This is a genomic window from Teichococcus aerofrigidensis, assembly GCF_054073225.1.
In genome coordinates, this window is sequence record NZ_JBSXMU010000020.1 from 1 (window position 1) to 46213 (window position 46213).

General features: G+C 73.0%; 41 protein-coding genes. 22 read left to right on the top strand and 19 right to left on the bottom strand.

Annotated elements, in window-relative coordinates:
• From ACVMLK_RS06900 to ACVMLK_RS06920, 5 genes are all read left to right on the top strand, one after another.
• A partial coding sequence (locus ACVMLK_RS06900; protein ID WP_457485968.1) for a zinc-dependent alcohol dehydrogenase occupies positions 1 to 605 on the top strand: 605 nt, incomplete at its 5' end.
• Positions 602 to 1375 carry an SDR family NAD(P)-dependent oxidoreductase gene (locus tag ACVMLK_RS06905; RefSeq protein ID WP_457485969.1) on the top strand — a complete coding sequence of 258 codons (774 nt, stop codon included), beginning with the start codon at positions 602 to 604 and terminating at the stop codon, positions 1373 to 1375. The genes ACVMLK_RS06900 and ACVMLK_RS06905, both read left to right, overlap by 4 nt.
• Positions 1376 to 1417: 42 nt before the next feature.
• The gene (locus ACVMLK_RS06910) at positions 1418 to 2368 is read left to right on the top strand and encodes a tripartite tricarboxylate transporter substrate binding protein (protein ID WP_457485970.1); all 951 of its coding nucleotides are present in this window, start codon (positions 1418 to 1420) and stop codon (positions 2366 to 2368) included.
• A 4-nt stretch (positions 2369 to 2372) separates the two neighbouring features.
• Complete coding sequence (locus ACVMLK_RS06915; protein WP_457485971.1) at positions 2373 to 2858, top strand: tripartite tricarboxylate transporter TctB family protein; 486 nt, start codon at positions 2373 to 2375, stop codon at positions 2856 to 2858.
• 3 nt (positions 2859 to 2861) lie between these two features.
• Complete coding sequence (locus ACVMLK_RS06920) at positions 2862 to 4352, top strand: tripartite tricarboxylate transporter permease (RefSeq protein WP_457485972.1); 1491 nt, start codon at positions 2862 to 2864, stop codon at positions 4350 to 4352.
• A gap of 93 nt (positions 4353 to 4445) precedes the next feature.
• Here ACVMLK_RS06920 and ACVMLK_RS06925 read toward each other — a convergent pair whose 3' ends face one another.
• A complete protein-coding gene (locus ACVMLK_RS06925; protein ID WP_198365435.1) occupies positions 4446 to 4769 on the bottom strand; it encodes a hypothetical protein in 324 nt (107 codons plus the stop codon).
• A gap of 179 nt (positions 4770 to 4948) precedes the next feature.
• Between ACVMLK_RS06925 and ACVMLK_RS06930 the strand changes: the two genes are divergently transcribed.
• On the top strand, positions 4949 to 5425 hold the full coding sequence (locus ACVMLK_RS06930) for a MarR family winged helix-turn-helix transcriptional regulator (protein ID WP_198365436.1): 477 nt from the start codon (positions 4949 to 4951) through the stop codon (positions 5423 to 5425).
• A 35-nt stretch (positions 5426 to 5460) separates the two neighbouring features.
• Here ACVMLK_RS06930 and ACVMLK_RS06935 read toward each other — a convergent pair whose 3' ends face one another.
• Both ACVMLK_RS06935 and ACVMLK_RS06940 read right to left on the bottom strand, forming a co-directional pair.
• Entirely contained in the window at positions 5461 to 8655 is a 3195-nt protein-coding gene (locus ACVMLK_RS06935) for an efflux RND transporter permease subunit (RefSeq protein ID WP_457485973.1), read from the bottom strand.
• Between the two features lie 11 nt (positions 8656 to 8666).
• Positions 8667 to 9812, bottom strand: a complete 1146-nt coding sequence (locus ACVMLK_RS06940) for an efflux RND transporter periplasmic adaptor subunit (protein ID WP_198365438.1) — start codon at positions 9810 to 9812, stop codon at positions 8667 to 8669.
• Positions 9813 to 9941: 129 nt separating this feature from the next.
• Between ACVMLK_RS06940 and ACVMLK_RS06945 the strand changes: the two genes are divergently transcribed.
• Entirely contained in the window at positions 9942 to 10541 is a 600-nt protein-coding gene (locus ACVMLK_RS06945; protein WP_370591939.1) for a TetR/AcrR family transcriptional regulator, read from the top strand.
• Positions 10542 to 10550: 9 nt separating this feature from the next.
• Here ACVMLK_RS06945 and ACVMLK_RS06950 read toward each other — a convergent pair whose 3' ends face one another.
• The gene (locus ACVMLK_RS06950; RefSeq protein WP_198365440.1) at positions 10551 to 11204 is read right to left on the bottom strand and encodes a GntR family transcriptional regulator; all 654 of its coding nucleotides are present in this window, start codon (positions 11202 to 11204) and stop codon (positions 10551 to 10553) included.
• Between the two features lie 140 nt (positions 11205 to 11344).
• On the opposite strand from ACVMLK_RS06950, the gene ACVMLK_RS06955 reads away from it, so the two are divergent.
• The 5 genes from ACVMLK_RS06955 to ACVMLK_RS06975 are packed head-to-tail and all read left to right on the top strand — an operon-like array spanning position 11345 to position 17436.
• Positions 11345 to 12469, top strand: coding sequence for an ABC transporter substrate-binding protein (locus tag ACVMLK_RS06955; RefSeq protein WP_457485974.1), 1125 nt, complete (start codon positions 11345 to 11347; stop codon positions 12467 to 12469).
• Between the two features lie 4 nt (positions 12470 to 12473).
• Positions 12474 to 14198 carry an ABC transporter permease gene (locus ACVMLK_RS06960; protein ID WP_198365442.1) on the top strand — a complete coding sequence of 575 codons (1725 nt, stop codon included), beginning with the start codon at positions 12474 to 12476 and terminating at the stop codon, positions 14196 to 14198.
• Positions 14191 to 15315, top strand: a complete 1125-nt coding sequence (locus ACVMLK_RS06965) for an ABC transporter ATP-binding protein (protein ID WP_457485975.1) — start codon at positions 14191 to 14193, stop codon at positions 15313 to 15315. The genes ACVMLK_RS06960 and ACVMLK_RS06965 overlap by 8 nt, the downstream gene beginning before the upstream one ends.
• Positions 15302 to 16552 carry a CaiB/BaiF CoA transferase family protein gene (locus ACVMLK_RS06970; protein WP_232476923.1) on the top strand — a complete coding sequence of 417 codons (1251 nt, stop codon included), beginning with the start codon at positions 15302 to 15304 and terminating at the stop codon, positions 16550 to 16552. The genes ACVMLK_RS06965 and ACVMLK_RS06970 overlap by 14 nt, the downstream gene beginning before the upstream one ends.
• On the top strand, positions 16549 to 17436 hold the full coding sequence (locus ACVMLK_RS06975; RefSeq protein ID WP_457485976.1) for an HpcH/HpaI aldolase/citrate lyase family protein: 888 nt from the start codon (positions 16549 to 16551) through the stop codon (positions 17434 to 17436). The genes ACVMLK_RS06970 and ACVMLK_RS06975 overlap by 4 nt, the downstream gene beginning before the upstream one ends.
• Before the next feature lie 8 nt (positions 17437 to 17444).
• On the opposite strand, the gene ACVMLK_RS06980 is transcribed toward ACVMLK_RS06975, so the two are convergent.
• The 5 genes from ACVMLK_RS06980 to ACVMLK_RS07000 form a co-directional block, all read right to left on the bottom strand.
• Positions 17445 to 18542: an ABC transporter ATP-binding protein gene (locus tag ACVMLK_RS06980; protein ID WP_198365445.1), complete on the bottom strand. Its 1098-nt coding sequence runs from the start codon at positions 18540 to 18542 to the stop codon at positions 17445 to 17447.
• Positions 18539 to 20251: an ABC transporter permease gene (locus ACVMLK_RS06985; protein ID WP_422922684.1), complete on the bottom strand. Its 1713-nt coding sequence runs from the start codon at positions 20249 to 20251 to the stop codon at positions 18539 to 18541. The genes ACVMLK_RS06980 and ACVMLK_RS06985 overlap by 4 nt, the downstream gene beginning before the upstream one ends.
• 6 nt (positions 20252 to 20257) lie before the next feature.
• On the bottom strand, positions 20258 to 21586 hold the full coding sequence (locus ACVMLK_RS06990; protein WP_457485977.1) for an ABC transporter substrate-binding protein: 1329 nt from the start codon (positions 21584 to 21586) through the stop codon (positions 20258 to 20260).
• Positions 21587 to 21664: 78 nt separating this feature from the next.
• Entirely contained in the window at positions 21665 to 22825 is a 1161-nt protein-coding gene (locus ACVMLK_RS06995) for a mandelate racemase/muconate lactonizing enzyme family protein (RefSeq protein ID WP_457485978.1), read from the bottom strand.
• Between the two features lie 5 nt (positions 22826 to 22830).
• Entirely contained in the window at positions 22831 to 23829 is a 999-nt protein-coding gene (locus ACVMLK_RS07000; RefSeq protein WP_457485979.1) for a Bug family tripartite tricarboxylate transporter substrate binding protein, read from the bottom strand.
• 208 nt (positions 23830 to 24037) lie between these two features.
• Between ACVMLK_RS07000 and ACVMLK_RS07005 the strand changes: the two genes are divergently transcribed.
• From ACVMLK_RS07005 to ACVMLK_RS07015, 3 genes are all read left to right on the top strand, one after another.
• Positions 24038 to 24361: a hypothetical protein gene (locus ACVMLK_RS07005; RefSeq protein ID WP_232476924.1), complete on the top strand. Its 324-nt coding sequence runs from the start codon at positions 24038 to 24040 to the stop codon at positions 24359 to 24361.
• 153 nt (positions 24362 to 24514) lie between these two features.
• Positions 24515 to 25756 (top strand): MFS transporter, encoded by a 1242-nt coding sequence (locus ACVMLK_RS07010; RefSeq protein WP_422922688.1) that lies wholly within the window; start codon positions 24515 to 24517, stop codon positions 25754 to 25756.
• Positions 25757 to 25838: 82 nt separating this feature from the next.
• The gene (locus ACVMLK_RS07015; protein WP_457485980.1) at positions 25839 to 26936 is read left to right on the top strand and encodes a 4-hydroxythreonine-4-phosphate dehydrogenase PdxA; all 1098 of its coding nucleotides are present in this window, start codon (positions 25839 to 25841) and stop codon (positions 26934 to 26936) included.
• Between the two features lie 10 nt (positions 26937 to 26946).
• Here ACVMLK_RS07015 and ACVMLK_RS07020 read toward each other — a convergent pair whose 3' ends face one another.
• The 3 genes from ACVMLK_RS07020 to ACVMLK_RS07030 all read right to left on the bottom strand — a co-directional run bounded on the left by ACVMLK_RS07020 (position 26947) and on the right by ACVMLK_RS07030 (position 29650).
• On the bottom strand, positions 26947 to 27909 hold the full coding sequence (locus tag ACVMLK_RS07020; protein WP_457485981.1) for a Bug family tripartite tricarboxylate transporter substrate binding protein: 963 nt from the start codon (positions 27907 to 27909) through the stop codon (positions 26947 to 26949).
• A gap of 80 nt (positions 27910 to 27989) precedes the next feature.
• Positions 27990 to 28919 carry a dihydrodipicolinate synthase family protein gene (locus tag ACVMLK_RS07025; RefSeq protein ID WP_198365450.1) on the bottom strand — a complete coding sequence of 310 codons (930 nt, stop codon included), beginning with the start codon at positions 28917 to 28919 and terminating at the stop codon, positions 27990 to 27992.
• On the bottom strand, positions 28916 to 29650 hold the full coding sequence (locus tag ACVMLK_RS07030) for a GntR family transcriptional regulator (RefSeq protein ID WP_457485982.1): 735 nt from the start codon (positions 29648 to 29650) through the stop codon (positions 28916 to 28918). Before ACVMLK_RS07030 ends, ACVMLK_RS07025 begins: the two co-directional genes overlap by 4 nt.
• A gap of 141 nt (positions 29651 to 29791) precedes the next feature.
• Between ACVMLK_RS07030 and ACVMLK_RS07035 the strand changes: the two genes are divergently transcribed.
• Positions 29792 to 30340 (top strand): OsmC family protein, encoded by a 549-nt coding sequence (locus ACVMLK_RS07035; RefSeq protein ID WP_422922691.1) that lies wholly within the window; start codon positions 29792 to 29794, stop codon positions 30338 to 30340.
• 47 nt (positions 30341 to 30387) lie between these two features.
• Here the strand turns inward: ACVMLK_RS07035 and ACVMLK_RS07040 are convergent, their stop codons facing one another.
• Both ACVMLK_RS07040 and ACVMLK_RS07045 read right to left on the bottom strand, forming a co-directional pair.
• On the bottom strand, positions 30388 to 32133 hold the full coding sequence (locus tag ACVMLK_RS07040) for an L-lactate permease (protein WP_457485983.1): 1746 nt from the start codon (positions 32131 to 32133) through the stop codon (positions 30388 to 30390).
• A complete protein-coding gene (locus ACVMLK_RS07045) occupies positions 32031 to 32567 on the bottom strand; it encodes a MarR family winged helix-turn-helix transcriptional regulator (RefSeq protein WP_457485989.1) in 537 nt (178 codons plus the stop codon). The genes ACVMLK_RS07040 and ACVMLK_RS07045 overlap by 103 nt, the downstream gene beginning before the upstream one ends.
• Here ACVMLK_RS07045 and ACVMLK_RS07050 point away from each other — a divergent pair.
• Complete coding sequence (locus tag ACVMLK_RS07050; RefSeq protein WP_457485990.1) at positions 32503 to 32652, top strand: hypothetical protein; 150 nt, start codon at positions 32503 to 32505, stop codon at positions 32650 to 32652. The two genes, ACVMLK_RS07045 and ACVMLK_RS07050, sit on opposite strands and share 65 nt — an antisense overlap.
• A gap of 257 nt (positions 32653 to 32909) precedes the next feature.
• Here ACVMLK_RS07050 and ACVMLK_RS07055 read toward each other — a convergent pair whose 3' ends face one another.
• Positions 32910 to 33122 carry a hypothetical protein gene (locus tag ACVMLK_RS07055; RefSeq protein WP_232476982.1) on the bottom strand — a complete coding sequence of 71 codons (213 nt, stop codon included), beginning with the start codon at positions 33120 to 33122 and terminating at the stop codon, positions 32910 to 32912.
• A 202-nt stretch (positions 33123 to 33324) separates the two neighbouring features.
• On the opposite strand from ACVMLK_RS07055, the gene ACVMLK_RS07060 reads away from it, so the two are divergent.
• The 3 genes from ACVMLK_RS07060 to ACVMLK_RS07070 all read left to right on the top strand — a co-directional run bounded on the left by ACVMLK_RS07060 (position 33325) and on the right by ACVMLK_RS07070 (position 37553).
• Entirely contained in the window at positions 33325 to 34053 is a 729-nt protein-coding gene (locus ACVMLK_RS07060) for a trypsin-like serine peptidase (protein WP_457485984.1), read from the top strand.
• 139 nt (positions 34054 to 34192) lie between these two features.
• On the top strand, positions 34193 to 34672 hold the full coding sequence (locus ACVMLK_RS07065; protein ID WP_457485985.1) for a hypothetical protein: 480 nt from the start codon (positions 34193 to 34195) through the stop codon (positions 34670 to 34672).
• 76 nt (positions 34673 to 34748) lie between these two features.
• Positions 34749 to 37553, top strand: a complete 2805-nt coding sequence (locus ACVMLK_RS07070) for a phosphoenolpyruvate carboxylase (RefSeq protein ID WP_422922695.1) — start codon at positions 34749 to 34751, stop codon at positions 37551 to 37553.
• Between the two features lie 15 nt (positions 37554 to 37568).
• Here the strand turns inward: ACVMLK_RS07070 and ACVMLK_RS07075 are convergent, their stop codons facing one another.
• Positions 37569 to 38381, bottom strand: a complete 813-nt coding sequence (locus ACVMLK_RS07075; protein ID WP_198365458.1) for a transglutaminase-like domain-containing protein — start codon at positions 38379 to 38381, stop codon at positions 37569 to 37571.
• Between the two features lie 616 nt (positions 38382 to 38997).
• Between ACVMLK_RS07075 and ACVMLK_RS07080 the strand changes: the two genes are divergently transcribed.
• On the top strand, positions 38998 to 40044 hold the full coding sequence (locus ACVMLK_RS07080; protein ID WP_457485986.1) for a phytanoyl-CoA dioxygenase family protein: 1047 nt from the start codon (positions 38998 to 39000) through the stop codon (positions 40042 to 40044).
• Positions 40045 to 40153: 109 nt separating this feature from the next.
• Here the strand turns inward: ACVMLK_RS07080 and ACVMLK_RS07085 are convergent, their stop codons facing one another.
• Entirely contained in the window at positions 40154 to 40543 is a 390-nt protein-coding gene (locus ACVMLK_RS07085) for a hypothetical protein (protein ID WP_198365460.1), read from the bottom strand.
• 7 nt (positions 40544 to 40550) lie between these two features.
• Positions 40551 to 41678: a DNA polymerase III subunit beta gene (gene dnaN / locus ACVMLK_RS07090; protein WP_198365461.1), complete on the bottom strand. Its 1128-nt coding sequence runs from the start codon at positions 41676 to 41678 to the stop codon at positions 40551 to 40553.
• A gap of 147 nt (positions 41679 to 41825) precedes the next feature.
• Here dnaN and ACVMLK_RS07095 point away from each other — a divergent pair, with 147 nt between their 5' ends.
• The gene (locus ACVMLK_RS07095) at positions 41826 to 42461 is read left to right on the top strand and encodes a UdgX family uracil-DNA binding protein (RefSeq protein WP_457485987.1); all 636 of its coding nucleotides are present in this window, start codon (positions 41826 to 41828) and stop codon (positions 42459 to 42461) included.
• Positions 42462 to 42481: 20 nt separating this feature from the next.
• Here the strand turns inward: ACVMLK_RS07095 and addA are convergent, their stop codons facing one another.
• The gene (addA, locus tag ACVMLK_RS07100; RefSeq protein WP_457485988.1) at positions 42482 to 45934 is read right to left on the bottom strand and encodes a double-strand break repair helicase AddA; all 3453 of its coding nucleotides are present in this window, start codon (positions 45932 to 45934) and stop codon (positions 42482 to 42484) included.
• Positions 45935 to 46213: the final 279 nt, after the last annotated feature.

The following is a 46213-nucleotide window of genomic DNA, read 5'->3' on the forward strand; positions in this document are numbered from 1 at the left end:
CCGGGAATCGAACACCCTGCAGGGCGATGTGCCGGCCGCCGGCAGCGGTGCGGCTCGGCGGGGTCGGCCTCGGCGACACCGTGCTGGTGCTGGGGCCGGGCACCATCGGCCAGGGGCTGGCGCTGATGGCGCGCGCGGCGGGGGCGGGGCGGGTGGTGATCGCCGGCCGCGCCGACGCGCCGCGCTTCGCGGTGCTGCGGCGGCTGGGCTTCACCGATCTCGTCGATGTCGCCGAGGCGCCGTTGGCCGAGGGGGTGCGGGCGCTGACCGGCGGCGCGGTGGATGTGGTGCTGGAGGCGACGGGCCATCCGCCCTCCGTCACCGAGGCGCTCGGCGTGCTGCGGCGGGATGGCGTGCTGGTGGTGGCCGGCATCCACGCGGCGCCGCTCACCCTGCCGCTCACCGACTTCGTCCGCAACCGGCACCAGCTCCGTGCCTCGCACGGCTCGGCCCGTGGCACCTGGGACCGCGTGCTGGCCCTGCTGGCGCGCGACCCGGAGGGCTTCCGGCCGATGATCACGCACCGCCTGCCGCTCGAACGCGGCCTGGAGGGGTTCGAACTGTCCCGCCAGCGTGCCGCCAGCAAGGTGATCCTGACCCCATGAACGAGATCGTCATCGGCGCCGCGGACCGCGTCGCGCTCGTCACCGGCGCCGCGCGCGGCCTCGGCGCCGCCATCGGCCGCAGCCTGGCCGAGGCCGGGCATCCGGTGGTGCTCGCCGATGTGCTGGAGGGCGTGGAGGCCCTGGCGGCCACGCTGAACGCCGCCGGCCACCGGGCCCGCGCGCTGCGGCTCGACGTGGCGGACGAGGACGCCATCGGCCGCCTGCCGGAGACGCTGGGCCCCTGGTGGGCGGCGCTGGGCGTGCTGGTGAACAATGCCGGCATCTCGCCCAAGGTGGAGGGCCGCAAGCGGCTGGTCGAGGAGATCCCGACGGAGGAATGGCGGCGGGTGATGGACGTCAACCTGACCGGCCCCTTCCTGCTCTGCCGCGCCGCCATCCCGGTGCTGAAGCGGCGCGGCTGGGGCCGCGTCGTGATGATGACCAGCCAGGCCGCGCATGTGCCGAGCAGCATCACCGGCGCCTATTACGGGGCCTCCAAGGCGGGGCTGATGGGCTTCGCGCGCAACCTCGCGGTCGAGCTCGGGTCCTTCGGCATCACCGTCAACAGCGTGGCGCCCGGGCGCATCCGCACGGACATGGTGGCCGGCGCCGCGCCGGGGATGAACGAGGCCTTCCTGGCGCGCATTCCGCTCGGCCGGCTGGGGGAGCCGGCGGAGGTGGGCGCGGTGGTGCGCTTCCTGGCCTCGGACGAGGCCGCCTACCTGACTGGCACGACCATCGACGTCGGCGGCGGCAGCTACATGCCCTGAGCCGCCACCCCGGCGGACAACGACATTCGGGAGGAAAGAATCATGCAGAGACGGACGCTGCTGGCGGCCGGGGCCGCCGGCCTCTTCGCGCCCCATCTGGCCCGCGCCGCCACCTGGCCGGAGCGGGAGATCACCATCATCGTCCAGTACGGACCGGGTGGCTCGACCGATGTCTCCACCCGCGCCATCGCGGCGGAGATGGAGAAGATCCTGGGCGTGCCGGTGCAGATCGTGAACCGGCCCGGCGGGCAGGGCACGGTCGGGCCGCAGCAGGTGGCCGCCGCCCGGCCGGACGGCTACACGCTCGGCACCACCGGCCTCGCCGGCCTGGCCATCGCGCCGCACATGCTGGACGTGCCCTACAGCGCCGACAGCTTCGCCTTCCTGCCGGCCTTCGCGCGCTACCTCTACGGCATCGCCGTGCGGGCGGAATCGCCGCACCGGACGCTGGCCGACCTCATCGCCGCGGCCAAGGCGAAGCGCACCACCTTCGGCGCCACCGGCGCGCCCAACAACATCGGCATGTTCGACCTGGCGCGGCTGACCGGCGCGCGCTTCCAGTTCGTGCCCTTCGGCTCGGGCGCGGAGGCGGTGACGGCGGCGATCGGCGGCCATGTCGAGGCGGTGATCCAGAACCCGCCGGAAATGCTGCCGGCACTGGAATCCGGCCGCCTGCGCCTGCTCGCCTCGGCCAGCGCCGGGCGCTGGAAGGAGTTCCCCGAGGTGCCGACGCTGCGCGAGCAGGGGCACGAGGTGGTGGTCGATTCCATGATCGGCTTCATCGGACCCAAGGGCATCCCGGAGGAACGGCGCGCCGTGCTGGCGCGCGCCGTCCTGGAGGCGGCGCAGAAGCCGGCGCTCGCCGAGATCCTGGGCCGCTTCGGCATGGTGCCCTCGCTGATGCAGGCCGCGGAGTTCGAGACCACGGTGCGCCAGGCGCATGACCGCTTCGGGCCACAGCTCCGCGAGGCCGGCCTGGCCCGGAAGCGCTGAGGCCATGATGACCCGCACCGCGCGCGGGGTCGCCCTGGGCGGCCTGGTCTTCGCCGCGCTGGCCTGGTGGGAGGCCTCGCGCCTGGAGACCTGGGGCTGGGACGGCCCGGGCCCCGGCCTGATGCCTCAGGCCCTGTCGATCCTGATCGCCCTGGCGGCGCTGGCGGTGCTGGTCTGGCCGGGCGACCCGGCGGCGGAGGCGGAAGGCGGCGCGGCACCCTTCCGCGACCGCACCTTCCTCGCCTATGTCCTGGCCATGCTGGGGGCCGCCGCCGCGGTGCCCTTCCTGGGCTTCGTGCTGCCGATGCTGGCGGCGACCACGCTGATGCTGCGCCTGGGCGAGCGCAGCTCCTGGACCGAGGCGCTGCTCTACGCCCTGCTGCTGGCGGCCGGCGTCGTGCTGCTTTTCGGCACGGCGCTCGGCGTGCCGTTCCCCGCCGGGCCGGTCGAGCGGGCGCTGAGCGGGCTCGGCCTGCTGCGCGGAAGCTGAGCCATGATGGACGGCCTGCTGCACGGCTTCGCCGTGCTCTCCACCTGGCAGAATCTGAGCCTCTGCCTGCTCGGCGCCTTTCTCGGCACGCTGGTCGGCGTGCTGCCGGGCCTCGGTCCCGCCACCACCATCGCCCTGCTGCTGCCGATCACGCTGAAGCTCGACCCGACCGGGGCGATCATCCTGCTCGCCGGCATCTACTACGGCGTCGCCTATGGCGGCACGCTGACCTCGGTGCTGATGCGCATCCCCGGCGAGGCCTCCTCCGTCGTCACCTGCCTCGACGGCTACGAGATGGCGCGCAGGGGGCGGGCCGGGGCGGCGCTCGGCGTCGCCGCCATCGGCTCCTTCTTCGCCAGCACCGTGGGCATCCTCGGCGTCATGCTGCTCTCGCCGCTGCTGGCCGAGCTGGTCATCGCCTTCGGCCCCTGGGAATACGCGGCGCTGATGCTGGCCGGCCTGTCGCTGATCGCCTTCTTCGCCGCCTCCGGCCTGGCCAAGGCGGCGCTGATGGCGCTGCTCGGCCTGTTCCTCGGCTCGGTCGGCATCGATCCCATCGCCGGCACGCCGCGCTTCACCTTCGGCATCCCGGAGCTGGTGGACGGGATCAACATCACGCCGCTGGCGCTCGGCCTGTTCGGCCTGTCGGAGCTGCTCTTCCTGGCGCTGGCCCGCCCCGGCAAGGCCGAGATCCTGCGGCCGCCCAACTCGCTGCTGGGCTTCCTGCCGAACCGCGAGGAGGCGCGGCGCTCGGTGGCGCCGGTGCTGCGCGGCTCGGTGCTGGGCTTCCTGGTCGGGCTGCTGCCGGGGGGCGGGGCGGTGCTGGCCTCCTTCCTCTCCTATGCCGTGGAGCGGCGGCTGACGCGGCGGCCGGAGGAATTCGGCCGGGGCGCGGTGGAGGGCGTGGCGGGGCCGGAGGCGGCGAACAATTCCGGCACCGCCGGCGCCTTCATCCCGCTGCTGACGCTGGGCATCCCGTCCAACGCCGTCACCGCCCTGCTGCTCGGCGCGCTGCTGATCCACGGCGTGCAGCCGGGCCCGATGATCCTGGAGCGGCAGCCCGAGATCTACTGGGGCGTCATCGCCTCGATGTATCTCGGCAACCTGATCCTGCTGGTGCTGAACCTGCCGCTGGTCGGGCTTTTCGTGCGCGCCCTGGAGATCCCGCGCCGCTTCATGGCGGCGGCGATCCTCTCGATCTGCGTCATCGGCGTCTACAGCACCAATCTCGCGACCTTCGACATCCTGCTGGCGGTGGGCTTCGGCCTGCTCGGCTTCGCGCTGCGCCGGGGCGGCTTCGACCTCGGGCCGCTGATCCTGGCCTATGTGCTGGGGCCGACCTTCGAGCGCTCGCTGCGCCAGGGCCTGCTGATCGCGGATGGCAACCTGCTGGAGCTGGCCGACCGGCCGATCGCGCTGGGCTTCATCCTGGCGGCGGTGGCGACGCTGGCCGGCGCGGTGCTGCTGCGCAACCGGGCGCGCGTGGCGGACTGACGGCGCGAAGGGGCGCCCGGAGCGATGCCGGGCGCCCCTTCGGCGCGGCGGGAGGGGATCGCTCTCCCGGTGGTCGCCTTCCCGGCGGCCGGCTCAGCGCGCGGCGAGCGTCGCGGGCGCGGCCGAGGGGGCCAGATAGACCACCTCCGAATGCTGGCCGCCGATCAGCACCGGGATGCCCGGGGCCTGGCGGCCGAGGGCGGGATCGTCATAGGCGATCCGGCCCGACTGGCCCTGGCCGGCGAAGCGCGCATAGCCGCCGCCGACGACATTGCCGCGATAGGCCTCGTCATACCGGACGGCGAAGTTCTCGCCCTGGCCGGTGACCGTCAGGAAGTCCCGCGCCTGGACAGGGGCCAGGGCGGCAGTGGTGCCGAGCAGGGCGGCGGCGGCGAGGAGGGTGCGGAGGGTGGACATGGAATGGAGCCTTTGTGGGAGTGGGGCGCCCCCGGTGGAGCGCTGTTGAAAGTGATATTGAGCGCGATATCATCGTGCGCGACCTATAATCCGGCAGGCCAGCCATGCGCGACAATATTGCGCGATCACGTCGCGCACGACTTATATGCCTGGCAGCCTTCCCCCTCAGGAGCCCCGCCATGACTCCGCACGACACCCCCGAACCGGACAGTCCCGAAGGGAATGCCCCGGACCTCGACGAACTGCTCTGCTTCGCCATCCATTCCACGGCGCATGCCATCCAGCGCGCCAACAAGCCGCTGCTGGACCGGTTGGGCCTGACCTATCCGCAGTACCTCGTCATGGTCGTGCTGTGGTCCGCCGACGGGCAGACGGTGGGCGCCATCGGCGACCGCCTCTTCCTGGAGAGCAGCACCCTGACGCCGCTGCTCAAGCGGCTGCAGGCGGCCGGCCTGGTCGAGCGGCAGCGCGACGCGGCGGATGAGCGGCAGGTGCGGATCCGCCTGACGGCGGCCGGCCGCGCCCTGCGCGGCAAGGCCTGCGAGAAGCCGGCCTGGATGGGGCACTGCTTCGGCGGCGAGGAGGAGGCGCGGGCGCTGCAGCGGGCGATCCTGCGCCTGCGGGACGCGGTGACGCGGGAGCCGGGGGTGAGCTGAGGCCGGAGCGCCGGCCGGCCCCCCCCCTTCCGCCTTCAGGCATGGCCTTCCGAGGTGGCGTCATCCCGGGCCGACGCCTGCCCGTGCCCCTGGCGCTGCGCCATGGCTCGCGCCACCACGTAGAAGACCGGGGTGAAGAACAGGCCGAAGAGCGTCACGCCCAGCATGCCGGCGAAGACCGCCGTGCCCAGGCTCTGCCGCATCTCCGCCCCCGCCCCGGTGGCGATGGCGAGCGGCAGCACGCCGAGGATGAAGGCCAGCGAGGTCATCAGGATCGGCCGCAGCCGCGTGCGCGCCGCCGCCGCCGCCGCCGCCCAGCGGTCCAGCCCCTGCTGCTCCGCCTGCCGCGCGAACTCGACGATCAGGATGGCGTTCTTGGCGGCCAGCCCGATGAGCACGACCAGCCCGATCTGCACCAGCACGTTGTTGTCCAGCCCGCGCCAGGCGATGCCGGCCAGCGCCGCCAGCACGGACATCGGCGCGATCATCACCACCGCGAGCGGCAGCAGCCAGCTCTCGTAGAGCGCCGCCAGCAGCAGGAAGACGAAGACCACGGCGAGGCCGAAGGCGATGGGCGCGGTATTGCCCTGGGTCGTCTCCTGCAGGGCGATCTCGGTCCATTCGTAGCCGTAGCCCCGCGGCAGGGTCTCGGCCAGCACCGCCTGCATCGCCGCGATCGCCTGGCCGGTGGAATAGCCCGGCGCCGCCGCACCCTGCACCTCGGCCGCCGGAAACAGGTTGTAGCGTGGCACGCGATAGGGGCCGGTATCCGGCTCCAGCCGCGCCAGGGCGCCGATCGGCACCATCTCGCCATCGACATTGCGGGCGCGCAGCAGGGCGACGTCGCGCGGGGTGCGGCGCTGCGCCTCCTCGGCCTGGGCGGTGACGCGGTAGGTGCGGCCGAGGATGTTGAAGTCGTTGACGAAGGCGGAGCCGAGATAGATCGACAGCGTCTCGGACACGCGGTCGAGCGGCACGCCCAGCATCTCCGCCTTGCCGCGGTCCACCTCGGCGCGCAGCGAGGGCGTCGCGGTGCTGAACAGGGTGAAGGCCATGGCGATCTCGGGCCGCGCCGCCGCCGCCGCCACCACCCGCTGCGTCACCGCCTCCAGCGCGTGGCCGCCGCGGTCGCCGTGATCCTGCACATAGAGCTTGAAGCCGCCGCCGGTGCCGATGCCGGAGACCGAGGGCGGCGGGATGACCAGGCCGAGCGCGTCGCGCTGCCGGCCGATGGCGGCCTGCACGGCGCCGATCAGCGCCGGATAGGCGATGCCCTCCTCCGCGCGCTTCTCGAAGCTCTGCAGCGTGACGAAGATCACGCCGGTGTTCGGCGCGTTGGTGAAGGTGGCGCCGTCGAAGCCGGTGAACATGACGGTGTCCGCCACGCCCGGCACCTTCAGCACCGCCTCGGAGGCGGCGCGCATCACCCTGTCGGTGCGGTCCAGCGTGGCGCCGGGCGGCAGCTGGAAGGCGGCGATGAGATAGCCGCGGTCGAGCGGCGGGATCAGCCCGGTGGGGGTCGTGCGCACCACCTGGCCGGTCAGCGCCAGCAGGCCGGCGAAGAGGATCAGCACGATGGCGGAGACCCGCACCAGCCGCCGCGTCAGCGCCCCGTAGCCGAGCGACAGCGCGTCGAAGGCGCGGTTGAAGCCCCGGAAGAACAGGCCGAAGGGCGCGCCCAGCACCCGTCGCCAGCCGCGGGGCGGGTGCTGTGCGTGCGGCCGCAGCAGCAGCGCCGCCAGCGCCGGCGAGAGGGTGAGCGAGACCAGGGCGGAGAGCAGCGTCGCCACCGCGATGGTCACGGCGAACTGGCGGTAGAAGGCGCCGGAGAGCCCCTCGATGAAGGCCGTCGGCACGAAGACGGCGCAGAGCACGAGGGCGATGGCGAGCAGGGCGAAGCCGACCTCGTCCATGGTGCGCCGCGTCGCCGTCACCGGGTCCAGCCCCGCCGCCAGGTGCCGCTCCACATTCTCGACCACGACGATGGCGTCGTCCACGACGATGCCGATGGCCAGGATCAGCCCGAACATGGACAGGCTGTTGAGCGAGATGCCGAGCGCGCCCATGAAGGCGAAGGTGCCGATGATCGAGACCGGGATGGCGGCCAGCGGGATGATCGAGGCGCGCCAGGACTGCAGGAACAGGATCACCACCAGCACGACGAGGAGGATGGCCTCGACGAAGGTGTGCAGCACCGCCTCCATCGACTGCTCGATGAACTGCGTGGTGTCGTAGACGATGCGGTAGGCGACGCCGGGCGGGAAGTCGCGCTCCGCCTGCGCCAGCGTCGCCTTCAGCGCCGCCGCCGTGGCCAGGGCATTGGAGCCGGGCCGCTGGAAGATCGGCATGGCGACGGCGCTCGTGCCGCTCAGATAGGCGCGCATCGTGTAGTCCTGGCTGCCCAGCTCGACGCGGGCGATGTCGCGCAGCCGCAGCGGCGCGCCGCCGGCCTCCGTCGCGACCACGATATCGGCGAAGTCCGCCGCGTCGCGCAGCCGGCCGAGCGCCTGGATGTTGAGCTGGAAGGCCTCGCCGCCGCCGGCCCCCGTGGGCGGGTGGTTGAGCCCGCCGGCGGCGACCTGGACATTGGCGCGGCGCAGCGCCGCGACCACCTCGCCCGGCGTCAGGCCGCGCGCGGCGATGCGCGCCGGGTCGAGCCAGACCCGCATGGCATAGTCGCCGCCGCCGCCGAAGAGCTGCACGTCGCCGACGCCGTCGAGCCGCGCCAGCCGGTCCTTCAGGGCCAGGGTGGCGTAGTTGGCGAGATACTGGTCGCTGCGCGAGCCGTCGGGCGAGACCAGATGGACGACCATCATGATGTCGGGCGAGGCCTTCTTCACGATGAGCCCGAGGGCGCGCACCTCGGCCGGCAGACGCGGCTCGGCGATGGCGACGCGGTTCTGCACCAGCACCTGCGCCTGATCGATGTCGGTGCCCTGGCGGAAGACGACGTTGATGGTGAGCCGGCCATCGCCGGTCGCCTGGGAGCCGACATAGAGCATGCCCTCGACGCCGTTGATCTCCTGCTCGATCGGCGAGGCCACGGTGTTGGCGATGGTCTCGGCGGAGGCGCCCGGATACTGCGCCGTGATGGTCACGGTGGGCGGGGCGATCTCGGGATACTCGCTGATCGGCAGCCGCGTCGCGGCGATGGCGCCGATCAGCAGGATGGCGATCGAGATGACGGCGGCGAAGACCGGCCGGCCGACGAAGAACTGGGCGAAGCGCATGGCGCGGCTCCTCAGCGGATGGCGGCGAGGCGGCCGTTTGGCCCGGCCGCCTCGGCGCTGACGCGGCTGCCGGGCCGCGCCAGATGCAGTCCGGCGGTGATGACCCGGTCCTGCGGCGAGAGGCCCGCGCGCACCACGCGCAGCCCGTCCACCACCGGGCCCAGCTCCACCGGCTTGGCCACGACCGTGCCATCGGCGGCGACGGTCATGACGACGCGGCTGGCCTGGTCGGCGGCGATGGCGGCATCGGGCACCAGCAGCCGCTCGCCCTGGCCGGCCGGCAGGCGCAGCCGCGCGAAGCCGCCCGGGGTCAGCAGCAGGTCGGGATTGGGCAGCACGGCGCGGGCGCGCAGCGTGCCGGAGCGGGGGCGCAGCTCGCTGTCGAGGAAGTCGAGCTGGCCGGTGCGCGGCCACTCCGCCTCGTCGGCCAGGCGCAGGCCGACGGTCAGCGGGGCGGCACCCGGCCGCGCCCCGCCGCGCCGGGCGAGGCGCAGATAGTCCGCCTCGCTCATGTCGAAGCTGGCATAGACCGGATCGAGGGCCAGGATGGTGGTGAGCAGCGTGCCGCCCGCCTGCACCAGGTTGCCGGCATCGACGCGGCGGTCCGAGGCGCGGCCGGATTGCGGCGCGCGCACCTCGGTCCAGTCCAGCTCCAGCGCCGCCTGCCGCACCCGCGCCTCCGCCCCGGCCAGCTCGGCCTCGGCCTGCCGCTCGGCGGCGCGGCGGCTGTCGAGCTGCGCCTCGGGGGCGATGCGGCGCTCGACCAGCGGCAGGCTGCGGCGGGTCTCCTGCCGGGCCAGGGCCAGCCTGGCGCGGGCGCCATCCCGTGCCGCCTCGGCATCGCGCAACGCGATCTCGAAGGGGCGCCGGTCGAGGGTGAAGAGGAGATCCCCGGCCCGGACGACCTGCCCGTCGCGGAAATGCACCGCCTCGACCAGGCCAGAGACGCGGGGGCGCAGCTCCACCCGCGCCGAGGGCTCGATGCGGGCGATGTGCTCCTCCCATTCGGTCAGGTCGCGGCGCAGCGGCGTGGCGACGGTGACGGTGGGGAGCGGGTCCTGCGCGGCGGCTGTGGTGGGGAGCAGCAGGGGAAGGGCCAGCGGGGCGGCCAGCAGCAGGGCGCGGAGAGGACGGGACTTGCGGATGAGGGTCGGCATTGCCTATCTCCAGGGCCGGATGATACCGACCGGTTCGTAACATGGATACGAACCGGTCGGTCACATTGCAAGCCCGCGGCGGACATGCTTCTCCAGCCGCGCCGCGCAAGAAGGAGTGAGGAGAGAACCGTGGCCCGCAACAAGGACGAGGACCGCCGCCCGGCGGCGCAGAGATTGCGGGATGTCGCGCGCGATCTCTTCTACCGGCAGGGCATCCGCGCCACCGGCGTCGAGGAACTCTGCCGCGTCGCGGGCACCACCAAGATCAGCCTCTACCGCGCCTTCCCCTCGAAGGACGAGCTGATCGCCGAGGTGCTGCGCGACGATTGCAGCGAGGATTCCTGCTGGTTCGAGACGGCCGTCGAGCCGGGGACGCCGCCGCGGGAGCGGCCGCGCGCCTATCTGCGGGCGGCGGTGGAGGTGCTGCGGCAGCCCGGCTTCCGGGGCTGCCCGATGGGCATGGCGATCGTGGAATTCCCCGACCCGCAGCACCCGGCGCGGCAGGTGACGGATGCCTACAAGCAGAAGGTGCGGTGCGACCTGCGGCGGATCTGCGCCGAGGCCGGCGCGGCGGAGCCGGACACGATGGGGGACGCCCTGCTGCTGCTGATCGAGGGCGCCTTTGCCGCCGCGCCCTATCTCGGCGCCGCCGAGGCCGCCGATGCGCTGGAGCGGGCCGGCCTGCGGCTGATCGGCGGCCTGCTGCCGCCGGCGGGCACGGCTGGCTGAGCCGGCGGGTCAGCGCCGCGCTTCCTCCTCCGTGTCCGGCTGATTGGCGGCCGAGTCCAGGATATGGGACCGCACGCTGGCGGCGACGCGCACCGGGTCGCCGCCGCGCAGGGCCGTCAGGATCTCGCCATGCCCCTCGGCGCTGCGGCGCAGCGCCCGCATGGAGGGCCAGAGCACCAGCGGCCACAGCCGCGCCCGGTCCCGCACCTCCAGCGCCAGCTCCACCAGCGCGCGGTTCGGCGCGAAGCCGTAGAGCGTGTCGTGGAAGTCGAGATTGGTGGCGCTCTGGCTGGCCGGACTGCCCTCGGCGATGGCCCGCTCGAAGGCGGCGGCCTTGGCCTCCAGCAGGGCCAAGGCGGCGTCGTCCAGCCGGGGCAGGGCGGTGAGCGCGGCCTCCGCCTCCAGCAGCGCCCGCACCTCCAGCATCTCGCCGATGCGCCGCCGGTCGGGCGTGGCGACACGGAAGCCGCGATTGGGCACATGCTCGACGGTCTGGCGCAGCGCCAGCTCCGCCAGGGCAGCGCGGATGTCGAAGCGCGTGGCGCCGAAGCGCTCCTCCAGATCCACCTGCCGCAGCCATTCGCCGGCGCGGTAGGCGCCGCCGCGGATGGCGGTGGCGAGCTCGGCGGCCAGCGGGCGGCGGGCGCGGGGCAGGCGGGCCATGATCGTCCGGTCCTGTGGTGGAAAAGGGATTGCGGGGATCGTCAAAGGGGACCTAGCATATTGGCGCCAATAATTGCGCCAAAGAGCGCCGGGGTGAACCCCTCCACAGGGAGGCGGGCCCCGTCAGGGAGGACACGCCAATGACCTCGATCGGGCGCCGCGCCACGCTAGCCCTGCCCGGCCTGCTGCTGCCCGCCGGCCTGCGGGCGCAGGGCGCCACCGGAGCGCCGGCCGGCTATCCCCAGGGCTACCAGGAGGTGGTCGCCGGAGCGGAGCGCGAGGGCAGCCTGCTGGTCTATTCCATCATGTCGGCCGAGAACTGGCGGCCGGTGCTGGAAGGCTTCAACCGCCGCTATCCCAAGGTGAAGGTGGAGACGCTGGATCTCCCCAACTCGCGCGAGGTGTTCGAGCGCTACCTGGCCGAGCGTGGCACCAACAGCCGCACCGCCGACCTCCTCGCCACCGCCGATCCCTCGGGCTGGATCGAGTTCCAGCAACGCGGCGAGGTGATGCCCTACGAATCGCCCGAGATCGCCGCCTGGCCCGCCTGGTCGCGCCCCTGGCCCGGTGTCTATACCGTCTCGGCGGATCCGCTGGTCTTCATCTTCAACAAGATGCTGGTGCCGGAGGCGCAGCAGCCGAAGACCTTCGCGCAGTTCACCGAGCTGGCCGTGGAGAACCGCAGCCGCTGGCGCAACAAGCTGACCAGCTACGGCGCGCATTTCGGCGGCTTCGGCTACTCGGCCAATTTCGGCTTCGTGCAGAAGCACGGCGACAGGGCCTGGGAATGGTTCCGCCAGATCGCCCCCGCCCAGCCACGCTGGGAACGCTCCGGCGGGCCGATGACGGAGAAGGTCACCTCCGGCGAGTATGTCGCCGGCTGGTTCGTCTCCGCCATCACCTTCTGGCCCCGGCTGAACGACCCGGCGCGGGCGCGTGTGCTGGGCTGGAACTTCATCGGCGACGGGCAGCTCGTGATCCTGCGCGGCATGGCCATTCCGAAGGGCGCGCGCAACGTCAACGCGGCGAAGCTGCTGTTGGACTACATCGCCTCGGACGAGGGGCAGCGCGCCTTCGGCCGTGGCGGCCTGACCCCCGCCCGGCCCGACGTGCGTCCCGGCGAGGGCATCCGCCACACCTACAGCTCGATCACCGAGGCCGTGGGCGGCGAGCAGAACATCGCCTTCATCGACTACAATCCGGCCATCCTCAGCGAATACCAGCACTTCCTGGACCGCTGGAAGCAAGCCTACGGCGTGAGCTGAGCCGATGAGCCTGGCCCTCGACCGGCCGGACGCGCCGCCCGCGCAGCCGGCCATCCCGCGCGCCATTCCCATCCAGTACGGCACCGCCATCCTGGTGCTCGTGCTGGTGGCGGCGCCGCTCCTGCCCGTGCTGCTGCAATCGGTGCTGGACGGCGCGCTCTACGAGCCGGAGTACAACCTGACGCTGGCGAACTTCGCGCGGCTGGCGCGCACCGAGGGCTTCGGCACGGTGCTGCTGAACACCGTGCTGCTGGCGGCGCTGACGACGCTGGTGGCGCAGGTCGTGGGCACGCTCGCCGCCATCCTGTTCGGCCGCACCGACCTGCCGCTGGCGCGGGCGATGAGCGAGTTCTTCCTCTGGCCGCTCTATCTCTCCGCGCTGGTCCTCTCCTTCGGCTGGTACGCGGTCTATGGCCCCTCGGGCTATGTCACCCTGCTCTGGCAGTCGCTGTTCGGCGACGCGCCCTGGACGCTCTATTCGCTCTGGGGCATGGCGGTCATCGCCGGTGTCTCGCAGGCGCCGCTGGCCTATATCTACTGCCTGTCCTCCGCCACCATCACCGATCCCTCGCTGGAGGAGGCCGCGCGGGTGTCCGGCGCCGGCACGGCGCGCACCCTCTGGCGGGTGACGCTGCCGCTGATGAAGCCCGCCATCGCCTACAGTGCCGTGCTGAACTTCACCGTGGGGCTCGAGCTTCTCTCGATTCCGCTGATCTTCGGCGATCCCGCCGGCATCCCCGTGCTCACCACCTTCCTGTTCAACAACGGCGTCTCCTCGCCGCGCCCGGACCACGGCCTCGTCGCCACGGCGGCGGCGCTGATGCTGGTGGTGGTGTGCTTCCTGGTCTGGCTGCAGGGGCGGATGCTGGGCAATACGCGCCGTTTCATCACACTGGGCGGCAAGGCCTCGCGCCCGCGCCCCTTCCGCCTCGGCGGGCTGCGCTGGCCGCTCTTCGCGCTGGCCGCGCTCTACATCCTGGCCACCGTCATCGCGCCGATCGGCACGCTGGTGCTGCGCGCCTTCACCGCCTTCCTCTCGCCCATGATCCCGATCGGCGAGGTGCTGACCACCGGCAACTTCACCCAGATCTTCGAGTATCCCGTCTATTCGCGCGCGGTCTGGAACTCCTTCGTGGTCAGCCTGGTCGGCGGCGCGCTGGCCACGGCGCTGATCGCCCTCATTGCCATCGTGGTGCACCGCTCGGAGTTCCGCTTCCGCGGCGCGCTGCAGTACCTGGCGCTGTTCCCCCGCGCGGTGCCGGGGGTGGTCGCCGGCATCGGCTTCTTCTACGCCTTCGCGCTGCTGCCGGGACTCGGCTTCCTGCGCAATTCCATCTGGATCCTGGTCATCGCCTTCACCATGCGCTTCATCCCGGCCGGGCTCGGCGCCGTCGCGCCGATGCTGCTGCAGGTCAGCCCGGATCTCGACCGCGCGGCGCGGGTGCAGGGGGCCGACTGGTGGCGGACCAGCCGCAGCATCCTGCTGCCGCTGATGCGCCCGGCCCTGGTCGGCTGCTTCACCATCCTCTTCATCTCCTTCTTCAAGGAGTATTCCACGGCGATCTTCCTCTTCGCCCCGGGCAGCGAGGTGATCGGCACGGCCCTGCTGCAACTCTGGGTGCAGGGCGAGGTCGGCCTCGTCGCCGCGCTGGCCACCATCCAGGTCGCGGTCATCGCCGTCTGCATCGCCGCGGTGCGCGGCATCTTCGGAGTGAAGCTGCATGGCTGACCTGACCATCCAGGGCCTGACCAAGCGCTTCGGCGGCGTCACCGCCGTCGAGGGGGTCGACCTGCACGTGGCGGATGGCGAGTTCGTCACCCTGCTCGGCCCCTCGGGCTGCGGCAAGTCCACCACCCTCGCCGCCGTGGCCGGGCTCGACCGCGCCGATGGCGGACGCATCCAGGTGGGCGACAGGGTCTATTTCGACGCCGCGAAGGGGATCTACCTGCCGCCGGAGGCGCGCAACTGCGGTCTTGTCTTCCAGAGCTACGCGCTCTGGCCTCACATGACGGTGGCCGACAACGTCGCCTTCCCCCTGACGCTGCGCAAGGTTCCCGCCGCCGAGCGTCGGCGCCGCATCGAGGAGGTGCTGGCGCTGGTCGAGATGGAGCGCTACGCCGCGCGCTACCCGCACGAGCTGTCGGGCGGGCAGCAGCAGCGCGTGGCGCTGGCCCGCACCCTGGTCTATCGCCCGGCCATCCTGCTGCTCGACGAGCCGCTCTCCAACCTCGACGCCAAGCTGCGCGACCGCGCCCGCGCCTGGCTGGCCGAGCTGCGCACCCGGCTCGGCCTCACCACCATCTATGTCACCCATGACCAGATCGAGGCGCTCTCGCTCTCGGACCGCATCGTGGTGATGAATGGCGGGCACATCGCGCAGATCGGCGCGCCGCAGCAGATCTACGAGCAGCCGGCCGATCCCTTCGTCGCCGACTTCATCGGCACCACCAACTTCCTGCCCGCCCGCGTGGTCGGCGCCGTCCCGGCCGGCGGCCGCGCCGTCCTGGAACTGGCCGACGGGCAGCGGCTGGAGACGGTGGCCGGGCGCGCCGCCGCCGCCGGCGAGCGCGTCACCCTGGCCTATCGCCCCGAGCAGATGCGCGTGGCGACGCCGGGCGCCGGGGCGGGGGAGGGCCCAGGAGAGGGCCCGGGGGAGGGCTCGGTGCTGGCGACGCGCATCACCAGTCGCTCCTATGTCGGCGGGCAATGGCAGGTGGGGCTCGACCTCGCCGGCGCCGCCATCCGGCTGGAGGCGCGCACGCCCCCGGCCGGGGACACGCTCGATCTCTGGCTGCCCCATGCGGGCGGCATCCTGTTCCGGGGAGGCGCCGATGTCGCCGCTTGAGACCACGCGGGGCGGCGGCCTGCCGCGCGCCGACTACACGCCGGAGGCGACCGGCCCGCTGCAGGGCGTGCGGGTGCTGGACCTCTCCCGCCTCGTCGCCGGCAACACGCTGACGCAGCACCTGGCGGATTTCGGCGCCACGGTGGACAAGGTGGAGCCGCGCGATGGCGACACGCTGCGCGGCTGGCGCGTGCGCGGTGTCGAGACCGCCTGGAAGGTGCATGGCCGCGGCAAGCGCAGCCTCTGCATCGACTTCCGCCACGGGGAGGCGATCCCGCTGATCCGCCGCCTCGTCCCCGGCGCGGCGATGCTGGTCGAGAGCTTCCGCCCCGGCACGCTGGAGGCGATGGGCCTGGCGCCGGAGGAGCTGCTCCGGCTGGAGCCCCGGCTCATCATCGTCCGCATCTCCGGCTGGGGGCAGGACGGGCCCTATTCCCGCCGGCCCGGCTTCGGCACGCTGGTCGAGGGCTTCACCGGCTTCGCCGAGATGAACGGCTTCGCCGACCGCGAGCCGGTGCTGCCGCCGATGTATCTCGCCGACACCATCGCCGGGCTGACCGGCGCCTTCGCCGCGATGGCGGCACTGCGCGAGGTGGAGATGCGCGGCGGCCAGGGCCAGGTGATCGACCTGCCGCTGCTCGACCCGCTCTTCACCGCGCTCGGCCCGCAGGCGGCGAACTACCGCCTCACCGGCAAGACCAAGCCGCGCACCGGCAGCCGCTCCACCGGCGCCGCGCCGCGCAATGTCTACCGCACCAGGGATGACGGCTGGGTCTGCCTCTCCGCCTCCACCCAGGGCATGGCGGAGCGGGTGCTGCGCTCCATCGGGCGCGGCGACCTCATCGACGATCCGCGCTTCCGCACCAACGAGCAGCGCGTGGCGCATGGCGAGGAGCTGGACGCCATCATCGGCGCTTTCATCGCACGCAGGACACTGGAGGAGAACGTGGCCTTCTTCGAAGCCGCCGAGGTCACCATCGGCCCGGTGAACGACATCGTCCGCGTCATGGGCGACCGGCACGTGCGGGCGCGTGCCCTGCTGGCCGAGTATCCGGACGAGGACATGGGGAGCTTTCCGATGCATGCCGTTCCCGCGCGCCTCTCCGGCACGCCCGGCGCGATCCGCGCACCGGCGCCGCGCCTCGGCCAGCACAGCCGCGACATCCTGGCGGCGCAGGGCTTCTCGCCGGACGAGATCGCGGCGGCGGCGGCCTCCGGCCTGGTGGTGACGGCATGACCCCGCATCCCGTCTGGCGCTCCGGCCTGTTCGTGCCGGTGAACGTGGAGCGCTTCCTGGCCCGCGCGCACGAGCGCGGCGCCGATGCCATCCAGCTCGACCTGGAGGACAGCATCGCCCCCGCCGACAAGCCGGAGGCCCGCCGCCGGGTGGAGGCCGCCGTGGCGCGGCTGCGGCGCGAGGCGCGCGCGGATATCCTGGTGCGCATCAACCAGCCGCTCGAGGATGCCGTGCGCGACCTGGAGGCGGCCGTCATCCCCGGTGTCGCCGCCATCATGGTGACCAAGGTGGAGGGCGCGGACCATCTGCGCCTGCTTGACGATCTGGTATCCCGCCTGGAGCAGGCGCGCGGCCTGCCGGCGGGGGGCATCCGCTTCGTCGCGCTGATCGAGGCGCCGGGGCCGCTGTCGCGCGCGCATGACATCGCCCGCGCCACGCCGCGGCTGGTGGGCCTCTCCCTCGGCGCTGAGGACTACGCCACAGCGATCGGCGGCGAGCCCTCGGAGGAGGTGCTGCTGATGCCCAAGCAGCAGATCCTGCAGGCGGCCACGGCCGCCGGCCTGATGCCGCTCGGCACCATCAGCACCGTGGCCGACTATTCCGACCTCGCCGCCTATGAGCGGGTGGTGCGCCGCTCCGCCGCCTTCGGCTTCGTCGGCGCCTCGGCCATCCACCCCTCGCAGGTGCCGGTGCTGAACGCCGGCTTCAGCCCCTCGCCCGCCCGGGTGGCGGAGGCGGAGCGGATCGTGGCGCTGGACCGGGAGGCGGCGGCGCAGGGACGCGGCTCCTTCGCCATCGACGGCAAAATGATCGACATCCCGATCGTCCGCCGCGCCGAGGCGCTGCTGGCGCGGGCGCGCGCCGTCGCCGCCCGCGCCGGGTGAGGCGGGGGCTACTCCGTCAGCCAGTGCGCGCTGCCGAGATCGACGGTGATGGCGACGGTGTCGCCCACCTCGTGCAGCCGCGGGACGCCGCTGAAGGGCATGTCCACCAGCACCTCGGCCTCGCCGACGCGCACGCCGTAGCGCAGGACGGGCCCGAGGAACTCGCGATGCGCCACGGTGCCGGTCAGGAGGCTGTCGGGCCGCGGCGGCGCCAGGCTCGCATCCTGCGGCCGGAACATCAGCCGCGCGCCCGGCGGGGGGCGCAGCCCGGCCGGCAGCGGCAGCGCCGGCCCGCCCTCCACCGCGAACCGCCCCTCGCGCGGCGTGCCCGCCAGGATGTTGGCGCTGCCCAGGAAGCCGGCGACGAACAGGTTCGCCGGCCGCGCGTAGAGCGCCATCGGCGTGTCCACCTGCTGCACGCTGCCCTCGCGGAACACCGCGATGCGGTCGCAGACCGTGTTCGCCTCCTCCTGGTCGTGCGTCACGAAGATCGCCGTCATGCCCAGGCTTCGCTGCAGGTCGCGCAACTCCCGCCGCACCTGCACGCGGAGCTTGGCGTCGAGGTTGGAGAGCGGCTCGTCGAGCAGCAGCAGGCGCGGGCGGATGGCGATGGTGCGCGCCACCGCGACGCGCTGCTGCTGGCCGCCCGAGAGGGCGGCGGGACGGCGGTCGGCGAGATGGGCGAGCCCCACCAGCCCGAGCGCCTGCTCGACTCGGGCAGCGATCTCGGCGCGGGGCAGGCGCCGCTCCTCGAGCCCGAAGGCGACGTTCTGCCGCACGCTCAGATGCGGCCAGAGCGCGTAGGACTGGAACACCATGCCGATGTCGCGCTTCCAGGGCGGCAGGGCCGAGATGTCCCGCCCCCCGACCAGGACGCGGCCGGTATCGGCCTGGTTGAAGCCGGCGATCAGCCGCAGCAGCGTCGTCTTGCCGCAGCCGGAGGGGCCGAGGAAGGCGAAGAACTCGCCGGGCCTGATCTCCAGCTCGACATCCTTCAGGACGTGGTTGCTGCCATAGGAGAGGTTGACCCCCTCGATCCGCACCCCCGCCGCCTGGCCGGCGACGGAGAGGGCGGCGGCCTCCTCCTCGCGCGGGCCGGGCGTCATGCCTGCCTCCCGCGCGTCCGCTGGCTGCGCTCGATGACGAGATGCGAGAGGAAGGTGCAGGCTCCGACCAGGATCACGGCGATCACCCCGAGGGCCGCGCCCGGGCCCCGGCCGGCGGCGGATTGCATGAAGACGTACAGGCCATAGGCCAGCGGGGCGTCGGCATTGGACTGCACGAGCATCAGCGTCGCGGACAGCTCGACGGCGGCCGTCGCGAAGCTGGAGATGAAGCCGGCCAGGATGCCGCCGGCCATCAGGGGAACGACGATGCGGCGCACGGTGCGGCCCTTGCTGGCGCCGAGATTCTCCGCCGCCTCCTCCAGCGAGACCGAGATCTGCTGCAGCGCGGCGTGGCAGGCGCGCAGGGCGTAGGGCAGGCGGCGGATGGCGAGCGCCAGGACGATGACGAGCCAGAGGCTGGCCAGCGGGCGGCCATCCGGCAGGGTCACGCCGTAGAAGCTGCGCAGATAGCCGATGCCCAGCACCACGCCGGGCACCGCGAGCGCGGCGCTCGCCGTCCAGTCCAGCCATTCGCGGCCGACCAGCCGCGTCCGCAGCACCAGATAGGCGATGGCGGTGCCGAGCACGACGTCGATCAGCGCCGCCAGCGAGGCATAGGTGACCGTGTTCCAGATATAGGCCGAGCTGTCGCTGAAGACGCGGGCGTAGTGGGCCAGGGTGAAGCCGTCGGGCAGCGGGCTGAAGGACCAGATGGTGGCCAGCGACAGCAGCAGCAGGCCGAGATGCGGCGCCAGCACCAGCGCCAGGATCAGCCCGACCGTGCCATAGGCCAGCGCCGCCTGGCCGGGGCCGAGGCGGCGCCTCGCCAGGCCGCCGCCGCCGCGCTGCACCGTGGCGTAGTCGCCGCGCCGGATGGCGCGCGCCGAGAGCCACATGGCCAGCACCGAGACGACGATCAGCACGACGCTGATCACATAGCCCATCGGATCCGCGAGGCCGATCGAGGTGATGCGCAGATAGGCCTGCGGCGCCAGCATCTCCTTGACGTTCAGCAGCAGCGGCGTCGCCAGGTCGTCGAAGACCTTGACGAAGACCAGCGAGGCGCCCGCGACATAGCCCGGCAGCGCCAGCGGGAAGACGATGCGGCGGAACAGGCGGAAGCCGGAGGAGCCGAGATTCTGCGCCGCCTCCTCCATGGCGCTGTCGATGTTGCGCAGCGCCGCCGAGAGGTTGACCAGGATGAAGGGGAAGTAGTGGACCGCCTGCACGAAGACGACGCCGTTCAGGCCTTCCATGAAGGGGATGTTGATGCCGGCCCAGTCGCCGAGCAGCAGGTTCACCGTGCCGTTGCGGCCGAAGAGCAGTTGCATGGCGACGGCGCCGGCGAAGGGCGGCATGATCAGCGGCAGGAAGCCCAGCGTCTGGATCAGCAGCGCGCCGCGGAAATGGAAGCGCACGGTGATGTAGGCGAGCGGCAGGGCGAAGAGCGAGGCCAGCAGCACCGTGGCGGCCGAGACATAGAGCGAGTTGAGGAAGGAGCGCACGAAAAGTTCCGTGCGGAAGGCGTCCCAGAAGTTCACCAGGGTGAAGGCACCGCTGCCCGGCTCGGTGAAGGCGACATACATCACCGTCGCCACCGGAAGGATCAGGAAGGCCGCGAGAAAGAGGGCGATGGCGATGGCCAGCGCCGCCTGCCCCGGCGTGAAGGCGCGCCGCCCGGCGCGCGGGCGGGAGAGGGTGGCGGACACGGGGCGTCAGCGGGCCAGGCGCGCCGCCTCCTGGGCCTTGTCGCGCGCCCTGGCGTAGCGCTCGCGCGCGAAGGCCGCCCAGGCCTGTTCCAGCTCGGCCTGCCGCGGCCCTTCCGCGCGCTGGCCGCCAAAGGCGCCGGCCACCGCCGGCCCGCTGGCCTCCGCCTCGCTCACCGGCATGGCGGCGATCAGGTCGCGCGCCTCCTGCACCAGGCTCCGCGCCGCGGCATTGTCCTTCTTCTCCAGCGCCGCCTCGGCGGCCTGGATGGCCCGGGTCGCGCCCTTCAGCGCGTCGAGCTGGAAGGTGATGAGCTGGTCGAAGAGCGTGTCCACCACGGCGGTCCGCTTCTCGGAGACATCGACGTCGAAGCGGACGCGGGCGCCGAGCGAGGGGTCCTTGAAGGGGTTGGGATAGTCCGCGGGCGCCTGGGCATAGATCTCCGGATTGACCGGCAGGCGCCGGATGCCCGGCTCCAGCAGCACCGCCTGGCCGGCGGGGGAGAGCAGGAACTCGACGAAGGCCTGCGCCCCCGCGGTGTTGGGCGCGCGGGCGACGATGCCGACATTGGCCGGCACGATGGTCGTCACGGTCGGGTAGACGAACTTCACCGGGAAGCCCGAGGCCTGGGCCGAGAAGGCGAAGAAGTCGATGACGATCCCGACGCCGACCTGCCCCGAATTCACCGCCTCGGGCACGCCGAAGGACCGCTCGGTGATGGTGCGGAAATTGCCGGCCATGGCCTTCAGGAGGCGCCAGCCCTGATCCCAGCCATCGCCCTGCAGCATGGTCTCGATGGTCAGGTGCGTGGTGCCGGAGCGCGAGGGCGCGGCGATGGCGACATGGTCGTGGAACACCGGCAGCGCCAGGTCGCCCCATTCCTTCGGCGCCGGCAGGCGGTTGGCGCGGGCGTAGCGCTCGTTCCACATGATGCCGTAGCCCGAGGCGGCGAAGCCGAAGTACTGGCCGTCGGGATCGTTGGTCGGCATGGAGCCCACGCGCGGCGCGATGCCGGTCGCCTTCGGCGTGTAGCGCTGCAGCAGCCCCTTCGACTTCAGCACCTCGAAGGCATCGGGCGCCGAGGCCCAGAAGACGTCCACCTGGTTGTTGCCCCGCGTCTCCTCCAGGTACTTCACGCCGGCATTGGTGTTGCGGTTCTGCACGTCGAGCGTCACGCCCGGCATGGCCTTCTCGAAGGCGGCCTTGAAGGGGTCGGTGACATCCTTGGAGAAGGAGGTGACGACCGTGACCTTGCCGGCCTGCGCCCGCGCGCCCGGCGCCAGCAGGGCGCCGGACAGGCCGAGCGTGGAGGCCAGAACGAAGCTGCGACGCTGCATGACGATCTCCCGTTTTTCGTGCTTGTCATGGAAGTGTCACGAAAGCGGGGCTGCCGCAACAGGAAGCGGGCCCGCCGTTCAGCCGAGCCGCGGATCGAGCCAGGGGCGGGGCTGCGGCTGCCAGGGCGAGGCCCGGGCGGCGGCCTCGTCCAGCGCGACGCCGAGCCCGGGCTGGTCGGGCGCCGCCGCCGCGCCCTGGCGGAAGGCGAGCGCCGCGCCGCCCTCGACCAGGCTGAAGAAGCGCTCCGTCTCGCCGTACTGCACCTCGAGCCAGAGCAGGTTCGGCAGCACGGCGCAGAGATGCAGGGAATGCGCGTGGCAGACCGGCCCGGTCGGATTGTGCGGCGCGACCTCGATCCCGGCTGTCTCCGCCAGGGCAGCGATGCGGCGGATCTCCTCATGCCCGCCGGCATGCTTGATGTCGGGCATCAGCACGTCGTAGCAGCCCGCCTCGATCATGCGGCGGTAGGCGCCGAGGCCGCTCAGCGTCTCCGCCCCGGCGAGCCGCATGCCGCGCTCATTGGCCATGCCGCGCAGGCGCCGGATCTCGGGCAGGTTGGCCTCGGCGACCGGGCATTCGAGCCAGAACAGGCCGAAGGGCGCGACGTCGCGCAGCAGCGCCGCCGCGCCGCCCGGCGAGAAGCGCCAGTGCGCGTCCACCATGACCTCGACATCCGGCCCCACCGCCGCGCGCACGGCGGCGATGCGCGCCAGCCCCTCGGCATAGGCGGCGCGCTGCGCCCGCGCCTCGCCGCCGGCGTCGAGCCAGATCAGCGGCTCGAAAGGGGCGAGCTTCACCGCCAGGAAGCCCTCAGCCACGGCGCGGCGGGCGGCGGCGGCGAAGCCCTCCGGCGTGCGCGGGGAGGCGCCGCGGTTGATGTTGGCGTAGAGCGTGATCCGGTCGCGCAGCGCGCCGCCCAGGAGTCGATGGACCGGCGCGCCCTGGGCCTGCCCGGCGATGTCCCAGAGCGCCGCCTCGAAGGCGCTGTGCACGGTCTGCGCCACCAGCCCGCCGGGGGCGTGCGGCGGCGCCGGGCAGAGCCGGTTGCGCAGCAGCGGGTCCTCGCCGGCGACGCGGGCGCCGAGCCGCGCCGCCTCGGCGGCGAGCCCCGCCTCCTCGCCCGACAGCGTGCATTCGCCGAGGCCGGTGAGGCCGGCATCGGTGCGGATCAGCAGGAAGCACCAGTTGGTCCGGGGCGTCACCCGGACGCCCAGCATCTCGGCGGCGGTGATCCGCATGCCCGTCACTCCGCCTGGATGCCGGCCTGTCCGGCCAGTTGCTTCCATTGCCGGATATCCGAAGCGATGCGCTCCGCGAAGACCTCCGGCGGCGAGATGACGAGCTGCCCGCCCAGGCGGCGGATGCGCCCGCGCAGAGGCTCCGACGTCCGCAGCGTCACCAGCGCGGCCAGCAGCCGGTCGCGAATCGGCTCCGGCGTGCCGGGCGGCGCCAGGATGCCGTTCCAGGCCAGGGTCTCGAAGCCGGGCAGCACCTCCGCCACCGCCGGCACGCCGGGCAGTTCCGGCACCGGCGCGCGCGCGGTGACGGCGATGGCGCGCACCTCGCCCCGCTCGATATAGGGCATGACATTGACAAGGTTGGCGAACATCAGCGCGGTGTCGCCGGCGATGACCGACTGCGCCATGGCCGGCGTGCCGCGATAGGGGATGTGCAGGATGTCGAGCCCGGCGCGGGCCTTGAACAGCTCCATCGACATATGCGCCGAGGAGCCGATGCCGCCGGAGGCATAGTTCAGCGAGCCGGGCGCGGTGCGCAGCATGGCGATCAGCGCCGGCAGGTCGCGCGCCGGCAGCAGCCGCTGGTTGACCACCAGCACGTTCGGCCCCTGCACCAGCAGCGACACCGGCTCGAAGGCGCTGGCGAGGTCATAGGGCAGGTTGCGGTAGATCGCGGCGTTGATGCCGTTGGAGCCGGCATTGCCGAAGAGGAAGCTGTAGCCGTCCGGCGCCGCCTTCCAGGCGGCCTCGACACCGATGCGCCCGCCGGCCCCGCCGCGGTTCTCGATCACGAAGGGCTGGCCGAGCAGGGCCTCCAGCTCGGGCGCGATGAGCCGCGCCGTGGTGTCGTTGCCGCTGCCGGGGCTGTCGGGGAGGATCAGCCGCACCGGGCTTTCCGGCCAGTCCGCGGCATGGCCCCCCGGCATGGCGCGGGCGGCGCGCGGCGCCAGGGCGGCCGGCGGGGCGGCCAGGGCGAGGGCGAGCAGGGCGCGGCGTACAGGCATGGCGGTCCTCCTGTCTTCCGGCGAAGTTTGAGGTCACTCCGGCGGCGCCGCAACCGGCGCGTGCGGCGGCGCGGCACCCGCCCGGCGCGGTGAACTTGCGGTGAGCGGCGGGGCCGCCGCGGCCAGGGCCGGCGCGGCGATGCGATTCCCGGGATGCGCGCCGCCATCGCCCTCCCCTATGCTGACGCGGGATGAGAGGATCTCCTGCATGAACGAGCCGGGCCGGGATCTGTCCACCGAACGGGCCTCCGAGCGGGTGGTCAGCCTGAGCCGGGCACGGGACGACAAGCTCTGGGCCGTCGTCGCCACGCTCGGCCGCCGCCGCCGTGTCGCGGAGATCTTCGCCAGCCGCGCCGCCGCCGATGCCGATCGCAACTGGCGCGAGCAGCAGGTGCAGGCCTATGCGAGCTTCCTGCGCAGCTCCAGCATGCCGGTGCCGGTCTATACCGTCGCGGCCATCCGCCGCGCCGAGCTGCCCCGCCGCTGGCAGCCGCTGCCGGCGCTGGGCTTCCTGCGCGGGCAGTTCGCCTGACGCCTGCTTGGCGACCCCCGGCGCCGAGGCGGCCCCTCCGCCATCCGGCCCGGCCGCGCCGGGGGCCTGCACCCACCGACGCTTCGTGATAGCAGGGCGGCGCGGCCGGTGCGCGAGCCGGTCCGCCGCGACGCAGAGCAGCAGAGGTCCCGCATGGCAGAGCCATCCTTTCCCCCGACCCGGCCGGCCGATCCGGATCAGGTCACGCCGGCCGGCTGGAAGGCCCTGGCGGGCTCCACCCTGGGCTATGCCATGGATGGCTTCGACCTGCTGATCCTGGGCTTCATGCTGCGCGCCATCTCGGCCGATCTCGGGCTCAGCCAGGCGCAGGCGGCCTCGCTGGTGACGGCGACGCTGGTCGGCGCGGTGATCGGCGGCATCGGCTTCGGCATGCTGTCGGACCGGCTCGGGCGCGTGCGGGTGCTGACCTGGACCATCGTGCTCTTCGCCGTCTTCACCGGCCTCTGCGCCTTCGCCCAGGGCTACTGGGACCTGCTGATCTACCGCACCATCGCCGGCATCGGGCTGGGCGGCGAGTTCGGCATCGGCATGGCGCTGGTGGCCGAGGCCTGGCCGGCCAGCAAGCGCGCGCGCGCCTCCTCCTATGTCGGCCTCGGCTGGCAGGCGGGCGTGCTGGCGGCGGCGCTCCTGACGCCGCTGCTGCTGCCCTCGATCGGCTGGCGCGGCATGTTCATCATCGGCCTGCTGCCCGCCTTCGCCGCCTATTTCATCCGCAAGAACCTGCACGAGCCGGAGGTCTTCGTCGCCCGCGCGGCACGCCCCGGCCAGGCGCGCTCCTCGCTGCGGCTGCTGGTGGCCGACCGCGAGACGACGCGGCGCAGCATCGGCATGGTCATCCTCTGCTCGGTGCAGAACTTCGGCTACTACGGCGTGATGATCTGGCTGCCGAACTACCTGTCGAGCCGCTTCGGCTTCGGGCTGACGCAGTCGGCGACCTGGACGGCGGTGACCATCCTCGGCATGGCCGCCGGCATCTACGCCTTCGGCCATGTGGCCGACCGCGTCGGCCGCAAGCCCGCCTTCTTCGGCTGGATGCTGGGCGCGGCCGTCATGGTCGTGGTCTATGCCGGGCTGACGGACCCCATGGCGCTGCTGATCGGCGGCGCCGTGATGGGCTTCTTCGTCAACGGCATGCTGGGTGGCTACGGCGCGCTGATGAGCGAGCTCTACCCGACGGCGGCGCGCGCCACGGCGCAGAACGTGCTGTTCAACATCGGCCGCGCGGTCGGCGGCTTCGGCCCGCTGGTGGTGGGCGCCGTGGCCGCCGCCTGGGGATTCCAGACCGCCATCGCGCTGCTGGCCGTGCTCTACCTGCTGGACATCCTGGCGATGTGGAGGCTGATCCCGGAGAAGCGTGGCGCCGAGCTGGCGTGAGCGGGCGGGCGGGATTTCCCCTTGCCATTCCGCGGCCAGGGCGGAGACTTCGGGAAAGCGCCAGAACCAGGGAGAAGCCGCCATGGCGGAAAGCCCGCACGACCCCGCCGACCGGCCCGTCATCGCCCTGGCCATGGGCGACCCGGCCGGCATCAGCCCCGAGCTGACCGCCCGCGTCCTGGCCGATCCCGAGGTGCTGCGCGCCGCCGGGCTGATCGTCATCGGGGACCGCAGGGTGCTGGAGGACGGCGCGCGCATCGCCGGCGTCACTCCCGACATCGCCGTCATCGCGCCCGAGGCGCCGCTGCCGCGCGACCTGTCGCGCCCGGTGCTGATCGACCTCGGCACGCTGGATCCGGCGACGGTCGCGCGCGGCAGGATCAGCGAGGCCGGCGGCCGCTTCGCCGCCGGGAACTACCGCCATGCCCTGGCACTGGCCGCGCGGGGCGAGGCCGATGCCGTGGCCTTCACGCCCTTCAACAAGGCGGCGATGCGGCTCGCCGTGCCGGATTACGACGACGAGATCGCCTTCACGGCGCGGTTCATCGGCTTCGAGGAACAGGCCAAGGAGTTCAACGTGCTGGAGGGGCTGTGGAATGCCCGCGTCACCTCGCACGTGCCGCTCTCCGGCGTGGCGCCGCTGATCACCCGCGGGGCCATCCTCGACAACCTGACCCTGACCGACCAGGCCCTGCGCGATTCCGGCCTGGCGCGGCCGCGCATCGCCGTCGCCGCGCTCAATCCGCATGCCGGCGATGGCGGCAATTTCGGACGCGAGGAGATCGATATCATCGGTCCGGCGGTGGAGGAGGCCAAGGCGGCGGGCATCGCCTGCGACGGGCCCTTCCCCTCCGACACCGTGTTCCTGCGCGCCCGGCGCGGCGACTTCGACGCCGTGCTCACCATGTTCCATGACCAGGGGCAGATCGCCATGAAGCTGATCGGCTTCGAGCAGGGCGTGACCCTGCTGGGCGGCTTCCCCTTCCCGATCTGCACGCCCGCGCATGGCACGGCCTATGAGATCGCCGGCCAGGGCGTCGCGCATCCGGGCGCCGCCCGCAATGCGCTGCTGCTCGCCGCCCGCATGGGCGCGGCGCGCCGCCGGCCCCGGCCGGAGGCGGCCACCTCGCTGGCCGCGGCGCGGGAGGCGATGCGGCCGGGCCGCGACACGGCCGCCTGAACGCCCGCCGCTACTGCTTCTCGATCCCGGCCTGCGTCACCACCTCCTGCCACTTGGCCAGCTCGGCGCGGACGAAGGCCTGGGCCTGCTCCGGCGTGCTGCCGACCGGCGTGGCGCCGAGCGCGGCGAAGCGCTCGCGGACACTGTCCACCTTGAGCTGCGCGGCGGCATCCGTGGCGATCTTCGTGGCGATGGGCCCCGGCAGGCCGGCGGGCGCGATGATGGCGCCCCAGGTGGCCGCCTCGAAGCCGGGCAGGCCGCTCTCCGCCACGGTGGGCAGGTCGGGCAGCGCCGGCACGCGCTGCGCGGCGGTGGTGGCGATGGCCTTCAGCTTGCCGCCCTGCACATGGCCGAGCACGGCGGGCAGGGTGTCGAACATGACGTCGACGCGGCGGCCGATCAGGTCGGGATGCGCGGCGGTGGAGCCGCGATAGGGCACGTTGACCATCGGCGCGCCGACGCGATGGGCGAACATCTCGGCGGCCAGGTGCACGGCGCCGCCGGTATTGGCGAAGGTGACCTCGCCCGGCTTCGCCTTCACCATCGCCATCAGCTCCCGCACCGTGGCGGCGGGAAAGTCCGGCGCCGCCACCAGCACCAGCGGCACGGAGTAGATGACCGTGAGGACGGAGAAGTCCTGCAGCGTGTCGAAGGGGGTGGTGTAGAGCGCGGCATTCACCGCGTGGTTGACCGAGACGAAGCCCAGCGTGTGGCCGTCGGCCGGCGCCTTGGCCACGGCGTCGCTGCCGACGATGCCGTTGGCGCCGGTGCGGTTCTCCACCACCACCGACTGCTTCCAGAGCGGCGTCAGCTTCTCCGCCAGCAGGCGCGCGGCGATGTCGGAGGCGCCGCCGGGGGTATAGGGCACGATGATGCGCACGGTCTGCCGGGGCCAGGCGGCCTCGGCGGCGCGGAGCGGCGGGGCGAGCAGGCCCAGCGGGGCCATCAGCGCGGTGCGGCGGGCGATCCTCATGGTCTTTGGCCTCTTGTTCCGTTTGTTCTGTGCTTGGACGTCGTGGCGCGCCCGGGGGGGGCGGGTGCCCCCCTCCGGCTTCATGCGGCGGCGGTGGCGCGCAGCAGCCCCCATTCGCCGAGGCGCCCACGCAACTCCGCCTCGGCGCGCGGCGTCAGCGGCCAGGCGGAGGGCGGGCGGGTGGCGCCGCAATCATCGCCCATCATGCGCAGCGCCGCCTTCACGACCGAGACATTGGTGCCGTTCTGCTCCTCGGCCCGCAGCGCCTCGAAGGCGGACATGGTCTCGATCAGCGCGGCCGCCGTCTCGTAGTCGCCGGCGGCGAGCGCGGCGTGGATGGCGACCGAGTGCTCCGGCCAGACATTGATCAGGCCGGAGGTGTAGCCCCGCGCGCCGACGGCGTAGAAGGGCGGCGCCCAGGTCTCGGCCAGGCCGCCGACCCAGGCGATGCCCATGCCGCGGGTGGCGCGGATCATCTCGCCCAGGCGCAGCGGCGAGGGCGCCGCCCATTTCACGCCGACCACGCCCGGCACCTGGCAGAGCTTCAGGATGGCGTCCTGGCCGATGCCGTCGTTGCGCAGATAGAGCACGACCGGCAGGCCCTGGCCGGCCTCGGCTACGCGCTCGACATAGGCCACCACGCCGCGCGGCGAGACGAAGGGGTCGGGCGGCTGGTGCACCATCAGCGCGCTGGCGCCGGCGGCCCTCGAGGCGCGGGTCAGCGCCACGGCGTCATGGACCGAGCGGCCGATGCCGGCCAGCAGCGGCACGCGCCCGCCCACCTGCTCGGCGGCGACATGCACCATGCGCTCCGCCTCGGCCGTGGTCAGGCCGTAGAACTCGCTGGTGTTGCCATTGGCCACCAGCACATGCACCCCGGCGCCGATGGCGCGCTCCACCACCGGCCGCAGCCGGGCGGGGGCGAGCCGGTCCTCGTCGTCGAAGGGGGTGACGAGGATGCCGGAGATGCCGCCGAGCGCGGCGCCGAGCCGCGCGTGGTCCTGGGTCATCGGGGTGTTCCCTTGTCGATGGGTGTCCCGGAGGCCTCGGCGACGAGCGCGTCGAGGATGCCGCTGGCCTCCAGGGAGCGGTGGATATGCGCCCGCATGCGCGCCTCGGCCGCGGCCGGGTCGCGGCGGCGGATGGCGGCGACGATGCCGGCATGCTCGCGCCAGGCGCGACGCGGCTCCTGCGGCGTGGCGCGCAGCGCGCGCAGCCGGCCGAAATGGTCGTAGGCCCGCAGCGCCTCGAGCGAGCGCAGCAGGAAGGCATTGGCGGTCATGCCGTTGATCAGCTCATGGAACCGCTCATTGGCCTCGGCCAGCAGGGCGATGGCCGCGGCCCCGTCCCGGCTCAGGCCGCGCATGCGGGCGAGCTGCTCCTCCAGGGCGGCGACCTCCGCCGGCCCGGCCCGACGGGCGGCGAGGCCGGCGGCGGTGCCTTCGAGGGCGACGCGGATCAGCCCCATCTCGGCCAGCCGCTCCGGGGTGAACTCGACGACCAGCGTGCCGCGCCGCGGCAGGGTGACGACCATCCCCTCGGCCTCCAGCCGCCCCAGCGCCTCCCGCACCGGCTGGGCGGAGATGCCGAGGGACTGGGCGAGGGAGCGCTCCGAGACGCGCTCGCCGCCGGGCAGGCTGCCGTCCACGATGGCGTCGCGCAGGCGGCGATAGGCGCGCTCGGCCAGGGAGAGGACATCCTCGGCGGTCAGGGGCGGCAGGCCGGCGACGGGGGGAAGCATGCGGGAAGATTTAGGTGTCGTGGCCTGAAACTGCAATAGCAGATTTCAGATGCCAGCTTCGCCTCGCTGGACAGCCCCCCGCCCGCTTGCGAGGCTGCACCGTCCGCGAACTCGGCGGTCGCCGGTCCCTGGGAGAACTCCATGACTGATCTGAACGAGTATCTGGCGCAGAAGCGCCTCGCCGTCCTGGCCAGGCAGAAGGCGGCGGAAGCCGATCCGCGCCCGGTCGCGGTGAAGGCGCGGGTGCGCGCCATGGGGCGCAGCGGCATCCGCGAGATCCGCATCCGCGACTTCCAGATCATCAGCGACAGCAAGCCGGATCTCGCCGGCTACGACCTCGGCCCGGGCTCGCCGGAGATGCAGCTCGGCGTGCTCGGCTCCTGCATCACGCATATCACCCTGATCCAGGCGGCGCTGCGCGAGGTGCCGCTCGACGCGGTGGAGGTGGAGGTCGAGGCGGACCAGCATCCGCCCGTGGGCGAGACGGCGACGCCGAGCGGTCCGCTGCACCCGCACAACATCCGCTACCGGCTGCGCCTCGAATCCACCGCGCCGCCCGAGACGCTGCGCGCGCTGCACGAGGCCATCGAGGCGGCCTGCCCGATCCTGAGCCTGCTGGTCAATCCGCAGAAGGTCGCGGGCGAGATGCTGCTGAACGGCGAGACGATCAGCCGCCTCTCGCGCGGCTGATCGGGGCGGCGCGGCCGGGGGAGGATCCCTCCCGCCGGCCGCCGGCCTTAATGCAGCACCATCGCGGTGAAGGGCGGCACATAGGCCTGGAGCGTCACCAGCAGCCCGACCAGCACCGCCAGCGCGATGGAGTGGAAGAAGACGTAGCGCAGGATGTCGCCCTCATGGCCGAACCAGTTGGTGGCGGTGGAGGCGACGACGATGCTCTGGGCATCGATCATCTTGCCCATCACGCCGCCCGATGAATTGGCCGAGGCCATCAGCACCGGCGAGAGGCCGAGCTGTTCCGCCGTGATCTTCTGCAGGCCGCCGAACAGCACGTTCGAGGCGGTGTCGGAGCCGGTCAGGGCCACGCCGAGCCAGCCGAGCAGCGTGCCGAACAACGGGTAGAACACGCCGGTATTGGCGAAGGCGAGGCCCATCGTCGCGTCCAGCCCCGAATAGCGCGTCAGGTAGCCGAGGCCGAGCATGGCGGCGATGGTGATCAGCGAGTAGCGGACCCGCCAGATGGTGCTGCCATACTCGCGGATCAGCGCCAGCGGCGAGAAGCCCATCAGCAGCCCGCCCAGCACGGCGGCGGCGAGGATGCCGGTGCCGGTCATCGACAGCAGGCCGAAGGCGAAGACCGCGCCCTCCGGCACCGGCTCGGCGACGACGGGCGGCACCTTCACCACCATGCGGTGCAGCCCCTCGATCGGGAAGCTGGCCGACCAGAGGCCGTTCAGCAGGTTGCGCGTGGTCTGCAGGCCCCAGATGAAGACGAAGACCGTCAGGATCAGCCAGGGCATCCAGGAGCGCAGCACCGCGCCGCGGTCCTCCGCCGCCGCGCCGCCCGGCGTCATGCGCGCCACGGGCGGGGCGTCCATCATCTCGCCCCCATGGCCGGTGCGGGCCGCGGCGGGGGCGGTGCCGCGCGCCGCCGCCTTGGCCGCCACATCGGCTTCCGCCCGGCCGCGCAGCGAGGGATCGCGCCAGATCCGCTTCGGCTGCCAGACGCGCATGAAGCCGACCAGACAGGCCATCGAGACCAGCGCCGCGATCACGTCCACCAGATAGGGGCCGTGGTAGTTCGAGACGAGGAACTGCGGCACGGCGAAGGAGACGCCGGTGACCAGGATGGCGGGCCAGATCTCGATCATCCCCCGCCAGCCGGCGAAGGCCCAGATCAGCCAGAAGGGCACCAGGACCGAGAAGAAGGGCAGCTGGCGCCCGATCATCGCCGAGAGGGTGTAGACATCGAGCCCGGTGACGCCGGCCAGCGCGATGACCGGCGTGCCCAGCGCGCCGAAGGCCACCGGCGCGGTGTTGGCGATCAGCGACAGGCCGGAGGCGGCGAGCGGCGAGAAGCCCAGGCCGATCAGCAGCGCCGCGGTGACCGCGACCGGCGTGCCGAAGCCAGCCGCGCCCTCGAAGAAGGCGCCGAAGGCGAAGGCGATCAGCAGCAGTTGCAGCCGCCGGTCCTCGGTAATGCCGCCGATGGAGCGTTGCAGGATCTCGAAGGAGCCGTTCACCACCGTCAGCCGGTAGAGGAAGATGATGTTCAGCACGATCCAGCCGATCGGGAACAGGCCGGAGAGGATGCCGAGCAACGTGGCGCGCCCGGCGATGCCGCCCGGCATGCCGAAGACGAAGACGGCGACGAGGAAGGCGACGAGGAGGGCGGAGATCGCCGCCCAGTGCGCCGGCACCTTCAGGAAGGCCAGGGCGATGAGCATGGTGGCGACAGGAATCGCCGCCACCAGGGCGGAAAGCAGGATCGACCCGAAGGGATCGTAGAACTGGTTCCACGGCATTCGAACTGGGCTCCCGGAGGGTGGTGGCACGGTTGTCGCGGTGGCGAATCGGCTCCGCCCCCGCATGATGCACGCCCCCGGCGGGGGCTGTGACATTCTGTTTCAAATGCCCCCGGCCGTTCTTGGCCTCCCGGATGTTTCAACCTCCCCGCCCGGGCGGCCGGGGCAGGTCCGCGGCGCGGCGGTGGAGCCTGGTCAGGATGGTGTCGAGCGCCGCCAGCTCCCCCGGCCGAGAGCGCCCCCGCCAGCTCCGCCTGCAGGGCGCGGGCGCGCGGCACGATGCGGCGGTACAGCGCCTCGCCCCGCCGCGAGAGCCGCAGCTGCGGAGCGCGCCGGTCGCCCGGCAGCGGCTCGCGCCGGATCAGCGCCTTGCCGTCCAGGCGGATCACGGCGCGGCTGACCTTCACCCGGTCCATCTCCGTGCGGGCGATCACCGCCTGGGTGGAGAGCGGCTCGCCCTCGCCCGGCACCGCCAGGACGCGCCATTCCGGGATGCTGGATCGAGGCGGGAAGGGCTAGAGGTGGGAAGGGGCGGGGCGGTGGGACCTCCCCTTCGAGGGGGGAGGTCCGGGCCGTGTCACATCAGGCCCGTCGCCACGCTCCACAGCAGTGCCATGAACAGCACGGCCACAACGGCGGCCAGCTGGATCGGATTTCCCAAAGGCCCTTTCTCCCTCCAACGGCCGGGTCAGAGCCCGGTCCCGGAGGGTAGCTAGCAGATTCTTACTGAAAGAAACAATGCGTGACCGTGGTCCGCTCCCGGGAGGGCAGTGCGGTCAGAGATAGGGCGGCTGCCGCACCAGCCCGGCCTCGGCGAAGTATTCCTCGTTCCGCAGCGCCCAGAGGCGTTCGTGGGCGGCGACCAGCGTCTCCGCGTTCCAGCGGAAATTGCGGTCGGCCGGGCTGCGGAAGACCACCCTCTCCAACACATGAAGCAGATCCCGCGCCACCTCCAGGTCCTTCTGGTCGCAGGCCTGATGGAAGGCCATCCAGAGCTTGTCGGAGAGGCGGCGCGTTTGCCGTGTGGGGGGCACGCCGCTTTTCGGGGAGCGCGAAAGGTGGGACATGACAGGCCTCGGGCTGGACACTTCTCCTATAACGAACCCGGGTGGTATTCCAGCGTTGAGAGTGTCTCATGAGTTGTGCGTGACGGGGATTTCTTACCGCTGGCGCGAGAGGGGCGGGCGGGCCTTGGCCCTCCTTCTCGCCACGCCCCTGGCCCTGCTCCCGGCCACCGGCCTGGCGGCCGAGCCGCCGCTGCCGCGCGCCCAGCGCCCCGGCCTGGGCGCCGAGGACCCCCGCCGCCCGGTGACGGCGGAGGAGGCGCCCTGGACCGGCCTGGCACGGGTGCAGACCACGCTCGGCGGCCGCTGCACCGGCGCCCTGGTCGGGCCGAGGCTGGTGCTGACCGCCGCGCATTGCCTCGCCGCGCGCACCGGCCGCTGGGTGCGGCCGGGCTCGGTGCATGTGCTGGTGGGCTACCACCTCGGGGAATGGGCGCTCCATGCCCGTGTGGAAGCCTTCGAGACCGGCGCGGCGGCCCCCGCATCCGGCGCGCCGGGCGGGGACTGGGCGCTGTTGCGGCTGGACCGCGACCTCGCCGGCCCGGAGCGTGTGCTGCCGTTGCTGCGCGATCCGCCGCCGCGGGGGGCGCCGGCGATGCTGGGCGGCTACCAGCAGGACCGCGCCGAGCGGCTGATGGCCGACACCGACTGCCGGCTGCTCGGGCCGGCGCGCGACGCGACCGGCCGGCCCCTGCTGCGCCATGGCTGTTCCGGGACGCGCGGCAGCAGCGGCGCGCCCCTGCTGACGCGCGACGGCGAGGGACGCTGGGCGGTGGCGGGGGTCGTGGTGATGGCGGAGGCGCGGCGGGCGGGCGGCATCGCGGTTCCGGTCGGCGCCATCGGCCCATTGCGCTGAGGGCGGCGCGGTAATTGAGAATGAATTGCAATTGCAGAAGGGTGGCGCCAAGATGCGGCCTCCGGCGCCGCCGCGCCCAGCCATCCCGCAGGGGAGAGTCATGTCGCCATCCCGCTCCGACTCCGTCCGCCATCTGCCGATGTTCGAGCACGCCCTGCTCTGGGCGATGCGCTTCTGGGGCTGGCAATGCCGCGGATGCTGCGCGGCGCCCTCGGCCCGCATCGGCCAGGTCTTCGCCGATCTCGGCGCGCCGGAGGCGGCGGCGGATTTCCACGGCATGATGCGCGGCCTCTTCTCGACCCGGAGCGGGCAGCCCCGCCTGTCCCCGCTGGGCGACACGGCCCTGGCCCCGGATGAGCGGCTGCTGCTGGACGTGCTGGCGCTGCAGCAGGCGCGCCGCTCGGCCGAGGGCGTGGCGCTGCTCGGCATGCTGATCCCGCACGACCGGGCGCTGACCGGCTATGCGTGCATCGTGCGCCTGATCGCGGCCTTCAACGCGGCGGGGCACCGGCTGGAGCGGCCCCTGGCCGCGGCCTCGGCAGGCCCGCTGGTCGTCTGGCCCGCACCGGTGGCGGCCCGGCGCCACGCCGATCCGGTGGCCTCCCGCCCCGCCGACTGATCCGCGCCCGATCCGGAAGGAACGGCCCGAAAGAAACGGCAGACAAACCGGCCTCGCGGGTGCAGCATCGGCGGCCATGCCGAATGTGACCGAAGCCGAGCTGATCGGCCTGGTGGCTGCCGCGCGGTCCGCCGCGCGCGGCGATCCCTTCGCCAATCCCGCCCTGTCCGTGGCCCTGGCGCTGAGCCGCCGGCTGGATGACGGCCAGGCCAGCCATGCCGAGCTGGCGGCGACGCTGCGCCAGATCGGCCGCGCCGCCTTCGCGGACAAGGCCCGCCGCCTGGCGCGCGGCGCCGGGCCGAAGGGCGCCGACGCGGCGCTGGCCGCCATCGCCACGCGCATCGCCCGCCCCGACCCGGATGACAGCCCGGTGCCGCTGGCGGTCTTTCGCGCCGCCTGCGAACGGCCGCGCGCCGCCGCCGTCTTCACCGCGCATCCGACCTTCAGCCTGCCGCGCGCCACCGCCCAGGCCCTGGCCCAGGCGGCGGGCGGTATCGATCCGCCCGACCCGCTGCCGCTGCGCCCGACCGCCCCTACCCTGGAGGACGAGTTCGAGCAGGCCGCCGCCGCCATCGCCAATGGCCGCGACGCGCTGGACCGGCTTGCCGCCGCCTTCCTCGGCACCGCCCGCGCCATCTGGCCCGATCGCTGGACGCAGCTCGACCCCCGCCCGGTGCTGCTGGCCTCCTGGGTTGGCTACGACACCGACGGCCGCACCGATATCGGCTGGCAGGACACGCTGCGGCTGCGGCTGCGGATGAAGCGGCTGCAGCTCGCCCGCCTGGCCGCCCAGCTCGCTGCCCTGCCGGAGCCCTGCACCGCGGCGCTTCGGGCCCGCGTCGCCGAGGCGCTGGCGGCGGTGCGGACGCAGATCGAGGCCTGCCCGCCTCCCGGCGCGGTGGTGCCGGAGCGCGCCCAGGCCTTCGCCCATGCGCTGGTCGGGCTGCGCGACGTGGCGCTGAGCACCCCGGCGCCGCTGCTGGCGCTGTTCCCGGCCGCCATCGCCGCGGCGCCCGAGGATCAGGCGCGCCTCGCCCTCTGCGTCGCCCGCGCCGGCCTCGTCGCGCATGGCCTCTCGCTGGCCCATACCCAGGTGCGGCTGAACGCGGCGCAGCTGCACAACGCCGCCCGGCTGCGCTTCCCCCATCTCGGCAATCCCGAGGACCCGGCGCGGCGCCGCGCCCTCTTCGCCGCCATCAACACCGCGCTGGAGGAGGCGGCGGCCGAGCCGGTCGATATCGGGGGGCTGATGGCACAGCAGGCCTCGGCCACCCGGCTGATGATGACGGTGGCGCAGATCGCCAAGCACATCGACGCCAGCCAGCCGATCCGCTTCCTCGTCGCCGAGACCGAGAGCGGCTACACCCTGCTCGCCGCCCTGCTGCTGGCCCGCCTCACCGGGGTCGAGGACCAGGTCGAGATCTCGCCGCTCTTCGAGACCGCCGAGGCGCTGGAGCGGCGCGGCGAGCGGGTGGTGGAGGAGGCGCTGCGCAGCCCGCAGTTCCGCGCCCATCTGCGGCGCGTCGGCCGGCTCTGCCTGCAGTTCGGCTATTCCGATTCCGGCCGCTACATCGGCCAGATCGCCGCCACCCAGCTGATCGAGCGGCTCAAGCTGCGGGTCATCGACCTGCTGGCGCGGCACGGGCTGGACGATCTCGAGGTGGTGCTCTTCGACACCCATGGCGAAGGGTTGGGACGCGGCGGCCATCCGGACGGGCTGGCGGCGCGCTTCGACTACCTGGACCCGCCGGCGGTGCGGGCCGCCTTCGCCCTGCGGGGCATCCACGCCCGGCTGGAGACGGCCTTCCAGGGCGGCGACGGCTATCTCTATTTCGGCACGCCCTCGCTCGCCCATGCGGCGGTGGCGCGCATCGCCGAGCATGCCTTCGCGCCGCCCTCGGCCGGGACGCCCGAGGGCGAGCCGGACCCGGTCTATGCCGAGGGCGGCTTCGCCTCGGATCTCTTCGCCGGCGCCCGCGCCGCCTTCGGCGCGCTGGTGGAGGACCCCGGCTATGCCGTGCTGCTCGGGGCCTTCGGCACCGCGCTGCTCGACCCCACCGGCTCACGCCCGGCGGCGCGGCAGAGCGAGACCGGCGGGCCGGTCACCATCCGCCATGTGCGCGAGTTGCGCGCCATCCCCAACAACGCCGTGCTGCAGCAGCTCGGCTTCCTGGCCAATCTGATGCACGGGCTGGGCAAGGGCGCGGTGCAGGAGGTCGAGGCCTTCGCCGAGCTGATGCGCCGCAGCCCGCGCTTCGCCAATGCCATGGCCTTCGCCCGCGCCGGCCTCGCGCTCTCGGACACGCAGGTGCTGCGTGGCTATGTCGCCAGCCTCGATCCCGGCACCTGGCTCGACCGCGCGGCGCAGACCCGCCGGCCCGGCCGGGCCGAGGCGCTGGTCGCCGTCGCCCGGGCACTGGAGACGCTCGGCCTCGGCGATCCGGCGCGCGGGGTGTTCCGTCGCCTCAAGGCCGACGACCTGGCGCTGCGCGCCGCCTGGCCGCGGGAGGAGGATGGCGACGAGCCGCGGATGAGCGACCGGCTCTTCGCCCTGCACGCGCTGCGCCTCTGCCTGATCCACCGCATCTGGCTGCTGGCGGTGGAGGTGCCGGATTTCTCGCCGCGCCATGGCATGACGCGGGAGGGGCTGGTGCAGCGGCTGCTGCGGCTCGACGTGCCCGCGGCGGTGGCGCTGCTCGACGAGGTCTTCCCGGCCGCCGAGCCGCCGGGATCGGCGCTCGACTTCGCCGAGCCGCCGGCGCCGCGCCATGGCGGCTATGGCCGCGAGCAGCGCGAGATCACCCAGCCGCTGCGCGAGCTTTTCGCGCTGGTGCGGGAGGTCAGCGCCGTGATCAGCCTGGAATGCGGCGCCTTCGGCTGAGGTGCCGCCCCGCCCTCAGCCGCCGATCACCTCGTCCGTCACCACCTGGAACTTCGCCAGGATGTTCGGCCCGAAGGTGGTGCTGATGGCGACGTCGGTGGCGTCGCGCCCGCGCGCCATCAGGATGCGGCCGATGCGCGGCGTGTTGTGGCGCGCGTCGAAGGTGTACCAGCGGTCGCCGAGCCAGACCTCGAACCAGGCGGAGAAGTCCATCGGCGCGTCCACCGGCGGTATGCCGATGTCGCCGAGATAGCCAGTGCAGTAGCGAGCCGGGATGTTCATGCAGCGGCAGAGCGTGACGGCGAGATGCGCGAAGTCGCGGCAGACGCCGACGCGCTGCTCGAAGGCGCCGGAGGCGGTGCGCGTCGGGTCGGCATAGGGGTAGCCGAAGGTGATGTGGTTGTGGGTGAAGTCGCAGATCGCCTGCACCATGCCCCAGCCCGGCTGCAGATGGCCGAAGAGCGACCATGCGGTGTTCGTCAGCCGGTCGGTGTCGCAGTAGCGGCTGCCGAGCAGGAAGACGAGCATGTCATCCGGCAGCTGCTCCACCGGGTGCTGCCGCGCCCAGGGCTCCACCGCATCTGGCAGGCCGGAATCCTGCACGTTGAAGTTGGTGAAAAGGGTCAGCCGCCCGGCCGGCGCCACCACCCGGGTGCAGCGGTTGCCGAAGCTGTCGTAATAGGTGCGCTGGCTGACCGGCGGGTCGAGCTGCAGCAGGTTCGGACCACGGATGTCGGAATCGCGCGAGGGATGCGTGCTGAGCATCAGCAGCATCGGCGTCGGTTGCGGGCAATCATAGGCGATCTCGAAGCCCGCGTTGATCAGCATGGGGCATTCTTCTCCGGCAGGGGGGCGGGGGAGGCAGGGCGGAGCGCTGGAGGCCAGGGGCGGAAACCGCGCCATGGCGGAAACCGGCCGGGCGGGCCGAGGTTTCGTGGCGGCTGCGGGGACGGGACGCGGCCCGGGCAAGGACAGGAAGGCAAGGCACGGACCTCCCGCGAAAACGGCATGGTGCCCTTCGTCCAGCCTGGCCCGGGCGCCGTCCCATCGGGAGAACGTGGCCTCGGGGAGCCGTCCGGGCACCGGGCGGATTATTGCTCACAGGCCCTGTGCGGGCGCATTTCCCCAGTGCCGCCATCCTCTGGCGGCCGTGCCCTTTGTGGCCCTTCGTCACGAATTTTGGCATGCCGGCGCTATCGGCGCCAAGGCTTTATGGGGTCATCGACCCTGGGGCGGCGGCGCAGGAACGGGAGACACGAAACCGGGAGGAAAATGGAAGTTTCATCAAATTCCCATTAAATGAGAGAAAGTTTCCTGAAATACACAATGTCGCATTTTCTGCATGAGCTTCGGCGTGTCAGCGTGTCGCCTGCAACCTCGCAGGGCGGCACGGGCCGCCGCGCGCACAGGCCGCTGGTCGGCCTTCCTTCTCAGGAGACGGCTCATGCATGTGCCTACCCCCCTCGACACCCTGATCGACATCCCCAACGCCCTCGCGGAGGACCGGACCTATTTCCGGCCCGACGAGACGGCGGCGGCGCTCGGATACTACCGCCGCGAGGGCTATGTGGTGATCCGCGGCCTGCTGCCCGCCGCGCTCTGCGACGACATCCGCGCCGCCTTCCACGCGCAGGTGCGGCCCTCGGCCACGCCCATCCTGCGCCAGAAGAACATGCGCTACGAACGCAACCGGTTCGATGCCGACGGCTTCCTCGCCAATCCGATCTTCAACGTGCAGGACCTGCAGACCAGCCGCCACGGCCGCTTCAGGGAGCGCGCCCTGGCGGCGGTGACGCAGGCCCGCGTCGGCGCGCTGACCTCGGCGCTGATCGGCGCCGGCCGCACCAAGCTGATCCAGACCATGTTCTTCGAGGCCCCCGCCGGCACCTGGGCGCATCAGGACAGCTACTACCAGGACAGCGCCGTGGCGCTCGGCCGCTGCATCGCCGGCTGGTACGCGCTCGAGGATGTGCATGCCGCCGCCGGGCGCTTCTATGTCTGCCCGCGCAGCCACGTCACCGTGCCGGTGCTGCGCAATGCGGGGGAGTACGACTTCGCCACCGGCCATGACCGCTACCGCCGCGCCGTGCTGGAGGTGATGCGGCGCGAGGGGCTGGAGATCCGCGCGCCCTTCCTGGCCAAGGGCGACGTGCTGTTCTGGAACTCGCTGACCGTGCATGGCAGCTTCGCCCCGGCCGGGCGGGGCGTCTCCCGCGCCTCGCTCACCGCGCACTACCTGCCGGAGGGTGACGACATGCTGCAATTCCACACCCGCGTGCGGCACCAGCGGATGATCACGGTGAACGGCATGCCGGTGGCGCAGCTGCACGACCAGGACCGGCTGGGAAACCGCCTGGTGCGCGGTATCGCCGCCCATGCGCCCGGCCCCTGGGCGGCGGCGCGCAAGCTCGCCATGCGGGGCCTGTTCCTGGCCGGCAAGATGAGGCGGCGGCGGGAGGCGGCCCAGGGCCAGGTCAGCCCGGCGGAGTGAGGCCAGCGGAATGAGGAGGGCGCCGAAGGCGCGGGCCTCCATCCGGCCGCGCAGGGGCCGCCGGGCTATCCGGCTCCGGTCCGTCCGCTCGGACCCCGCCGCCTCGCCCTCACTCGCCCCGCGGCAGCGCGCGCAGGGCCCGCGCCATGGCCCAGAGGCCGAGGGCCAGCAACAGGGCCAGAAGCACCGGGTAGAAGACCGCGCCGGCCTTCTCCCGCCCGTGCAGGACGTATTCGGCGTTCTGCGACAGCAGGGTGAGCATCAGCCCCGAGAACACGCCCCAGGCGGCGAGCAGCCGCGCCGCGCCGCCACGCCAGCCGGCCCAGAGCAGGAGGGCGGCCACGGCCAGCTCGTCCAGCGCCAGGGGGACGAAGGCGGCGGTGCCGGCACGGCGGGCGATCTCGCCACCCGCCACCAGGACCGCCATCAGCACGGCCAGCCCGCGCAGCGACAGGATATGCCCGCGCAGCGACAGGACCCGCGCGCGCAGCGGTCGCATGCGGCGGTCAGACCCGCATCGGCATCAGCACGTAGAGCGCCTCGGGCTTGGCGGCATCCACCACCACCGTCGGCGCCGAGCCATCGGCGAAGCGGAACTCCACCCGCTCCGCGATCTGGTCGGTGATGTCGGCGAGGTAGCGCGCCTGGAAGCCGATCTCGATCGGACCGGACCGGTAGGACACGGCCTCGCTGTCCAGCTCCTCCTCGGCCTGCCCCTGGTCGGGGCTGCTGGCGGTCAGCGTCAGGCTGTCCTGCCGGATCGCGAGCTTCACCGGGCGCGAGCGTTCGGAGGAGATGGCGGCGACGCGGGCGACGGCGTCCGAGAAGGCCTTCTTGTCCACCGTCAGGATCTTGTCGTTGCCGCGCGGGATGACACGCTCGTATTCGGGGAAGGTGCCGTCGATCAGCTTGCTGGTCAGGTGGACGCTGCCGAAGGCGAAGCGGATCTTGGTCTCGGAGAGCTTCACCTCGACCGGCTCGCTGGTCTCGTCGGCGAGCTTGCGGATCTCGTTGACCGTCTTGCGCGGCACGATGACGCCTGGCATGCCCTCGGCGCCCTCCGGCAGCGGCTCCTCGACGCGGGCCAGGCGGTGGCCGTCCGTCGCCACGGCGCGCAGCACCTTCTGGCCCTCGGCCTCGGTGGCGTGCAGGTAGATGCCGTTCAGGTAGTAGCGCGTCTCCTCGGTGGAGATGGCGAACTTGGTGCGGTCCACCAGCTCGCGCAGCAGGGTCGGCGTCACCAGGAAGCCGTGCGGCAGCTTCCCCTCGGTCATCGAGGGGAAGTCCTCCACCGGCAGCACCATCAGGCTGGTGGCGAAGCGGCCGGCGCGCAGCGCCAGCGGCGCGTCGCCGCCCGGATGGTCCAGCTCCACCTTGGCGCCGTCCGGCAGCTTGCGGACGATCTCGTAGAGCGTCGCCGCCGGGGCGGTGGTGCGGCCGGGGCGCGTCACAGTGACATCCGGCACCGCCTCGACGATGGCGATCTCCATGTCGGTCGCCGTCAGGGTCAGGCTGCCCTCCTGCGCCGCCAGCATGACATTGGCCAGGATGGGGATGGTGTTCCGCCGCTCGACCACGCTCTGCACATGCGCCAGCGCCTTCAGCAGCACCGCCCGGTCCACCGAGAACTTCATGGCAAGAACACCCCCCCGCGCGGAAGAAGAGGGGCGCGTCGGGCGCGCCCCGGGAATCATGGACAGTCGCCCTCTCTAACAGCCGGGCATGGCGCGGGAAAGGCGGGCCGAAAACCCGGAGGCGGCCGGATCGTTGAATTCCATGCCATGCCCCAGAGCCAGACCCTCCCCCCCAGCGCCAGCTGGGCCACGGACCGCCCCGCCATCCTCGGCGAAGGACCCCCCGGCGCGCCGCTGATGTTCGTCGGCGAGCAGCCGGGCGACGAGGAGGACCGACAGGGCCGCCCCTTCGTCGGCCCGGCCGGCAAGCTCTTCGATCGCGCGCTGGAGGCCGCCGGCATCGACCGCGCCGCGAGCTACGTCACCAACACGGTGAAGCACTTCAAGTACGTCCAGCGCGGCCCGCGCCGGCTGCACCAGAGCCCGGACGCCGGCGACATCAAGCTCTACCGCCCATTCCTGATGGCGGAGGTGGAGAGCGTGGCGCCGCGCTTCCTCGTCGCCCTCGGCGCCACGGCGACCCAGGCGCTGATGGGGCAGAAGCTGCCGCTGCTGAAGCTGCGCGGCCAGGTCTTCGAGGGGCCGGAGGGGCGGCCCGTCCTGATCACCGTGCATCCGAGCTACCTGCTGCGCCTGCCGGACGCGGCGCTAAGGAAGCAGGAGTTCGAGCGGTTCGTGGCGGAGCTGGGCCTGGCCGGGCAGGCGGCGCGCGGCGAGATCCGGCCAACGGGGCAGACGGCGGCGCAGGCGGACGGCCCGCCGCAGGGAAGTCTGCCCCTGTGACCTGACGGCGCACCGGCTTCTCACCCCGGCATGTGCCGGTCCAGCAGCGCTCCGGGCAGGGGCATGGCGCGGGCTGACCATGTCCAGAGCAGCCAGCACTCCACCTTCCGTCCCGGAAAGACCTGCCGCAGCAGGGCACGATAGGCCGCCATCTGCCGCAGGTAGAGCGCCGGGACGCCGCCGATCTCCTCCGGCGGCGGACGGTTGGTCTTGTAGTCCAGGATCAGCACCCGCTCTGGCGTCACCAGCATCCGGTCCACCTGGCCGGCCAGCGGCAGACCATTGACCCGCCCGGCGATCGGCGCCTCGGCCAGGCTGCCGGGCCCGAAGGCCGCCGCCAGCTCGGGCAGGCGCAGCAGCCGCATCACCTCGGCCAGGGTCGCCGCCCGCTCGGCCTCGGAGAGGTCATGGCCGGGCCTGGCCAGGAAGCGCCGCGCCGTCGCCTCCCGCTCCGCCTCCGCATAGTCCGGAAGGTGCTGCAGCAGCGCGTGCAGCAGCCGGCCGCGGCGGAAGCGCTCGCCGGTCGGATCGGCGCGGCCATGCGGCGCGGCGGTGGGCGTCTCCGTCTCGCCGGGAAGCGCCGAGGGGGAGAGGGTCAGCGCCATGCTCTCCGGCGCCGCCGGCCGGCCGATCCAGTCGGGCAGCGGCCCGGCCTCGCCCGGCTCGGCCTGTCCGGCCTCGGCGCGCGGCGGAGCGGTCTGGGCGCTGTCCAGGCAGCGCGCCGGTCCGGTGAAGCGGGCGGCGGGCGGCGCCCCGAAGGCCGCCGGCTCGAAGGCCAGCTCCCGGGCGCCCTCCAGGCGGGCGAAGCCCTGCGCCACCAAGTCGTACCAGGAGCCGGCCTTGGGCTCGCCCCAGGCGCAGACCAGCAGCCGGTCCTCGGCACGGGTCAGCGCGACATAGAGCAGCCGGTTCTCCTCCGCCGCCCGCGCCGCCTCCTCCGCTTCCATCAGCCGCGTCCAGGCGGGGGCGAAGAAGTCGCGGCGCGAGCGGGGCGCCCAGAAGGGCAGGGACGGCTCGCTCTCCTCCCAGCGCAGCGGCTTCTCGCCGCGGCCGCTGCCGACATCGGGCAGGATGACCACCGGTGCCTGCAGCCCCTTGGCGCCGTGCGCCGTCATCAGCCGCACCGCATCGACGCCCGATTCCGCCTCGCGCTTCACCTCCGCCCCGCCGCGCCGCAGCCATTGCACGAAGCCCTGCAGGCTGGGCGGATGGCGCGCTTCGAAGGCGAGCGCGGCGTTCAGCACCTCGTCCAGCGGGTCGGCGGCGTCGGGGCCGAGGCGGGCCAGGATGCGGGCCCGCCCGCCATGCTCGCCCAGCACCTCGGCCAGGATGGAGTGGGGGGTGGCGAGGTCGGCGCGGTCGGCCAGCGCGGCCAGCCAATCGGCGGCGCGGCCGGGCGCGGTGTCGCGCCCGCGCTCCTGCAGCAGCCGCCACCACAGCGGCTGCACCCGGCCGCCCGCCAGGGCGCAGAGCTCCTCCTCCGAGACGCCGCAGAGCGGGCTCTTGAGCAGGGCGGCGAGCTGCAGGTCGTCCTCCGGCAGCAGCAGCACGTCGATCAGCGCCAGCAGGTCCTGCACCGCGATCTGCTCGATCAGGCGCAGCCGGTCGAGCCCGCCCACCGCCACGCCGCGCGCCTTCAGCGCCCGCACGAGCAGGCCGCTGAAGGCGGTGCGGCGGCGCAGCAGCACCAGGATGTCGCCGGGGCGGATCGGCCGCCCGCCGCGCGCCGGCAGGGTCTCGTGCCGCACCATGTGGGCGATGCGCGCCGCCAGCGCCTCGGCCATCAGCGCCTCGGCGTCCTCCTCGGCCACCGGCGTCTCCGGCACCTCCCAGGCTTCCAGGGTGGCGGCCTCGGGCCGGGCCAGCGGCGGCCAGAGCTCGACCCGCCCGGCATCCCCGGCGCGGTCGGCGCGGTGCTCCAGCACGGCGCCCTCCGCCACCACGCCGCGCCGCGCCGGCCCTTCGGCGAAGACGGCATCGACGAGCGACAGCACCGGCGCCGTGGACCGGAAGGAGACGTTCAGCGGCACCACCTCGAAGCGCTGCTCCGCCGCCGCGATCTGCCGGGCGAAGCGGTGCGCGTAGCGGCCGAGGCCCGCGGCGTCGGCGCCCTGGAAGCTGTAGATCGACTGCTTCTCGTCGCCCACCGCGAAGATGCTGCGCCGCGTCTCCGGCTCGCGCGCGCCGAGGCCGGAAAAGAACTCGGCGGACAGCTTCTCCGCGATCTCCCATTGATGCGCGTTGCTGTCCTGCGCCTCGTCGAGCAGCAGGTGGTCGAGCCCGCCATCGAGCTTGTAGAGCACCCAGGCGCTGCCCGGATCGTGCAGCAGGCCGCGCGCGGCCTGGATCAGGTCGTCGAAATCCACCGCCCCCTGGCGCGCCTTCCGCGCCGCATAGGCCTCCAGCACCGGCTGGGCGAGGGCGAGCAGGGCGAGGCTCGCGGCGTGCAGGCGCCACGCCCTCCGCTCCTCCTCCACCGCCGCGATGCGCGCCGCCTCCTCGGCCATCAGGGCCTGCGCCTCCTCGGCGCGGTCCTTCAGGCCGGCCTTGGTGGCCATGTTTTTACGCGGCTCGCCCTTGTCGGTGAGGAAGATCCCGGCCCAGTCCTCCCAGCACACCTGGCGCGCCTCCACCGGCAGGTCGATCCAGGCCTTCATCCGCTCGCCGCGCGCGCGGTCGTTGGCATTGCCGCTGAGGCGCAGCAGACCGCTGGCGCGCACCATCTCCGCCCCCACCCGGGCACAGGCCGCGGCCAGCGCCTCCGCCTCGCCCCCCTCGCGCGGCAGCATCAGGCGGCGGCGCAGCACGGCGTCGCACCCGGCCAGCCCCCCGGCCCGGGCGATGGCGCCGCCCAGCCGGTCGCGCTCCTTCACCAGGCTCTGCAGCGTGTCGGCGAAATCCTCCGGGCTGCCGAGGCCGGCGATGGCCTCGATCGCCGCGGGGGGCAGCCGGCCGGAGGCCAGCGCCGCCTCGCGCGATTCGGCCAGCATCTCCGCCGCGTCCGCCTCCTCGATCAGAGTGAACTGCGGCGGCAGCCCGGCCTCCAGCGGGAAGCCGCGCAGCAGCGACTGGCAGAAGGCATGGATGGTGGCGATCCGCATGCCGCCCGGCTGCTCCAGCACCTCGGCGAAGAGGGCGCGGGCGCGGCGGCGCAGCGTGGCGTCCGGCGCGGCGCCGGTCAGCTCCTGCAGGCTGCGGCCGAGATCGGCCTCCTCGGCCACCGCCCATTCGCCGAGGCGGCGGGCCAGGCGGGTCGCCATCTCGGCCGCCGCCGCCTTGGTGAAGGTGAGGCAGAGGATGCGGCCGGGCCTGGCGCCGGGGCGCAGCAGCAGGCGCAGCACGCGGTCGGTCAGCACCTTGGTCTTGCCCGAGCCGGCCGAGGCGCCGACCCAGGCGGAGGCCTCGGGGTCCGAGGCGCGCCGCTGCGCATCCTGGGCGGCGGCGCGGGGCGAGAGATCGGTGCTGCTGCTCATGCCCCGGTTGTAGCCGGGCGGCCGCGCCGGGGCGATGGGCAAGGCGGCGGGAGGCGCGCGGCCGCCTCCCGCTGGGCGCCCCGATAGCGCGGCACGGAGCACCCGCCGTCACCGCCGGGCGGTTCCGGAGGCACGCGGCGATTCCCCTGGCGGGCCAGGGCGGTCTAGGCTTGGGCTTAGCGCTTCAGCCGAAAGGGCCGCACCGATGCCGAGACGCCGCCACCTCCTCGCCGCCGGCCTGGCCGGCGCCTGCGGCCTGCCGGCCGACCGGGTGCTCGC

Coding starts and splice junctions, on each gene's coding strand:
- ACVMLK_RS06905 (WP_457485969.1), top strand. CDS start 602: ATGAACGAGATCGTCATCGGCGCCGCGGACCGCGTCGCGCTCGTCACC.
- ACVMLK_RS06910 (WP_457485970.1), top strand. CDS start 1,418: ATGCAGAGACGGACGCTGCTGGCGGCCGGGGCCGCCGGCCTCTTCGCG.
- ACVMLK_RS06915 (WP_457485971.1), top strand. CDS start 2,373: ATGATGACCCGCACCGCGCGCGGGGTCGCCCTGGGCGGCCTGGTCTTC.
- ACVMLK_RS06920 (WP_457485972.1), top strand. CDS start 2,862: ATGATGGACGGCCTGCTGCACGGCTTCGCCGTGCTCTCCACCTGGCAG.
- ACVMLK_RS06925 (WP_198365435.1), bottom strand. CDS start 4,769: ATGTCCACCCTCCGCACCCTCCTCGCCGCCGCCGCCCTGCTCGGCACC.
- ACVMLK_RS06930 (WP_198365436.1), top strand. CDS start 4,949: ATGACTCCGCACGACACCCCCGAACCGGACAGTCCCGAAGGGAATGCC.
- ACVMLK_RS06935 (WP_457485973.1), bottom strand. CDS start 8,655: ATGCGCTTCGCCCAGTTCTTCGTCGGCCGGCCGGTCTTCGCCGCCGTC.
- ACVMLK_RS06940 (WP_198365438.1), bottom strand. CDS start 9,812: ATGCCGACCCTCATCCGCAAGTCCCGTCCTCTCCGCGCCCTGCTGCTG.
- ACVMLK_RS06950 (WP_198365440.1), bottom strand. CDS start 11,204: ATGGCCCGCCTGCCCCGCGCCCGCCGCCCGCTGGCCGCCGAGCTCGCC.
- ACVMLK_RS06955 (WP_457485974.1), top strand. CDS start 11,345: ATGACCTCGATCGGGCGCCGCGCCACGCTAGCCCTGCCCGGCCTGCTG.
- ACVMLK_RS06960 (WP_198365442.1), top strand. CDS start 12,474: ATGAGCCTGGCCCTCGACCGGCCGGACGCGCCGCCCGCGCAGCCGGCC.
- ACVMLK_RS06965 (WP_457485975.1), top strand. CDS start 14,191: ATGGCTGACCTGACCATCCAGGGCCTGACCAAGCGCTTCGGCGGCGTC.
- ACVMLK_RS06970 (WP_232476923.1), top strand. CDS start 15,302: ATGTCGCCGCTTGAGACCACGCGGGGCGGCGGCCTGCCGCGCGCCGAC.
- ACVMLK_RS06975 (WP_457485976.1), top strand. CDS start 16,549: ATGACCCCGCATCCCGTCTGGCGCTCCGGCCTGTTCGTGCCGGTGAAC.
- ACVMLK_RS06980 (WP_198365445.1), bottom strand. CDS start 18,542: ATGACGCCCGGCCCGCGCGAGGAGGAGGCCGCCGCCCTCTCCGTCGCC.
- ACVMLK_RS06990 (WP_457485977.1), bottom strand. CDS start 21,586: ATGCAGCGTCGCAGCTTCGTTCTGGCCTCCACGCTCGGCCTGTCCGGC.
- ACVMLK_RS06995 (WP_457485978.1), bottom strand. CDS start 22,825: ATGCGGATCACCGCCGCCGAGATGCTGGGCGTCCGGGTGACGCCCCGG.
- ACVMLK_RS07000 (WP_457485979.1), bottom strand. CDS start 23,829: ATGCCTGTACGCCGCGCCCTGCTCGCCCTCGCCCTGGCCGCCCCGCCG.
- ACVMLK_RS07005 (WP_232476924.1), top strand. CDS start 24,038: ATGAACGAGCCGGGCCGGGATCTGTCCACCGAACGGGCCTCCGAGCGG.
- ACVMLK_RS07010 (WP_422922688.1), top strand. CDS start 24,515: ATGGCAGAGCCATCCTTTCCCCCGACCCGGCCGGCCGATCCGGATCAG.
- ACVMLK_RS07015 (WP_457485980.1), top strand. CDS start 25,839: ATGGCGGAAAGCCCGCACGACCCCGCCGACCGGCCCGTCATCGCCCTG.
- ACVMLK_RS07020 (WP_457485981.1), bottom strand. CDS start 27,909: ATGAGGATCGCCCGCCGCACCGCGCTGATGGCCCCGCTGGGCCTGCTC.
- ACVMLK_RS07025 (WP_198365450.1), bottom strand. CDS start 28,919: ATGACCCAGGACCACGCGCGGCTCGGCGCCGCGCTCGGCGGCATCTCC.
- ACVMLK_RS07030 (WP_457485982.1), bottom strand. CDS start 29,650: ATGCTTCCCCCCGTCGCCGGCCTGCCGCCCCTGACCGCCGAGGATGTC.
- ACVMLK_RS07035 (WP_422922691.1), top strand. CDS start 29,792: ATGACTGATCTGAACGAGTATCTGGCGCAGAAGCGCCTCGCCGTCCTG.
- ACVMLK_RS07040 (WP_457485983.1), bottom strand. CDS start 32,133: ATGCCGTGGAACCAGTTCTACGATCCCTTCGGGTCGATCCTGCTTTCC.
- ACVMLK_RS07055 (WP_232476982.1), bottom strand. CDS start 33,122: ATGGCCTTCCATCAGGCCTGCGACCAGAAGGACCTGGAGGTGGCGCGG.
- ACVMLK_RS07065 (WP_457485985.1), top strand. CDS start 34,193: ATGTTCGAGCACGCCCTGCTCTGGGCGATGCGCTTCTGGGGCTGGCAA.
- ACVMLK_RS07070 (WP_422922695.1), top strand. CDS start 34,749: ATGCCGAATGTGACCGAAGCCGAGCTGATCGGCCTGGTGGCTGCCGCG.
- ACVMLK_RS07075 (WP_198365458.1), bottom strand. CDS start 38,381: ATGCTGATCAACGCGGGCTTCGAGATCGCCTATGATTGCCCGCAACCG.
- ACVMLK_RS07080 (WP_457485986.1), top strand. CDS start 38,998: ATGCATGTGCCTACCCCCCTCGACACCCTGATCGACATCCCCAACGCC.
- ACVMLK_RS07085 (WP_198365460.1), bottom strand. CDS start 40,543: ATGCGACCGCTGCGCGCGCGGGTCCTGTCGCTGCGCGGGCATATCCTG.
- dnaN (WP_198365461.1), bottom strand. CDS start 41,678: ATGAAGTTCTCGGTGGACCGGGCGGTGCTGCTGAAGGCGCTGGCGCAT.
- ACVMLK_RS07095 (WP_457485987.1), top strand. CDS start 41,826: ATGCCCCAGAGCCAGACCCTCCCCCCCAGCGCCAGCTGGGCCACGGAC.
- addA (WP_457485988.1), bottom strand. CDS start 45,934: ATGAGCAGCAGCACCGATCTCTCGCCCCGCGCCGCCGCCCAGGATGCG.